The 48,551-nt window shown below is 64.5% G+C and carries 40 protein-coding genes, 4 tRNA genes and 2 pseudogenes; 29 read left to right on the top strand and 17 right to left on the bottom strand.

Annotation, left to right across the window (positions count from 1 at the left end; all coding sequences use genetic code 11):
- Positions 1-223 (top strand): hypothetical protein (locus AC1AYR_RS10190; RefSeq protein WP_476555171.1); only part of this gene is annotated, 223 nt, incomplete at its 5' end.
- Positions 224-391: 168 nt separating this feature from the next.
- Here the strand turns inward: AC1AYR_RS10190 and AC1AYR_RS10195 are convergent.
- The 4 genes from AC1AYR_RS10195 to AC1AYR_RS10210 form a co-directional block, all read right to left on the bottom strand.
- Positions 392-985 (bottom strand): ImmA/IrrE family metallo-endopeptidase, encoded by a 594-nt coding sequence (locus AC1AYR_RS10195; protein ID WP_084686251.1) that lies wholly within the window; start codon positions 983-985, stop codon positions 392-394.
- The gene (locus AC1AYR_RS10200; protein WP_034529989.1) at positions 982-1,308 is read right to left on the bottom strand and encodes a helix-turn-helix domain-containing protein; all 327 of its coding nucleotides are present in this window, start codon (positions 1,306-1,308) and stop codon (positions 982-984) included. The genes AC1AYR_RS10195 and AC1AYR_RS10200 overlap by 4 nt, the downstream gene beginning before the upstream one ends.
- 341 nt (positions 1,309-1,649) lie before the next feature.
- The gene (locus tag AC1AYR_RS10205) at positions 1,650-2,027 is read right to left on the bottom strand and encodes a hypothetical protein (protein ID WP_034529988.1); all 378 of its coding nucleotides are present in this window, start codon (positions 2,025-2,027) and stop codon (positions 1,650-1,652) included.
- Positions 1,951-2,385: an EndoU domain-containing protein gene (locus AC1AYR_RS10210; protein WP_084686249.1), complete on the bottom strand. Its 435-nt coding sequence runs from the start codon at positions 2,383-2,385 to the stop codon at positions 1,951-1,953. Before AC1AYR_RS10210 ends, AC1AYR_RS10205 begins: the two co-directional genes overlap by 77 nt.
- Before the next feature lie 251 nt (positions 2,386-2,636).
- Here AC1AYR_RS10210 and AC1AYR_RS10215 point away from each other — a divergent pair, with 251 nt between their 5' ends.
- From AC1AYR_RS10215 to AC1AYR_RS10265, 11 genes and pseudogenes are all read left to right on the top strand, one after another.
- The gene (locus AC1AYR_RS10215; RefSeq protein ID WP_034529987.1) at positions 2,637-3,926 is read left to right on the top strand and encodes an ATP-binding protein; all 1,290 of its coding nucleotides are present in this window, start codon (positions 2,637-2,639) and stop codon (positions 3,924-3,926) included.
- Positions 3,927-4,020: 94 nt separating this feature from the next.
- Entirely contained in the window at positions 4,021-7,461 is a 3,441-nt protein-coding gene (locus AC1AYR_RS10220) for a DEAD/DEAH box helicase family protein (protein ID WP_034529986.1), read from the top strand.
- A gap of 177 nt (positions 7,462-7,638) precedes the next feature.
- Positions 7,639-8,253 (top strand): ATP-dependent Clp protease proteolytic subunit, encoded by a 615-nt coding sequence (locus AC1AYR_RS10225; RefSeq protein ID WP_101623121.1) that lies wholly within the window; start codon positions 7,639-7,641, stop codon positions 8,251-8,253.
- 5 nt (positions 8,254-8,258) lie between these two features.
- Positions 8,259-8,960, top strand: a complete 702-nt coding sequence (locus AC1AYR_RS10230; protein WP_034529984.1) for an ATP-dependent Clp protease proteolytic subunit — start codon at positions 8,259-8,261, stop codon at positions 8,958-8,960.
- Positions 8,961-9,065: 105 nt separating this feature from the next.
- On the top strand, positions 9,066-10,430 hold the full coding sequence (gene clpX / locus AC1AYR_RS10235) for an ATP-dependent Clp protease ATP-binding subunit ClpX (RefSeq protein WP_034529983.1): 1,365 nt from the start codon (positions 9,066-9,068) through the stop codon (positions 10,428-10,430).
- A gap of 71 nt (positions 10,431-10,501) precedes the next feature.
- Positions 10,502-10,578: transfer RNA gene (locus AC1AYR_RS10240), tRNA-Arg, on the top strand.
- Positions 10,579-10,610: 32 nt separating this feature from the next.
- Positions 10,611-10,684 (top strand) — tRNA-Arg (locus AC1AYR_RS10245).
- A gap of 45 nt (positions 10,685-10,729) precedes the next feature.
- Positions 10,730-10,806 (top strand) — tRNA-Arg (locus AC1AYR_RS10250).
- A 32-nt stretch (positions 10,807-10,838) separates the two neighbouring features.
- Positions 10,839-10,912 (top strand) — tRNA-Arg (locus AC1AYR_RS10255).
- Between the two features lie 75 nt (positions 10,913-10,987).
- Positions 10,988-12,262, top strand: a pseudogene (locus tag AC1AYR_RS10260) (Na+/H+ antiporter NhaA); the annotation flags it as partial.
- A 41-nt stretch (positions 12,263-12,303) separates the two neighbouring features.
- Positions 12,304-13,071: an LOG family protein gene (locus AC1AYR_RS10265; protein ID WP_476512560.1), complete on the top strand. Its 768-nt coding sequence runs from the start codon at positions 12,304-12,306 to the stop codon at positions 13,069-13,071.
- A 1,409-nt stretch (positions 13,072-14,480) separates the two neighbouring features.
- Here the strand turns inward: AC1AYR_RS10265 and AC1AYR_RS10270 are convergent.
- The 3 genes from AC1AYR_RS10270 to AC1AYR_RS10280 form a co-directional block, all read right to left on the bottom strand.
- Positions 14,481-15,152, bottom strand: coding sequence for an O-methyltransferase (locus tag AC1AYR_RS10270; protein ID WP_476512559.1), 672 nt, complete (start codon positions 15,150-15,152; stop codon positions 14,481-14,483).
- A 78-nt stretch (positions 15,153-15,230) separates the two neighbouring features.
- Positions 15,231-16,178, bottom strand: a complete 948-nt coding sequence (locus tag AC1AYR_RS10275) for a succinate dehydrogenase/fumarate reductase iron-sulfur subunit (protein WP_476512558.1) — start codon at positions 16,176-16,178, stop codon at positions 15,231-15,233.
- Positions 16,179-16,286: 108 nt separating this feature from the next.
- Positions 16,287-18,227, bottom strand: a complete 1,941-nt coding sequence (locus AC1AYR_RS10280; protein WP_476512557.1) for an FAD-binding protein — start codon at positions 18,225-18,227, stop codon at positions 16,287-16,289.
- A 179-nt stretch (positions 18,228-18,406) separates the two neighbouring features.
- Between AC1AYR_RS10280 and AC1AYR_RS10285 the strand changes: the two genes are divergently transcribed.
- From AC1AYR_RS10285 to AC1AYR_RS10295, 3 genes are all read left to right on the top strand, one after another.
- Positions 18,407-18,871 carry a YraN family protein gene (locus AC1AYR_RS10285; RefSeq protein ID WP_476512556.1) on the top strand — a complete coding sequence of 155 codons (465 nt, stop codon included), beginning with the start codon at positions 18,407-18,409 and terminating at the stop codon, positions 18,869-18,871.
- A complete protein-coding gene (locus AC1AYR_RS10290; protein ID WP_476512555.1) occupies positions 18,871-20,424 on the top strand; it encodes a YifB family Mg chelatase-like AAA ATPase in 1,554 nt (517 codons plus the stop codon). Before AC1AYR_RS10285 ends, AC1AYR_RS10290 begins: the two co-directional genes overlap by 1 nt.
- Before the next feature lie 75 nt (positions 20,425-20,499).
- Positions 20,500-21,966: a DNA-processing protein DprA gene (locus tag AC1AYR_RS10295; RefSeq protein WP_476512554.1), complete on the top strand. Its 1,467-nt coding sequence runs from the start codon at positions 20,500-20,502 to the stop codon at positions 21,964-21,966.
- A 10-nt stretch (positions 21,967-21,976) separates the two neighbouring features.
- On the opposite strand, the gene AC1AYR_RS10300 is transcribed toward AC1AYR_RS10295, so the two are convergent.
- The gene (locus AC1AYR_RS10300; protein WP_476512553.1) at positions 21,977-22,321 is read right to left on the bottom strand and encodes an MGMT family protein; all 345 of its coding nucleotides are present in this window, start codon (positions 22,319-22,321) and stop codon (positions 21,977-21,979) included.
- A gap of 147 nt (positions 22,322-22,468) precedes the next feature.
- Here AC1AYR_RS10300 and AC1AYR_RS10305 point away from each other — a divergent pair, with 147 nt between their 5' ends.
- The 3 genes from AC1AYR_RS10305 to AC1AYR_RS10315 are packed head-to-tail and all read left to right on the top strand — an operon-like array spanning position 22,469 to position 25,097.
- Positions 22,469-23,173, top strand: coding sequence for a response regulator transcription factor (locus tag AC1AYR_RS10305; RefSeq protein ID WP_476512552.1), 705 nt, complete (start codon positions 22,469-22,471; stop codon positions 23,171-23,173).
- Entirely contained in the window at positions 23,170-24,546 is a 1,377-nt protein-coding gene (locus AC1AYR_RS10310) for a sensor histidine kinase (RefSeq protein WP_476512551.1), read from the top strand. The genes AC1AYR_RS10305 and AC1AYR_RS10310 overlap by 4 nt, the downstream gene beginning before the upstream one ends.
- Positions 24,543-25,097 (top strand): hypothetical protein, encoded by a 555-nt coding sequence (locus tag AC1AYR_RS10315; RefSeq protein ID WP_476512550.1) that lies wholly within the window; start codon positions 24,543-24,545, stop codon positions 25,095-25,097. The genes AC1AYR_RS10310 and AC1AYR_RS10315 overlap by 4 nt, the downstream gene beginning before the upstream one ends.
- Here the strand turns inward: AC1AYR_RS10315 and AC1AYR_RS10320 are convergent.
- Both AC1AYR_RS10320 and AC1AYR_RS10325 read right to left on the bottom strand, forming a co-directional pair.
- A complete protein-coding gene (locus AC1AYR_RS10320) occupies positions 25,094-25,678 on the bottom strand; it encodes a hypothetical protein (RefSeq protein ID WP_476512549.1) in 585 nt (194 codons plus the stop codon). The two genes, AC1AYR_RS10315 and AC1AYR_RS10320, sit on opposite strands and share 4 nt — an antisense overlap.
- A 355-nt stretch (positions 25,679-26,033) precedes the next feature.
- A complete protein-coding gene (locus AC1AYR_RS10325; protein WP_476512548.1) occupies positions 26,034-26,906 on the bottom strand; it encodes a pyridoxamine kinase in 873 nt (290 codons plus the stop codon).
- A gap of 435 nt (positions 26,907-27,341) precedes the next feature.
- Here AC1AYR_RS10325 and AC1AYR_RS10330 point away from each other — a divergent pair, with 435 nt between their 5' ends.
- From AC1AYR_RS10330 to AC1AYR_RS10340, 3 genes are all read left to right on the top strand, one after another.
- The gene (locus AC1AYR_RS10330) at positions 27,342-28,658 is read left to right on the top strand and encodes an O-acetylhomoserine aminocarboxypropyltransferase/cysteine synthase family protein (protein ID WP_476512547.1); all 1,317 of its coding nucleotides are present in this window, start codon (positions 27,342-27,344) and stop codon (positions 28,656-28,658) included.
- A 314-nt stretch (positions 28,659-28,972) separates the two neighbouring features.
- Positions 28,973-29,785: an ABC transporter ATP-binding protein gene (locus AC1AYR_RS10335; RefSeq protein WP_476512546.1), complete on the top strand. Its 813-nt coding sequence runs from the start codon at positions 28,973-28,975 to the stop codon at positions 29,783-29,785.
- Between the two features lie 41 nt (positions 29,786-29,826).
- On the top strand, positions 29,827-32,424 hold the full coding sequence (locus AC1AYR_RS10340) for an ABC transporter permease (protein WP_476512545.1): 2,598 nt from the start codon (positions 29,827-29,829) through the stop codon (positions 32,422-32,424).
- 49 nt (positions 32,425-32,473) lie between these two features.
- On the opposite strand, the gene AC1AYR_RS10345 is transcribed toward AC1AYR_RS10340, so the two are convergent.
- Entirely contained in the window at positions 32,474-33,217 is a 744-nt protein-coding gene (locus AC1AYR_RS10345) for a response regulator (RefSeq protein ID WP_476512544.1), read from the bottom strand.
- A 68-nt stretch (positions 33,218-33,285) separates the two neighbouring features.
- The gene (locus AC1AYR_RS10350; protein ID WP_476512543.1) at positions 33,286-35,763 is read right to left on the bottom strand and encodes a sensor histidine kinase; all 2,478 of its coding nucleotides are present in this window, start codon (positions 35,761-35,763) and stop codon (positions 33,286-33,288) included.
- A 174-nt stretch (positions 35,764-35,937) separates the two neighbouring features.
- Here AC1AYR_RS10350 and AC1AYR_RS10355 point away from each other — a divergent pair, with 174 nt between their 5' ends.
- Both AC1AYR_RS10355 and proC read left to right on the top strand, forming a co-directional pair.
- Positions 35,938-37,461, top strand: coding sequence for an alpha/beta fold hydrolase (locus AC1AYR_RS10355; protein ID WP_476512542.1), 1,524 nt, complete (start codon positions 35,938-35,940; stop codon positions 37,459-37,461).
- Between the two features lie 88 nt (positions 37,462-37,549).
- Positions 37,550-38,371 (top strand): pyrroline-5-carboxylate reductase, encoded by an 822-nt coding sequence (gene proC / locus AC1AYR_RS10360; RefSeq protein WP_476512541.1) that lies wholly within the window; start codon positions 37,550-37,552, stop codon positions 38,369-38,371.
- A 64-nt stretch (positions 38,372-38,435) separates the two neighbouring features.
- Here the strand turns inward: proC and AC1AYR_RS10365 are convergent, their stop codons facing one another.
- Positions 38,436-39,596 carry an MFS transporter gene (locus tag AC1AYR_RS10365; protein WP_476512540.1) on the bottom strand — a complete coding sequence of 387 codons (1,161 nt, stop codon included), beginning with the start codon at positions 39,594-39,596 and terminating at the stop codon, positions 38,436-38,438.
- Positions 39,597-39,825: 229 nt separating this feature from the next.
- Here AC1AYR_RS10365 and AC1AYR_RS10370 point away from each other — a divergent pair, with 229 nt between their 5' ends.
- The 6 genes from AC1AYR_RS10370 to AC1AYR_RS10395 all read left to right on the top strand — a co-directional run bounded on the left by AC1AYR_RS10370 (position 39,826) and on the right by AC1AYR_RS10395 (position 45,873).
- A complete protein-coding gene (locus AC1AYR_RS10370; protein ID WP_476512539.1) occupies positions 39,826-40,302 on the top strand; it encodes a hypothetical protein in 477 nt (158 codons plus the stop codon).
- A 1,286-nt stretch (positions 40,303-41,588) separates the two neighbouring features.
- The gene (locus tag AC1AYR_RS10375) at positions 41,589-42,293 is read left to right on the top strand and encodes a Fic family protein (protein WP_476512538.1); all 705 of its coding nucleotides are present in this window, start codon (positions 41,589-41,591) and stop codon (positions 42,291-42,293) included.
- Between the two features lie 180 nt (positions 42,294-42,473).
- Positions 42,474-42,860 (top strand): ASCH domain-containing protein, encoded by a 387-nt coding sequence (locus tag AC1AYR_RS10380; protein ID WP_476512537.1) that lies wholly within the window; start codon positions 42,474-42,476, stop codon positions 42,858-42,860.
- 47 nt (positions 42,861-42,907) lie between these two features.
- Positions 42,908-43,396 carry an N-acetyltransferase family protein gene (locus AC1AYR_RS10385; protein WP_476512536.1) on the top strand — a complete coding sequence of 163 codons (489 nt, stop codon included), beginning with the start codon at positions 42,908-42,910 and terminating at the stop codon, positions 43,394-43,396.
- 108 nt (positions 43,397-43,504) lie between these two features.
- Positions 43,505-44,428 carry an ABC transporter ATP-binding protein gene (locus AC1AYR_RS10390; protein WP_476512562.1) on the top strand — a complete coding sequence of 308 codons (924 nt, stop codon included), beginning with the start codon at positions 43,505-43,507 and terminating at the stop codon, positions 44,426-44,428.
- Positions 44,425-45,873, top strand: coding sequence for an ABC transporter permease (locus tag AC1AYR_RS10395; RefSeq protein ID WP_476512535.1), 1,449 nt, complete (start codon positions 44,425-44,427; stop codon positions 45,871-45,873). Before AC1AYR_RS10390 ends, AC1AYR_RS10395 begins: the two co-directional genes overlap by 4 nt.
- A gap of 215 nt (positions 45,874-46,088) precedes the next feature.
- Here AC1AYR_RS10395 and AC1AYR_RS10400 read toward each other — a convergent pair.
- The 4 genes and pseudogenes from AC1AYR_RS10400 to AC1AYR_RS10415 all read right to left on the bottom strand — a co-directional run.
- Positions 46,089-46,262 (bottom strand): annotated as a pseudogene (locus AC1AYR_RS10400) (type II toxin-antitoxin system RelE/ParE family toxin); the annotation flags it as partial.
- An 18-nt stretch (positions 46,263-46,280) separates the two neighbouring features.
- Positions 46,281-47,531, bottom strand: coding sequence for an RNA-guided endonuclease InsQ/TnpB family protein (locus AC1AYR_RS10405; RefSeq protein ID WP_476512534.1), 1,251 nt, complete (start codon positions 47,529-47,531; stop codon positions 46,281-46,283).
- The gene (locus AC1AYR_RS10410) at positions 47,531-48,124 is read right to left on the bottom strand and encodes an IS607 family transposase (protein WP_476555172.1); all 594 of its coding nucleotides are present in this window, start codon (positions 48,122-48,124) and stop codon (positions 47,531-47,533) included. The genes AC1AYR_RS10405 and AC1AYR_RS10410 overlap by 1 nt, the downstream gene beginning before the upstream one ends.
- 187 nt (positions 48,125-48,311) lie before the next feature.
- Complete coding sequence (locus AC1AYR_RS10415; protein WP_476512561.1) at positions 48,312-48,533, bottom strand: hypothetical protein; 222 nt, start codon at positions 48,531-48,533, stop codon at positions 48,312-48,314.
- Between the last annotated feature and the right edge of the window lie 18 nt (positions 48,534-48,551).

Genomic DNA, 48,551 nt, shown 5'->3' on the forward strand with positions numbered 1-48,551 from the left:
GGTCGGAAAACAGAATACGCGGGAACGCCCCTTACGCTTACGGAATCAACGGCTCAACGACGAACTGGCTCAACGACGAACCGACACCCACGAAAACAGCAATAGCGCCCTTTTGATTCGGCTTTCAGCCACGGAAATTCCAGAGAGCTGTCATAACGTGCGTCACGAAGCAATGATGCGTGGAATACGTCATGGCATCCTGCTCGTGTGTTATGCGGTATGACCATATGTTCCTCCTTGCAGAGTTACTTCCGCATTCAGCTGATATGCGGTATTGATTTGTTGAACTCCAGAGGATGATGCATAATACAGATTGCAGTAAGTAGGATGCATGCATCCTCTGGAGAGGTGTTTCGTGGTTCGTTCGAGCGCTCCGTGGAGCGCCTCTTCATTATTTGGGAGTTGTTTGCGCTTCCCTCCTTGCTTTGGAGAACATGTCGTACAGCATCTGTTCGTAATCGGTCAGAGGATGATGCTGCTTGACACGTTTCCATGACTGGTACCGGCTGAAGCTATGAATCGCTGCTTGTCTGCTGACGTGGCACATCATCTCCACCTCCAGAGGAGATTGCGGATTGAACGGGAAGAGGGCGGCCGGTGGCGCAGCGAGGAAACCTGCAGCGAAATTTGCCTCTTTCTCGGCGAGCTCACTGTGTTCCTGATGTCCGAGCACAATGTGGGCGATTTCATGCAGGATGGTGAAATTTATGCGTTCATACGGCATCTCGTCGTTGTAATAGATGGTGCTATGCCCTTCGGAGTCAGTGATGTTGAATCCGTCGCTACTGGCGGCCATGTATTGGCGTCGCAGTTCCTCCGTGCCATGTGAGTAGGGGATTACATTGATTCCCCGTCGACGGGCGATCTCGAAGCCGCTTATTGGCAGATGCGTGATTTTCTGACACCACAGCAGAAGGGTCATGGTTTCCTTGATTTCTTCATAGCGCCATGATGGCAGTGTGGCACCGGTGTGTGACTCGTTCATTTTCCGTCCTCCGTATTCGAGGAAAACAGCGCTTCCAAAATGGCATGCTTTTGTTCCGGTGTGAGTCGGGACGCGTTGCGAGCCACGAGTGTGTAAGCTGAATCGAGATCATTCTGCTCCGATTCTCGGCCAAGTAGATAGTCTGACGTCGTATGGAGTGCTGTTGCGATATTTGATAGAACGTCGGCCTTCGGCTCCCGGTCGCCTGAGACATAGCGCGACATTGTGGCCTCCGTGGTGCCGATCAGTTCCGCCACCTTTTTCTGTGTTCGCCCCTGCTGCCTCATCAGCTTCAGCATCCTTTCGCCCAATTCTTTTGTCATGGTTCGCTCCTTCTATGCTTTTACCAAAAGTATAATGCATATTCCCAAAACGGCAAGTCTGCAATGTTCGTCGGCTGAGATTGCGTCCTCTCGGGTTTGGGGTGTCGATAGGCCTCTTGGTCTGCTGTCTGGGCGGCAGGCCACTGCGGGCGTGGGCCAACGAGGGGTTCGACCGTATACACCCTCTACGTCAGCCTCGCCCAACGCTACTTCGCCCTGTAACCGATGTGGCTGGCGAACGAATATCCCGCCATTCGTCCGCCTATCCTTCTGCCAGAGCTTCGTGATTCTTGTGGTCGACAAGCTGAATACGAATGGCATTGGTGCTGCTGTGCATGTGCTCAATCCGTCCTGGTCGGCTTCCAGGCAAGCAATTGTTGTGCCGCCTTCTTGTCCTTGAGGGCGATGGTAATGGACAGATTGAGATTGCTGAATAGCAGATGATCGTTGAGGGTTTCCGGATATTTGCAGTATGCCGTTCTGATCGCTTTGATCAGTTCGATGCTTTGGGTTCGTTCCACGAGCTCATCTGTTACTTCGCTGATTTTATCCAATTCCTCGGGGGTGGCGTTGTTCAGAAGATAGCGGATGGTGCCGTTCGTGTCTTGGACCAACGCTCCGGACAAATCATTCCAGTATTGGTCAAGCAGATATGAATCCTCCGGATGGATGTGATCGTATCGTGCCATAATCGCTTGTACGTTGTTGATGTCGAACATGCCGCATCTCCTCAGTTTTTCGTGCTTTCCTGTTTTTTAACCATAGGTGGCTGGGCTGGATCTCTGCGGGGAATACGGTATTGACAAGTCCGCCACGTTTGATGACGCCGACGCGTACGTTCCGCCATGTTCCCCATATGATGTGTCCGTCCGGGGCATTCTGATTACTTTTCAGTTTCATGACATGCTCGGCGGCCTTGGTGATGTCGTGTTCTCTCCAATGCTGAGGGAACCATGTTTGACGAGTGCCGCTTCGTTTGGGCTTGTAATGATGGTTCGGCACGTATCCGGCTCGGACTCCATTGGGATATGTGACGACGACATGGTATTCAATGCCGTACAAATCCATGATTTCCATTGATGTCTGACCGTGGCCGCCAGATCGGAGTCGCTTGGGCTGTCGATTGAGGGGTTTGCGGAAGCAGAACAGTGAGGATGGGGGCCTTGTCGTCTTGACATCCTCTACGCCAGCCTCGCCCAACGCTACTTCGCACTGTAGGGGCCTTTGCGTGCGGATGGAATCACGGTTTCGGATGGTGTAAAATGTATAGTGCGATTGGTGTAAAATGTATAACGAAAACGGTACAAAATGATAAATGAGGTGATTGTGTGACGCTTCGACCTGACTCGTACAGACCGCGTCTGTTGGACGACCAAGTGTCCAAGCTACTCGACGTGTTCGGCGCGGTGCAGATCGACGGCGCGAAATGGTGCGGGAAGACGTGGTGTGCGTTGTCGCACGCCGAGAGCGTCACCGGCCTTGACGATTACCGTGTTCGCCCCTTGGCCGAAGCCGATCCGACCATGCCGCTCATCGGTGAACAGCCGCATCTGATCGACGAATGGCAGACCGTGCCTGCAGTGCGCGACGCGGTCCGGCATGCCGTCGACCAGCAGTCCAACCGTCCCGGGCAATATTTGCTTACCGGTTCCAGCGCCCCGCCGCTCAGTCAGTACGAACACAGCGGTGCGGGAAGGATCGCGCATCTGCGCATGCGCCCCATGAGCCTCTACGAGCAGGGACTGTCCACCGGAGCGGTATCGCTGCGCAAACTGTTCGACGGTGAATTCACGCCATCCGCCACGCAGGTCTCGCTATCGCAGATCGCGGAATGGATATGCCGGGGAGGGTGGCCGGCGTCCCTCGACCGCGATCTCGAAAGCGCATTGTACGTTCCGCAACAGTATCTGGAAGCCGTCTGCGAGGACAATGCTCCCCGCATGGGCAAGAACCCCGCCCTGACGCGACGCATCATCATGTCGCTCGCCCGCAACAACGCCAAGGCCGCCACGATCAAGACGCTCAGCCGAGACCTCTACGCGGATGACGAGACCGCGGACACCGAACCTTCCCGCATCACCACCACCGGCTATGTGGATATGCTGATCCGCGAATTCCTCATCGAGGAACTACCCAGCTGGGATGCGCCGATCAAGGCGCGCAACCGTATGCGGGTCAAACCGAAACGATATTTCGTGGACCCCTCCCTCGCGGTCTCCGCGTTGGGCATCAACCCCATGCGGCTACTGTCCAACGGGCAGATATTCGGCGATGTGTTCGAAAACCTGGTCATACGGGACCTACTGGTGTACTCATCCGCATGGGTCGGTCTCGAACATCCCAAGGTCTCTTTCTACCGCGACGACAAGGGTCTGGAAGCCGACGCCATCATCGAACTCGAAGACGGCAGATGGGGCGCCGTGGAAATCAAACTCGGCGAAAACAAGACGCAGGAAGGCGTCGACTCGCTGCTGAAAGTGCGCAACACCGTCATGGCGAACCCGTACTCGCAGCAAAGGGAGCCATCGTTTCTCATGGTCATCGTCGGCAACGGCGTATATGCGCGAGCGACCAAAGAAGGCGTATACGTGGTTCCCGTCACCCTGCTGGGAGCCTGACCGTCGCCGCGGACGAACGCAACGATCCTGCGCGTTGTACGATGGATTTGATCGGACGACAATCGCCGCGACGCAGCGCATGAGGGAGACGGATATGGCCAACTTCTCGTTTCTGACAGGCCAGGACGACTACGCGATGTTCGCCGACGCGTGCCTCGAAGCCGAACGCGCGCTTTCGCTGTCGCCGACCATCAGCGCGCTTGCCGCCCGCCGCGCGTTCGAACTCGCCGTCAAATGGGTGTACGCCGCCGACGAGACCATCCGGCCGCCGTACAAGGACAACCTGCAATCCCTCGTCCACGAACCCACCTTCCGCAACGCGCTCTCCGACGACCACCTGTGGGAATCCCTGCAATACGTCATCAAGGCCGGCAACATGGCCGCCCACCGCAACGCGCAGCTCAAACCCGAAGACGCGATGTTCTCCCTGAACATCCTCTTCGCGTTCATCCAATGGATCGACTACAGCTACGGCCGCCGCTACGCCAAACGCACCTTCGACCCCAAACAGGTCCCCGCCGTCAGCCGCGCGCTCGCCGCCAAGGAACGCAAGACTCAGGAAGACGCCGCACGCAGGGAATACGAAGCGCAGATCGGAGAACAGACCGCCCGTATCGCCGCACTCGAACAACACATCCGCGACCTGAGCGACCAGCTCGCCGCACGCAAGGCCGAACAACCCGCAGTCGAACACGTCCCCGCTGACGAATTCGACGAATACCAGACCCGCACACGCTTCATCGACCTCGACCTGCAACTGGTCGGCTGGAACATGGAACGCGACGTCATCACCGAATACCCTGTCACCGGCATGGAAGACCACCCCGGCCAACAAGGACGCATCGACTACCTCCTCAACGGGCGCGACGGCAAGCCGCTCGCCATCATCGAAGCCAAACGCACCGCATACGATCCCGCCAAAGGACTCCAACAGGCACGCCTCTACGTCGACTGCCTCGAACGCAGGTTCGGCTACCGGCCGCTCATCTTCCTCACCAACGGCTACCGCACCTACTTCGTCGACGACGAGCACGGCTCCTACCGTCAGGTCGGCGAGATCTTCGCCCAGGATGACCTGCAGCGCATCATCGACCGCCGCCGCACCGCCATCGACCCATCCACCGTCCCCGTCAACCTCACCGTCGCCGGCGGCAACGGCCGCACCTACCAGCTCGAAGCCATTCAGGCCGTCTGCGACAACCTCAACCAAGGCCAACGCCGCAGCCTGCTCGTCATGGCCACCGGTACCGGCAAGACACGCGTCTCCGCCGCGCTCGCCGACGTGCTCATGCGCGCCGGACTCGTCAAGAACGTGCTGTTCCTCGCCGACCGGGTCGAACTCGTCGCGCAGGCGCACAGCGCATACGGCGAATACTTCCCCGACTGGTCGCTGTGCAACCTGTGCTCCAACAAGCACGATACGGACGCGCGCGTCGTGTTCTCCACCTATCAGACCATGATCAACGCCATCGACGCGGAAACCGGCACGGGCGGCAAGCCCGCGTTCTCCGCAGGCCACTTCGACCTCATCATCGTCGACGAGGCGCACCGGTCGATCTTCAGGAAATACCGGGTCATCTTCGACCACTTCGACGCGCTCATGGTCGGACTGACCGCCACCCCGCGCAACGACGTGGACCGCAACACCTACGACTTCTTCCATGTGCAGCACGGCGTACCCACCTACGTCTACGAGTACGCGCAGGCGCTCAAGGACAAGGTGCTCGTGCCATACGTCAACATCGAAGCCAAAACCAAATTCATGGACGAAGGCATCACCTACGACGACCTGTCCGACGAAGACAAGGAGCGCTACGAGGAGGACTTCGGCGGCGACGACGCAGGAGAGGACGGGGAAAACGGCGATCTGGACGATGCGGCGAACCTGCCCGCGCACATCGACGCCTCGGCGATCAACACCTACGTGATGAATCCAGCCACCGTGGACACCGTCCTGGAGGACCTGCACGACAACGGCATCAAGACCGACGGCGGCGAACGGCTCGGCAAAACCATCATCTTCGCAGCCAACCAGCGGCACGCGCGCTACATCGCCGAACGCTACGCGGCGCGCTATCCCAAGGAGTCGGCGCACGGCTTCATCAAAACCGTGCTGCACGGCGACGACTACGCGCACAGCGTCATCGCCGAATTCAAACGCAAGCCGCTGCCCGTCATCACCGTATCCGTCGACATGATGGACACCGGCGTCGACGTGCCCGACGTCGTCAACCTCGTGTTCTTCAAACCGGTGCGATCGAAAATCAAATTCTGGCAGATGATCGGCCGCGGCACCCGACTCAGCCCCGAACTCGACTGCGTGGACGGCATCGACGGCGAATACATCGGCAAACGCCGCTTCAAGATCTTCGACTACTGCGGCAACTTCGCGTTCTTCCGCGAACAGACGAACCCGGTCGAAGACAAGCTCGCCGCATCCGTCAGCGAACGCGTCTTCGCCCGCAAGGCCGAACTCGTGCGGGCCTTCCAATCCAGCGCGTTCACCGCCGACCCGCACGTCGTGCAATGGCGAAGCGATCTGGTCGCCGACCTCACCGGCCAGATCGGCTCATGGGACGCAACCAAGGCCGCGGTGCGGCTCAAACGCGAATTCGTGGAACGATACCGCGCGGCCGGTGCATTCGATTCCCTGACCGAACTGGACGTGCACGACCTCGTGCACGAACTGGCGCCATTGGCGCATTACGACGAGCCGGACGTGTACGCGCTACGGTTCGACGCGCTCATGTACGCGATGATGGTCTCCTGCGCGGGCGGCCGGCCGGCCGGGGCATGTGCGGCGAAGATACGGTCGATCGCCGTGCGCCTGAACGAGCGCATGACCATCCCGCAGGTGAGCGCGCAACGCGGACCGATCACCCGGATCGTGAACGACGGTGACCGTCTCGCCCATATGTCCGTCACCGAACTGGAACGGGTGCGCATCGCCTTGCGCGGTCTCGTGCGCTTCGTCGCGGACGCCGGCAGACGCCGCACCATCATCACCGACCTGACCGATCCGTTGGTCGAACGGGTCGAAGGCCAGCCGTTCGACATCGCCGAGCACTACGAGGACTACAAGCTCAAGGTCAACCGCTACGTCAACGAGCACAAGGACGACGGGACGATACGCAAGCTGCGGCGCAACGAGCCGCTGACCGCCGACGACTACAGTGAACTCGAACGCGTGCTCGTCGAACTGCTGGGCACGCAGGAGGAGTATCGCGCCGCATATGGCGACACGCCGTTCGGACTGCTGGTCAGGCGCATCGCCAAACTCGACCATGAGGCCGCGATGGAGGCGTTCTCCGGTTTCATCAACGCGCATACGCTCAATCAGGCGCAGATCGGCTTCCTGCACATGGTCATCGACTATATAGAACGCAACGGGTACCTGGATCCGGCGCAGCTCGCCAAACCGCCGTTCGACAGGCCGCGGCCGCTCTTCAGGCTGTTCGACTCCGCGCAGGCGATGGATCTGATTATGTGCATCCGCAAGGTGGAGTCCAACGCGCTGGCGCCCGGAGCCGCGTAGAGGGAGCCGCGTGCGCGCCAAGTGATTGCGCGCCCATACGGGAAGATACGCGACGGTGGGCGAGGTCGCGGCGCGGCTGTACGCGTCGAGCCGAAAGCGGGCGAAATGCGCCGCTCCGTCGCTTGAAGGCGGTAGGCTTGAATACTGTTTATGACAGTATTCGAAATGGAGAATAAGGTGAGCAACACTCTTGCAACCCTCCCGGTCATGGCCGACGACGCACCGGCCGCCGGATTCGCCGACCCGATCTTCAACAGGCTCCTCAAGGACCGCATCATCTGGATGGGTGAAGAGGTCAAGGACGACATGGCCAACCGCATCTGCGCGCAGATGCTCATGCTGGCGGCCGAGGACCCGAAGAAGGACATCTGGCTCTACATCAACTCGCCGGGCGGATCCATCACCGCCGGCATGGCCATCTACGACACCATGCAGCTCATCGAGCCGGACGTGGCGACCGTGGGCCTCGGCATGTGCGCCTCGATGGGCCAGTTCCTGCTGAGCTCCGGCACCAAGGGCAAGCGCTTCCTGACGTCGCACGCCCGCGTGCTCATGCACCAGCCGTCCGGCGGCATCGGCGGCACCACCACCGACGTGCGCATCAACGCCGAACTCATCATGGACATGAAGAAGACCATGAGCGAGCTGACCGCCGAACAGACCGGCCACACGGTCGAGGAGATCTACCGCGATAACGAGTACGACCATTGGTTCACCGCCACCGAGGCGCTGGAGTACGGTTTCGTGGACAAGATCATCACCACGCACGATTCGATGACGAAGGGAGAGTGACCAGCATGGCATCCGAGGAAGCGAAGTTCGCCGCGCGCGCCGACCGTCTGGCCGGTCCCGCGGGAGTCGTCGGCTTCATGCCGTCCGCGCGTCGTGAAGCCGCGTTCGCGCCGCAGAACCGTTATATCCTGCCGCAGTTCGAGGAGAAGACCCCGTACGGCTTCAAGAGGCAGGACCCGTACACGCGTCTGTTCGAGGACCGCATCATCTTCATGGGCGTGCAGGTGGACGACACCTCCGCCGACGACATCATGGCGCAGCTGCTCGTGCTCGAATCGCAGGATCCGAACCGCGACGTGATGATGTACATCAACTCGCCCGGCGGTTCGATGACCGCCATGACCGCCATCTACGACACGATGCAGTACATCAAGCCGGACGTGCAGACCGTGTGCCTCGGCCAGGCCGCCTCCGCCGCCGCGATCCTGCTCGCCGCCGGCACCAAGGGCAAGCGTCTCATGCTGCCGAACGCGCGCGTGCTCATCCACCAGCCGGCCATCGACCAGGGCTTCGGCAAGGCCACGGAGATCGAGATCCAGGCGCGTGAGATGCTGCGCATGCGCGAATGGCTTGAGAAGACGCTCGCCAAGCACACCGGCCAGTCCCAGGAGAAGATCGCCAAGGATATCGAGGTCGACACGTTCCTCACGGCCGCCGAGGCCAAGGACTACGGCATCGTCGACGAGGTGCTCGAACACCGCCAGTAGGCGTGGCGCGCTCCCTTTCCCGCCATACGGGAAAGGGAGCCTTTTGTTTGTTTTCCGGCGAAAAAGGACGGGCGGAACCCGCGCCGACACAGTGAAGGAGATGCGATGGGGCATGTGGTGAGCTACGACGACGACGTGCCGAAGTGCACGTTCTGCGGCAAGACCGAGCATCAGGTGCGCAAACTCGTCACCGGCCAAGGGGCTGCGATCTGCGACGAGTGCATCGAACTGTGCGTCGGCATCATCTCCGAGGAACGGCACAAGGACGCCGAGGTCAACGCGCTGCAACTGCCCAAGCCCGTGCAGATCAACGCGTATCTCGACAAGTACGTGGTCGGCCAGCAGACGGCCAAACGCGCCCTGTCCGTCGCCGTATACAACCATTACAAGCGCGTCAACATGGAGCTTGCGGAACGTGCCGGCGAACTCGACGAGACGCACGAGCGGGCGCGCGGGCGTCGTCGCGACCCGCTCGCCGACGTCGAGGTCGCCAAGTCGAACATCCTCCTATTGGGGCCCACGGGCGTCGGCAAAACGTATCTCGCGCAGACGCTCGCCCGCGTGATGAACGTGCCGTTCGTCATCACCGACGCGACCACGCTCACCGAAGCCGGCTATGTGGGCGATGACGTCGAGACCGTGCTGCAACGGCTCATCCAGGCGGCCGACGGCGACGTGTCCAAGGCGGAGCACGGCATCGTCTACATCGACGAGATCGACAAGATCGCGCGCAAGAGCGGCGAGAACACGTCTATCACGCGCGACGTGTCGGGCGAAGGCGTGCAGCAGGCGTTGCTCAAGATTCTTGAAGGAACTGTCGCAGCCGTCCCTGCCGAGGGAACACGCAAGCACCGCGACATGGAGACCGTGCAGATCGACACGCGAGGCATCCTGTTCATCTGCGGCGGCGCGTTCGTCGGTCTTACGGACATCATCAAGACGCGTCTCGGCGCGCGTGAAAGCGGTTTCGGCGCCGCATGGCACGACCATCAGGTGCCGGACGAGGAGCTGCTCGCGCAGGTGAGCGCCGACGACCTCGCCGAATTCGGCCTGCTTCCCGAGTTCATCGGCCGTCTGCCCGTCGTCAGCGTGCTCGACGAGCTTGGCGAGGACGATCTGGCGGCCATACTCACCAAACCGGGCAACGCGCTCGTCAAACAGTACATGAAGCTGTTCGCGGCGGATGGCGTCGATCTCGCGTTCACGCGCGAGGCCGTCCGCGCCATCGCCGCCACGGCGATACGGCAGGGGACGGGCGCGCGCGGACTGCGGTCCATCATCGAGCGCACGCTGCAGGACACGATGTTCCAGCTGCCGAGCATGCCGGACGTGACGCAGGTGATCGTCGACAAGGCGTCCGTCACCGGCGCGGGTGTGCCGAAGATGGTGCGTTCCAGCGAAAACGTGGACACGCAGGAGCTGCACCCGGTCGCGTCGCGCACGACAGGCAGACGACGTCGCGCCGCATAGTGCGACACGCCGACCTTGCGAATCTGCGGACGATGGGTAATATATGTCGAGTTGCCTGAGCAAGACAACATGCGCGAGTAGCCCAGCGGATTAGAGCAGCTGACTACGGATCAGCAGGTCGCAGGTTCGAATCCTGTCTCGCGCACCACCTCGGACCGCACGAGGTAAACCAGGCGGTATGCGCGAGTAGCCCAGCGGATTAGAGCAGCTGACTACGGATCAGCAGGTCGCAGGTTCGAATCCTGTCTCGCGCACTCGTCACGGGTGATACCGTGACACGATAACCGAAGATTCGGTATGCGCCGGTAGCCCAGCGGATTAGAGCAGCTGACTACGGATCAGCAGGTCGCAGGTTCGAATCCTGTCCGGCGCACCACCTCGGACCGCACGAGGTAAACCAGGCGGTATGCGCGAGTAGCCCAGCGGATTAGAGCAGCTGACTACGGATCAGCAGGTCGCAGGTTCGAATCCTGTCTCGCGCACGATAAAGCCCCTTTCACGTATGTGACAGGGGCTTTTCCAATATCAGCATCAGGCATCGGCACAGGGGAGGACGAATGACGAACGGCAACGATACACGCCGCAGGGGAGTGTGGGGCACGATCCGCCACGTTGCCGCGTCCGACCGCCTCGCCGGACTTATCATGCTCTCCTTCGCGTTCCTCGGCCTCATCCTCGCGAACCTACCGGCCACCGCCCATATGTTCGAAACCATCGCCGAAACGCACATCGCCGTGCCGCGCACCAACCTCGACCTGCCGGTCGGGCATTGGGCGCAGGACGGTCTGCTCACCATCTTCTTCCTCACCGTCGGTCTCGACTTGAAGCAGGAGCTCACCACCGGCTCGCTCGCCAATCCGAAGGCCGCCGCCGTGCCGATGCTATGCGCCGTGGGCGGCATGGTCACGCCTCCCATCCTGTTCACGGCCGTCACCGCGCTGCTCGCGCAATACGGTCCCGGACCGGCCGGTTCCCTCGTACTCACCACCACCGGCAGCGAGATCCCGTTCGCCGAGATGGCGCGCGGCTGGGCCGTACCCACCGCCACCGACATCGCGTTCTCGCTCGCCGTGCTCGCCATCTTCGCGCGTGCGTTGCCCGGCGCGATCCGCGCGTTCCTTATGACGCTCGCCACCGTCGACGACCTGCTCGCCATCATCCTCATCGCCGTGTTCTTCTCCGCGCTCAACGCATGGTACTGGTTCATCGGCATCGCCGCATGCGCCGTCGTCTGGTACGTGCTCGTGCGCATGAGGCGCGTGCCGTGGCCGCTCGTCGCCGTCGTCGGCATCCTCGCCTGGGTGATGATGTTCGAGGCGGGCGTGCACCCGACGCTCGCCGGCGTGCTCGTCGGCCTGCTCACCCCCGCGCGTGAGGTGCACGGCGAATCGACGCCCCGCGCCGACCGGTACGCGGGCAAACTCCAGCCGTTCTCCGCGCTGCTTGCCCTGCCCGTGTTCGCCCTGTTCGCCACCGGCGTGCACTTCGAATCGCTCACGCCCGCGCTCATGCTCTCGCCGATCGTCATCGCGCTGATCGTCGCGCTCGTCGTCGGCAAGCCGCTCGGCATCATGGCCACCGCATGGCTGTCCACGCACCTGTTCGGCCTGAAGATGGCGAAGGGGCTGCGCGTGCGCGACATGTTCCCCGCCGCATGCGCGTGCGGCATCGGCTTCACCGTCGCGTTCCTCATCGCCTCCCTCGCCTACGACAATCCGGAACTGTCCGCCGAGGCGCGCTTCGGCGTGCTCGTCGGCTCGCTCATCGCCGCCGCGATCTCCGGCGTGCTGCTGAGCCGCCAGTCGAAACGCTACGAACGCGAGGCTGCGTCGCGCGTCTGACATGCGGCCGTCGCGCGTTAGAATCATGCGGTATGAGCAATGACAACGACGCGGACGCGCCTCTCGGACAGACCTATCATCGCGGGCCGATCATCATGCGCGGGGACATGATTCCCGCCGACAACACCACCGCCAACCTGCTGCGCCCTGACGACGGCACCGGCTGGCTGCACATGGACCCGTGGCGCGTGCTGCGCATCCAATCCGAATTCGTCGACGGTTTCGGCGCGCTGGCCGAGCTGGGGCCCGCGGTCGCCGTGTTCGGCTCCGCGCGCACGCGTTCCGACGACCCCGCCTACGAGGCGGCGCGGCGCATGGGGGAGCGGCTCGCGAAGGCGGGCGTCGCCGTGATCACCGGGGGAGGACCCGGCATCATGGAGGCGGCGAACAAGGGAGCCGCGCTGGCCGGCGGCAAATCCGTGGGACTCGGCATCGAACTGCCCCACGAGCAGGGCATCAACGACTACGTGAACCTCGGCATGAGCTTCCGCTACTTCTTCGTGAGGAAACTCATGTTCGTGAAATACTCGTCCGGCATCATCGTCTGCCCGGGCGGGTTCGGCACGCTTGACGAGATGTTCGAGGTGTTGACCCTGGTGCAGACGCACAAGGTGGACGGCATGCCGGTCGTCCTGTACGGCAGGGACTATTGGCGGGGCCTGTTCGACTGGCTGGAGGGTCCCGTCAAGGAGCATGGCATGATCTCCGGCGTCGACCCCGCCTTGGTGACGATCACCGACGACGCGGACGAGGCGGTGCGCGTGGCGACGAGCGCGATTCCCGGCGTCACGCTCAGCTGAGACAGCATCCGGTACGGGAACGATTCCGGGATGATTGGATGCGGCCTCTTGTGTCTCCTTCCGGCGGGAGGTGGCGCAGGAAGTATGAGGGGGCGTTCTCTTTCTTGCCTCCCGCCGGCGGGAGGCGGCGCGTAGCGCCGGAGGGTGGTTGCGGGTCCGAGGTGACGTGGCGATGGGGGCCGAACCCGCATTCGCCCTTGTCGTTCCGTGTCGCCCGTCGTTGAAAGGGTGTCTGGTAGGGAAGGACGTGTCCGAGGATTCGCATGGCGTTGTGCGACGGGGGTCCAGACCGGCGACCGTGGGAACTCGATGTGGTGTTCCGGATTCCGGTTCCGGGCTCGCCGGTCGGGCGCAGTGGGCCGGAGCCGGCGGTTCCGCTTCGACGGGGAGCCGTCGTATCCGTCCCGGTAGGACGGCATGCGCCGATACCCGATATATGCCCCGATGCCGCCGAATCCCGGAGATCAATGGCTTCGTCCGGGATTGCTGAACGCCGGCTTCCTGCCGTTAGGCCTCGGGGGCGTGGCGGATTCGGGAGATGGGCGGCTCCGTCCGGGAGTTCTGACGCTGGGATGGGCGGCGGTGCGCCACGACGGCGTGCGGGGATCGTGTTGTGGCGCGGCGGTGCGCCACAACACGGTTGCGGGAGGCTGTTCGCGGGAGTTGTGGCGCGTTATGAGGGCCCGTCTGCTCCACGACTCGCGGTGGGAACGATACCGGCTTCTGTTGTGGAGCAGGCCCGCTCCACAACGGGAGCGGAACCCGGGATTGCGGGGAGTTGTGGCGCACTTTACGGGCCGGGAGCGCCGAAAACAGGGGTTTGCACGGGGGTTGTGGCGGTATGCCGCTCCACAACAGGCTCTCCGGCACGTGTTGTGGAGCAGTCCTGCCGGAGACATGGGGATGGGAAGCCGCGCGCCGCACGCGTCCGTCGCGCGCACCCTGAAAACGGCCGGCCCCACACCCGAAACGGCCGGCCCCACACCCGAAACGACCAGCTCACGCCCGAAACGACCAGCCCTACAGCGACGGACGCGTCGAATTCCAGCCCGCGACCACACTCCGTCACCACGGCGCCTCCAGCCGTGACTACCCTCCGACGCTACGCGTCCCCCCTCCCGTCAGCGGGAGAGGGGCGACAACCACAGGCGCACAATCTATACACACCATAATGCGCAGAGCCCGTAAACCGTATATACATGAGCAGCAGAATCGTCGCTCACTTGACGAGACCGGCCAATAGGGAAAGCGGCACGAGCGTGGGGTCGACTGGTTTGCCGTGCCTTCCTCTGATATCCTTCGGCAGGTCAGCCCATTTCCAGATGCGGAGTCGGTTGGACCAACGATCGCATTCGTCCGTCATTCGGGTCAGCCCCTCATGCCGACGTGTCGTATCCGACGATGCCAGGTCACAGTTTCGACGCGATGAGCAGGCCTGTGCCGGTGGGGGTGAGGACGCTGCGGAAACGGTCGTCCGATTCGACCGTGTCGAGCATGGCGCGCATCGCCGTGGCCTTCTCGCTGCGGTCGGCCGGGTCGAGCACGCCGCCCGAATTCATGCCGTCGTAGAAGGCGAGCATATCGGTGAACACGATGACGCCGTGGGCGCGCAGCAACCGCGGCGCCTGTTCGAACGACGCGGCGTAGTTGACCGCGTCGCCGGCCACGACGATCATGTCGTAGTCGCCCGCGTTGAGACGGGGAAGGAACACGCCGGCCTGCGCGTTCACCGCGCGCAGCTTCGTCGCCGTGGAATCCTGCACCACGTCGAACGCCTTGCGGATCACGCTGATGCCCTTCGCCGAGGAATCCACGGCGGTGAGCTGGCCCGTGCCGTCAAGGCCGCGCACCAGCTCCAACGTCTCCATCACCGAACCGGTGCCCACCACGATCACGGATTTCGCGCCGGTCAGATGAGCCAGCATGGACAGGACCTCCGCCTGCGCGGCCGAACCCTGAACCATGCCCGCCTTCTCGGTGGCGGCACGGATCTGGGCCATCGCCGGCGTCTGCCGGGAAAGCGCGTGGTCCTCCACGAACCCCCATGCCTGTGCGAGATTCGTGTACTGCATCCTATCCATGAGCCTGTCCTTTATCATCCTCTGAAAGTCATCATGCGAATCGGTCGTCGCGACCGCTTCGCAATCATGTGCCGACGGTCAGCGTTCGCGCACTTTGGCGACGATCTGCCACATCTCCTCGCCGACGTCGATGCCGCGCGGGCATTGGCGCGTGCAGGCGCGCACCGACTGGCACGCGGCCACGCCGTCCGCCGTGTCGATCGCGTCGAGACGATCCATCGTGATCGTGTCGCGCGAATCGTTGACGAAACGGCTCGCCCAGATGAGTGCCGCCGGGCCGATGAACGCGTCGCCGCCGGCGAACACGGGGCAGGAGCCTTCGCACACGCCGCAGGCGATGCAGTTGCTCAGTTGCTCGTATTTCGCGAGTTCGTCCGGATGCTGCAGGTACTCGAACACGTCCACCTTGCCTTCACGCGTGGTGGCGAGTACGCCGTCCGCCTCCAGATACGGCTTGAGCTTCCTGATCTGGTCGAGCATCGGGTCGATGTCGGCGATGAGGTCACGTTCGACGGGGAAACCCGGCAGCGGTCCGAGTTCGATGACGCCGAGGCTTCCGGTAGCGGGAAGAACGGTCTCGTCCGTCCCGGACTCATCCGCCGAGTCGTCCCCGGTGCGGCGGAACCCGTCGTCGGCCGCGGGCACGCCGCTTTCCGTCTTCACCCAGTCCTTGAGCGTGGCCGTGCATAGCAGGTTCGGCGTACCGTTGATCGCCACCGCGTCCGAGCCGCACATGCCGTGGCCGCACGAGTAGCGGAAGGCGAGCGTCGGGTCGACGGTGCGTTTGATCGTCAGCAGGCAGTCGAGCACCGTGTCCTCGGGGCGTGCGGGAATCGTGTACTCCTGCACCCATTGGCGGCCGCGCGGGCGACGTCGTGCAGGCGCCTCCGACTTGCCGCCGAACGGCGAGCTTTTGCGCGTGCGGGCGAACGGGCTGCCGCCGCGGCCGCGATCCCGTTCGCGTTCGGGACGCGGCGTGAAACGGTTCACCTTCAGCGTCACCGTCGTCACGGTCGAATTCGTCATGCGCGCGCCTCCTGAATCGGTCTCAAAACAACTCTCCATTGTGACATAAGGCGTGCCCGGACGGGCCGTCATGGTGTGACGGCCCGTCCGGGCCACACGGGCCGGGACTCAGTACTCGCGCTTCTTCGGCGGGATGTCGACGATGTGCACCGGCTGCCATGCGACGCGGCCCGTCGCGTCGGTCATCGAATGGGCGAGGAACCGTTCGTCGTCGCGCTCCGGGAAATCGTTGCGTTTGAGCGATCCGCGCGATTCGTGGCGCGCGTCCGAAGCGGCGAGCACGACGCGCGCCAGCGTGACGAGATGACGCACCTCCCAGATCGCGGTGACCTCCTGGTTGAACGCGGGGGTCTTGTCGTGCGTGGCCAGCGCCTCGGCACGGGGGATGAGTTCCTCATTGATGGTGCGCAGCGCGGTTTCCAGGCTCGCCGCGTCGCAGCGGACGGCGGCGGCACGCTCCATCACCCGGCCGAGGTCGGCCATGAGCCGGTACGGGTTGTCGTCGGAGACCGCGTCGGGGCGATCGTCGGAATCGTCGTCGGCTGTGGCGTCCTCGACGGCCGCGCGCGGCGTCAGCAGACCCTTCAGCTCGTCTTCGCGCGTCGCTGCCGCCTTTTCGGCGGACTCGGCGATTGCGGCGTCCTCCTCCTGCACGTCCGGGTCGTCCATGGCCATTGGATCGTCGACCGGATGCGCGGCGACGCGCGCCGCCAACGCGCGGCCCGCACGCGTGCCGAACAGGCACGCGTCGAGCAGCGAGTTGCCGCCGAGACGGTTCGCGCCGTGCACGGACACGCACGAGCACTCGCCGGCCGCGAACAGGCCGTCGACCACGTCGCGCGTTCCGACCGTGGCCGTGGCGCCGCCGTCCACGTCGCGCCAACGGTAGACCTCGCCGTCCGTCGTGATCGGGATGCCGCCCATCGTGTAGTGGGCGGTCGGCTTGACCGGCACATAGTCCTTCGACGGGTCGATGTCCGCGTACTTCTCGATGGTCTCGACCACCTGCGGCAGCACGGCGCGCATATGATTCGGGTCGATGCCCGTCATGTCCAGCCACACGCAGTCCTTGGGGCCGTCCGGATCCTTCGGGTCGGCGATGCCGCGTCCCGCGTCCACTTCCGCCATGATGGAACGGGAGACCACGTCGCGCGCCGCCAGATCGGCGTGCCCGGGCGCGTAGCGTTCCATGAACGCCTCGCCGTCCGCGTTGCGCAGCACGCCGCCCTCCGCGCGCGCCGCCTCGGACAGGAGGATACCCGTATGCGCGAGACCGGTCGGATGGAACTGCACGAACTCCGCGTCCTCCAGCTGCAATCCCGCGCCGAGCGTCAACGCCATGCCGTCGCCGGTCAGATCCCACGAGTTCGACGTGGTGTGGAACAGGCGTCCCGCGCCGCCCGTGGCGAACAGCACGTTGCGCGCCTTGACCGCATGGACCTTGCCCGCATGCGTGTCGAAGGCGACGACGCCGGCGGCCTTCGAACCGTCGTCCGTCAGCACGAGATCGGTCACATACCATTCCTCGGCGAACGAGACGCCGGCGGCCACGCACTGCTGCCACAGGGCGTGCAGGATCTGGTGGCCGATGCGGTCGGCAGCGTAGGCGGCGCGCTTGACCGGGGCTCCGCCGAATTCACGCGTGTGCCCGCCGAAACGACGCTGCGCGATATGACCGTCGTCGGTGCGGGAGAAGGCGACGCCGCCGCGTTCGAGGTTGATGACCGTCTCGGGAGCGTATTCGGCGAGCAATTGCGCCGCATCCTGATCGACCAGCCAGTCGCCGCCCTTGACGGTGTCGTAGTAGTGCCAGTGCCAGTCATCGGCTTCGATGTTGCCGAGCGAGGCGGCGATGCCGCCCTCCGCCGATCCGGTGTGTGAGCGCAACGGCTGCAGCTTCGAGATCACCAGGATCTTCGGATCGATCCCATCGTCCTTCATCCGGGCGATCTCAGGGGAGCGGAGCAACCCCAGCGCGGCGGACAGACCGGCGGCGCCCGCGCCGACGATCACCGCATCATACATTTCTTCCAACTGCTTCGGACTCATATCATCCCATTGTTCCATAAGGGCTGACTTAGATTCGCCGTAATGTCAAGGACCTTGACGAATGGTGGATAACCGGTTCTTCATCCACACGTAATCCACAACACGCCCGGAGACGGGGGCTCCGACCACATTCCCCGCACGGGTGGCCGCGTCGGAGAGCCGACGGGCACAGTGGATGCATGGATACCACAGCATTGCAGATGGCGCCGCCGGAGGCCCTGACGTCCGGTCTTCCCGTCCTCGACCCGATCGACGAGATCGTCGAGAGGTTCAAGGACGGCACGCTCGCGACCCGCGCCCTGGGCGCGCTCGGCGAGGACTATGCCGCCGCATGGCTTGCGGAATGCGGGTGGACGGTCATCGACCGCAACTGGCGCTCCCGTTACGGCGAGCTCGACGTCGTCGCACTGTCGCCGGAGCGTCGGATCGTGTTCGTGGAGGTGAAGACACGGCGGAACATGAAGCACGGACTGCCCCAGGAGGCCGTCACCTACACGAAGCAGGCGAACCTGCGACGGGCGGGCGTGCAATGGCTGCTCGAACCGGAGCATAGGATCGGGCATACGGGCGTGCGCTTCGACGTGGTCACCGTGGTCGTGCGCGACGGCCGACCGCTCATCCACCATATTCCGGGGGCGTTCTGATGGCCGTCGGCAACGCCCTGTCCGTCGGACTGATCGGATTGAAGGCGTTCACCATCACCATGCAGGCGTTCATCAGCCCGGGCCTGCCGTACTTCTCGATCATCGGACTGCCGGACGCGTCCCTGTCCGAAGCGCGCGAACGCGTCAAATCCGCCTGCCAGGCGACCGGATTCCATTGGCCGGAGACACGCGTGACCGTGAACCTGAGCCCGGCGAGCATGCCGAAACGCGGTTCGTCGCATGACCTTGCCATCGCGGCCGCCGTGCTCGGCGCGTCCGGTGCGATTCCGCACGAGTGCCTCATCGACTCCATCGTCATGGGGGAGGTGAACCTCGACGGCACGGTGCTGCCCATCAACGGCGTGCTGCCCATCCTCCTGCACGCGCGTGAACGCGGTATCGGACAGGTGATCCTGCCGTCCGGCAATCTCGAGGAGGCGCATCTCATCGACGGGGTGGACGTGATCGGCGTGCGGCACGTGGGCGAGCTCATCGAACTCATGGGAGGCACGGCGAAATACCGGTTGCCGGACGAGATCGTGGCCGTCGGCGGGAACGAATCGTCGAGGGCGGGCCGGGACGGCGAACCGTTCGCACTGCCGCGGGCCGGTGACATGAGCGAGGTGGTCGGGCAGGAGCAGGCGAAATGGGCGTTGGAGGTGGCGGCCGCCGGAGGGCACCACATGATCATGATCGGGCCTCCCGGCTCCGGCAAGACGATGCTCGCCTCGCGCATGCCCGGCATCATGTGCCCGCTGACTGACTCCGAACAGTTGGAGGTCGCGTCCATACGCTCCCTGTGCGGCACGTTGTCCGCATACGGCATCAGCGACGTCCCGCCGTTCGAGGCGCCGCACCACACGTCCTCCACGGCGTCGCTGGTGGGCGGCGGCAGAGGGCTCGCCGAACCCGGCGCGATTACGCGCGCCCACCGTGGCGTCCTGTTCATGGACGAGGCGCCGGAGTTCTCGGCCCGCGCATTGCAGACGCTGAGGGAGCCTCTGGAATCCGGATACGTGGCGTTGTCGCGTTCCAAAGGCACCGCCTACTATCCGGCCGCGTTCCAGCTCGTCATGGCGGCGAACGGCTGCCCGTGCGGCATGAGCTACGGCACGGGGGAACGGTGCGTGTGCACGCACAAGGAACGGCAACGCTATTTCGGGCGCCTGTCCGGTCCGATTCTCGACCGCATCGACATCCAGGTGGAGGTGCCGCCGGTGCCGCGCATCATCGGCGGGGAACGGGCGGCATGCGGGCCGACCAGCGCCGAAATGCGCGGCCGCGTCATCCGGGCGCGCCGCGCCGCCGCCGAACGCTACCGGGCGTACGGATGGACATGCAACGCGCAGGCCTCCGGAACGTGGATGCGCGAACACATCTCCACGTACGCGCTCGAACCGGTCAACCGCGCATTGGAGACGCAGCGGCTGAGCCTCAGAGGCGCGGACCGAGCACTGCGTCTCGCATGGACGCTCGCCGACCTCGCCGGCGAGACATCGCCCGGACGCGAGGAGACGCTGCAGGGCATCGCCCTGCGCACACGACTGATATGACGCGGCTTCGAACCGCGGGAACGGAGGACGGTATGGACGCCGCCGGAACGACGACACTCACGGAAGGACACGACCATGGATGCGCCACAATCATCCACGACACGACTCACGACGCGACGATACCCGCCTCCCGACCGGGAGACGCTGGCACGTGCCACGCTCACCTACTGCCTCGACGGGGCGGATGCGATCATGGTCGCGGCGCTCAAAGGAGCGGGCAGCGGGACGGAGACGCTCAGGCTCATCATCGAATCGCGACCCGGCAACGGCGGCGCGACGGCGGGAACGGCGAGGAGGGAACTCGACCACAAGTTCGCCGCCGGCCTGGCCAAATGGGGTGGTAGGGTCACGCCCCAAGCCATGAAGGCGTTCCACAAGACGCTCGCCGGATGGCATGCCCGTCTCGCCACCCTCCCCACGCTCGACTGGGAGAGTCTCGTCGACTGGTTCACGATGGACGGCGAGCAGTGGATCATCAGCCCGACCAGCCCGTGCTGGCCGCACCAGCTGCAGGATCTCTCCACGCGGCGCAACTGGGCGTCCCCCTTATGCCTGTGGGGCATCGGCGACATGCGCGCGCTCACCAGCTGCGCGAAACCCGTCGCCGTCGTCGGATCACGCGGAGCCACCGACTACGGGCGTCGCGTGGCGCGCGAGGTGGCGATGCGCGCCGCCGCCTCCGGGCATCTCGTCGTCTCCGGGGGAGCGTTGGGATCGGATGCCGCAGCCCATTGGGGTGCGCTCGCCGCCATGGACGAACGGGCGTGGCGCGACGGTGCCGGCGCCGATACCGGGGAATCGGAAGGCGACGCATGCGGGGTCGAAGGCGTGGGACGTACCGTGGCCGTGTTCGCCGGAGGGCTCAACCACATCGGCCCCTCCACGAATCTGCTCCTGTTCGAGCGGATGGTCGAACAGGGCGGGTCGCTCATCAGCGAACTATGCCCGGGCACCATTCCCGAGGCGCGACGGTTCCTGCTGCGTAACCGGATCATCGCCGCGCTCGCCTCCACCACCGTCGTCGTGCAGGCACGTCTCAGATCGGGGGCGTTGAGCACCGCCAACTGGGCGAACGATCTCAACCGGGAGGTGATCGCCGTTCCCGGCCCCATCACCATGCCGCACAACGCCGGATGCAACCGGCTCATCGCCGACCATCAGGCCATGCTGCTCGTCTCCGTCGAGGAGATTGACGAGCTGCTCCATCCCGCGCACAGGCCGGAGCTGGATTCCGGAGCCGAAACCGGAACGGAAACCAGGTTTGGCGGGGCGGTGGGCGATGACGGACCCGAGTCCGACGATGCGCTGACCGATTTCCAACAGGCAGTGCTGACCGCCATCCGTTCATGCCGGCGACGGCACATGCCCGCCACATGGGATGCGCTGCTGGCACGACTGCGCGAAGACGACCCGGATGTCGACATGCCCCGGCTGCTCGCCGAACTGGGTGAACTGGAGACGCGCGGAATCGTCCGCTACGAGCAGGGGGAGGCGAGCATCATCAGCGGGACGGAACGACAATCGGAACGGGACGACGAATGACGCCGGTCGTCTATTCGTGCCACTGGCAGCGATCGAGATCGACACGCCAACCCGGATCTCCAGCCGGCCTCGCCGTCGGCGGGACGAACACGACACCCTCCCGCTCGAGCAGGTCACGCTGTTCGTCCGGACCGCCGAACGCGAAGCCGGGCGCAAGCGAGCCGTCACGGAACACGACGCGATGGCAGGGAATCACACCCGGCTCCGGATTGGCATGCAACGCGTAGCCGACCATGCGCGCGTTGCGCGGCGCGCCCGCCAACGCCGCCACCTGACCATACGTGGCGACCATGCCGCAGGGAATCCGGCGCACCACCGCGTACACGCGCTCATTGAACGAAGGAGAGGAACCCATGCTCCCAGTCTACGCGCGCGCATCCGGCGGTCGTCATCCGACGGACGACGACCGCGTCGCCGCCGGCACGCTTCCGGTGCTACCGTGGAAGGCAGGATTCCCGCCATAGGCCGCACCGATGCGTTCGGGAACCAGAAGGGAAGCATCATGAACGTCGACGACAAGGACGCCACCGCAGCGCATGCCACACGTCCCATCATCACCATCGGGCTGCTCGACAACGACCCGTTCGCGCTCGCCTTCCTTGAACGCACCATCGACGAGCTCATGGACGAGGCGCGCGTCATCTGGAAGACCACGTCCGGGCGCGACGCGCTCGCCCGCTGCCTCGCCCCGGACACCGCGCCGAACGTGCTGCTGACGGACATGAGCATGGACGAACTATCCGGGCCGGCCGTATGCCGCGCCATCCGAGTGAAGACGGCCCGCGTCGCCATCCTCGCCGTCACCTCGTTCTCGCTTGCCGTCTACGCGTCCAAAGCGGCCGAGGCAGGCGCGCAGGGCATCGTGCCCCAAGCCGTCGAAACGCCGATCGTCGATGCGATCCGTGCCGTAGCGAACGGCGGCACATGGCCATCCGGCGCGATGGACGCCACGTTCGAGACGACGGCCGCCGCGCATGCGCGTCTCGCCGGCGGACGCACACCGAGACGGTTCCTCCTGTCCGACCGGGAGGCCGAGGCCATGAACCTGTGTTCGCGCGGTCTCGACACCGTCCGGATCGCAGCTGACATGCATGTCGGCGTCTCCACCGCCAAAACGTATCTGACACGCGCCATCCACAAGCTCGGCGTCTCCACGCGCGGCCAAGCCGTCGCCCTATGGACCGGTTCGGCGGAAGGCGAACGGTGAACGCCGCTCCGCCCGACGTGGCCCGCAATGGTCCGGGTCGCGCACTCCGCCGCGTACTCCGCCGCACGCTGCGCTGGACGCGCACCCACTGGTTCCGTCTCGCCATCGCCGCGTTCACGCTCGCCGCCACGCTGATCGAATGGGCGGCGATCCCGCCGGTCTACCCGTTGAACTTCCTGTTCTCCGCCGTGTCGGTCGTCGCCATCGTACTGTCGCCATTCATCCCACAGATCTCCGCGTGGCTCATCATCGCGACCGTGATCGCACGGCTGCCCGTACTCGACCTGTCCGGACCGAACCCGCTGTGGGCCGCATACCTGGCGCTCGCGATCATCGGCTACGACAGCGCCATCCCCGTGGCCGTGGCGGCGCTGCTGGCGGTGACGGTCGCCGAATGCGTGCCGGTGGCACTGAACACGTTCAACGCGCTTTCCGCCACATGGATCGGCATGGTCAACTATATCGGCATGTTCACGCTCGCCACGATGGGCGGCATGTCCTTCCGCTGGCGCAGACAGCGCGACGAGAGCCGTGAACGGACCATGGCCCTGGAACGCAGGCAGTGGGAGCTTGACATGCTGCAGCGCAACACGCGGCTCGCCTCCCGCATCCACGATTCCGCCAGCGGAGGACTGTCCTATATCGCGTTGACCGCGCAACGCGAACTGCGACGCATCGGCGACGACGCGCGGCGGGAGAACGAACGCCGGGACTGGCGGTTCGTCAACGACCAGGCGCTCGCGGTGCTCGATGAGATCCACCACGTCATCGACCTGCTCGAACAGCCGGAGAAGAATGCCGGCCCATTGGCCGCGGCCGATATCCCGTCGGCCACAGGCACCGCAGACCGGTCGGGGGACGCCGACCGGTCAAGGGACGCCGACCGTTCCCGACCCGGCCGGGCATCCGGCGAACCCTCCGGACGGGAGCTCGATCGACACGCCATCCGACAGGTACTGGACGAAGCCCAAGCCAGGCTCGCCCGGCTGGGATTCCCCGGTTCCATGGAATTGCGCGGCGCGCTCGCCCCAGATTGTTCCGCCCGGGCGGTCGGGGCCGCCATCAACCTGCTCGGCGAGATCGCCTCCAACATCACCCGCCATATGAGCGTGGGAGCCGGCGAATACCATTGCATGGTCACGTTGCGGGCGGACGCCATCGAAATCATGGAGACCAATCCGGCGTCAACCGGCGGCGAACATGACGGTGACGGCGGACTGAAACCCCATGGCAGCGGGCTTGCCATGCACCGACGCATGATTCACGACCTTGGTGGCGAGCTGAACACCACAGCCGAAGATGGCGACTGGATATTGTATGCCCGCATCCCCGTGCATCCAGGCTCATCGGAACTTCAGGAGCATGCGTCATGACCGGACATCGCGGCGGCGATCAACTTCATGAACGACGCCAACGCCATTCATGGAGAGGCATTGTTTTCAGCCTCATTCACTGGAATCGTCGCAACCTTGCGGTGGTGGTCATCCTCGTCGCAAGCCTGGCAATCGCCATACCGCTGGTCGCGTCGCTGCCGCGGCCATGGAGCGATGTGACACCCAACGCCCAAAGCGGTTCGGCCCGATCGTTGGCCACCGGCAGTGAACATCCCGAATTCACCGGACCACGCAAATACGAGGCGTTGAACGCATGGAACAATCTCCATACCGAACTCGGGCGTAGCGTACTCGAAGACGGCACGGTGACGGCGGACGAACTCGCCGCAGTGCGCAAGGCCTATAACGCATGTCTGTCCATCTACGGAATGCAGGTCAAAACGATCACGGACGGCAACGGGAATCCCATAGGCGAGAGCGTCGTGCCGATTCGAGGCTCGATGGACAGCGGACAGCGAACCTCGATCGCCGACCAATGCGGCATCGAATCCGATTACCGATGGCTGGAGCCATTGGCCGGCGCCCACTAGCTATATGGATCGTCATTGCATTGGGTCAATATGTCGTTGCTGTGCTCGCTGTAGTATCTGCCGCCCGGCTCGATGAACTGATTGATGAACCGCATGTGCTCATCTTCGCTGGAATTGACGGGAGGAATGTCGTCGGCGGTGAACTCATCGCCGACGACGCCTTTGCGGACGAGACACGCCGCCAGATCCCGACGCGCCTGTTCATTGCTTCTGTTGCGCAGCCGGCCATCCGGGTCCTTGGCGATGGCGCCATAGAGCGGCAGAATCCATGTGGTGCCGGATTCCTCGGCACAGGTGATGTCGCTTTCCTGATACCGTGCCTGTTCGGCGTCGCTGAGCCCGCCCGACATCTGTGAGCCGTCCAAGGTGATGTAGTCGAACACGAATCCGGCGTCCGCCATGCAGGACTCATAACGATGCAACGACTCCGTGGCCTCCGTCTCGGTGATTCGCCCATCGCGCAGCACATCCTGCGCGAACGTGTTGCCGGTGCCGCGCGCGCCATCATACACCAGTCGGAAATCCTCGGCCCATGGGCCGGAGAACGTCGGGTCGCTCTCGGACCGGTCGGTGGCGTTCATGGATGGTCCACAGCATGCCGCAATCATGCAAATCACGGTGGCGGTCAGCGTCGTGACGGATATTCGTCGTGCGGATATATGCTTCACATGCTTCATGGGAGGTCTCCTTCGCAGGTCCACCGTCCGGTCTTTCGACGTCATCGAAAGTCGACGGTTCATCGATCGGGACATCCTTGTCCATCGATGATTCCACGGTACGACTACCGGCCGTTGCCCGCACGCAGGTCCGTAATCCCCGAGGCTACACCGCTTCGATGGCCGCCGACTGACCAAGCGTAGGAAGCGGGTAGGCGCCTGAAACGAGAACGGCATCGGTCCCCACGATGGAGAGCCGATGCCGTCATGCGGAAGTCGGTCACTTCACCAGGCCGGTGAGCTCGCCGAGGTTGAGCTCGAAGCTCACGCCGCGCTCCTCGAAGTTCGGCTGGTGACGCGTGCTCTCCATCGCATGGCGCACGAACTCGCCGGCGATGCGCGCGGACTCGGCGAGGCCGCGGCCGGCCAGCACCGCGCCGCACAGCGCGGAGGCGAACGCGTCACCCGTGCCGTGGATCATGTACGGCAGCTTGTCGTGCGCGAGCTCGATCTTGCCTTCGGCGCCGGTGGACGCGCTGGCCACGTAGTTGACGATCTTGCCGTCGCCGTGGTCGATGCCCTTCAGCACCACGTTCTTCGCGCCGAGCTTCAGCAGCGCGTCCAGCAGGTCGGTGACCGCCGCGTCGTCGAGGTCCTGCCCCGGGTAGTCGCGCTTCGTGAGGATCGACGCCTCCGTCAGATTCGGCATGAGCACGTCCGCGCCGTCCGCGAGCGCGCCCATCGCCTCGCACAGTTCCGGCGTGTACGTCGGGTACATCTGACCGGCGTCGCCCATCACCGGGTCGACCAGACGCAGCGCCTTCGGGTACTCGCGGTACAGGCGCTGGATCAGCGCCACCTGTTCGGCGGAGCCGAGGAAGCCGGAGTACACGCCGTCAAGGTCGACGTTCTCCTTGCGCCACGCGTCGAGGTAGGCGGGGAGGATCTCCGTGGTGTCGTGGAAGGTGAACACCTCGTAGCGCGTATGCGCGGAGAACAGGGCGGTCGGCACCGGGCACACGTCGCAGCCGGCGGCGGACAGGATCGGGATGGCGGCGGTCAGCGAGCATTTGCCGTAGCCGCACATGTCGTGCACGGCGGCCACGCGCGGAATGTACAGGGGGTCACGGTCATACAGCGTGACATCGGTCATAATCGCTCCAATCAACGAATCGGACGGTCTCTTCCGGCCGTCCTCGACTTGCAACACCGCCGAGCGTAGTCCTTCCGTGAAACGGAGCGTACGCTGACGTCGTCCATGGTTCACATGGCGAGACGAACACGTCGGACGGGGTGCGGTTCGCACATGTCCTTGTCGATGGCGACGTCCGGCGCGATGACTCGTCGGGGAACGGGCGCATACGGCGTGTCGCAAGTTTCACGGCGTGGGATTCGGCATCGTCGACGAGCCGCGACGCCAATGATGCCAACGGATGATAAGACCCTATAGGCAACCCCGATAACGTCGGGCTTGCGGCGTGCGGGGCCGGGGTCGTACCTTCATAACCAACACCTCGCCAACCGCCGAACACGGCAGGCGGGTGGCGAAGAACAAGACCTCGCGACCAACCGACAAGGAGCACACATCATGGCCGAGAAGAACAAGAACTACCGTTTCGAAACCCTGCAGCTGCACGTGGGCCAGGAGCAGGCCGACCCGGCCACCGACTCCCGCGCCGTGCCGATCTACCAGACCACCTCCTACGTCTTCCACAACTTCGACCATGCCGAGGCGCGCTTCGGTCTCGCCGACCCGGGCAACATCTACGGTCGTCTGACCAACTCCACGCAGGGCGTGTTCGAGGACCGCATCGCCGCCCTCGAAGGCGGCACCGCGGGCCTCGCGGTCGCTTCCGGCGCCGCGGCCGTCGAATACGCGGTGCGCAACATCACCCAGTCCGGCGACCACATCGTCGCCGCGAAGAACATCTACGGCGGCACCTTCAACCTGCTGCGCCACACTCTGCCGCGCGACGGCATCACCACCACCTTCGTCTCCGCCGAGAACCCGCAGGAGTTCGAGGACGCCATCCAGGAGAACACGAAGCTCGTCTACTTCGAGACCTTCGGCAACCCGAACGCCGACCTGCCGGACTTCGAGGCCATCTCCGAGATCGCGCACAAGCACAACCTGCCGGTGATCGTCGACAACACGTTCGCCACCCCGTACCTGTTCCGTCCGCTCGAGCACGGCGCCGACGTCGTGGTCGAGTCCGCGACCAAGTTCATCGGCGGTCATGGCACCACGCTGGGCGGCGTGATCGTCGAAGGCGGCAACTTCGACTGGAACGCCGTGCCGGGCAAGTTCCCGACCCTCACCGAGCCGGATCCGTCCTACCACGGCCTCAACTTCTACGAGGCCCTGGGCGGTGCCGCGTTCGTGACCCGCATCCGCGCCATCCTGCTGCGTGACACCGGCGCCACCCTGAGCCCGTTCGCTGCGTTCCTGCTGCTGCAGGGCACCGAGACCCTGTCGCTGCGCGTCGAACGCCACGTCGAGAACGCGCTCAAGGTCGTCGAATACCTGCAGACCGTGCCTGAGGTCGAGTCCATCTCCCACCCGTCGATCGAGGGCCGTCCGGACCACGAGCTGTACAAGAAGTACTTCCCGAAGGGCGCCGGCTCCATCTTCACGTTCGACATCAAGGGCGGCAAGGACGCGGCGCGTGTCTTCATCGACAACCTGCACCTGTTCTCCCTGCTCGCCAACGTGGCCGATGCCAAGAGCCTCGTCATTCACCCGGCTTCCACCACGCACTCCCAGGAGACGCTGGAGGAGCTCGAGGATCAGGGCATCCACCAGGGCACCATCCGCCTGTCCATCGGCACCGAGAACATCGAGGACATCCTCGACGACCTCAAGGGCGGCTTTGAAGCGCTGCGCGCCTCCGGCCTCGCCAAGTGAGCCGATAGCCTCGGACGTCCATCCGTCGAAGGGGCGCCGCCGCGGGTCATGACGCGGATGGCGTGACGGGCGGACGTCCGAAAGCGGGGAAGGCTTCACCTGGACCTGTGAGCGGCGTGGGTGGTGATGATGCGATCGCATCATCACCACCCACGCCGCTCATCCATATCCGTCCGTCATCCTTGAGGATGACGGACGTCCGTCTCCGTGCCGTCGAAACCATCCCCGCGCACGATGGGGCGCGCGGGCCGACATCCATATCGTATGAACCATACGCCGGGAACGGTTCCCGGCCGCACGATATGGAGAGACGAATGTTCGACATGAACGCCCCGGCGTACATTCCGGGCGATGACGAGACCACGCCCGCCATCCAGGCGATCGACCTGACCAAGGACTACGGCGAGGGGGACAACGCCGTGCACGCGCTGCGCGGCGTGAACGTGAGCTTCGGCAGGGGACGGTTCACGGCGATCATGGGCCCGTCCGGTTCGGGCAAATCCACGCTCATGCACACGCTCGCCGGACTCGACACGGCCACGTCCGGGCGCGTGCTCTTCCAACGTCGCGACCTGACGCGACTGGACGACAAGCGACTCACCCTGCTGCGACGCACGCAGATCGGGTTCATCTTCCAAAGCTTCAACCTGCTGCCCATGTTCACCGCCGAACAGAACATCCTCATGCCGTTGACGCTCGCGGGCGCGAAACCCGACCGCGCATGGTTCCGCCTGCTCGTCTCCACGCTCGGCATCGAACGCCGCCTCGACCATCGCCCCACGGAACTGTCCGGCGGCCAGCAGCAGCGCGTCGCCATCGCCCGCGCGCTCATCGCCAAGCCGAAGCTCGTGTTCGCCGACGAGCCCACCGGCAATCTCGACTCCGTGTCCAGTGCGGAAGTGCTGTCGTTCCTGCGCCGTTCGGTCGACGAGCTCGGACAGACCATCATCATGGTCACGCACGACGCCGTGGCCGCCTCATACGCGGACCGGGCCATCGTGTTCGCCGACGGGCGCATCGTCGCCGACGAGACGCATCCCACCGCCGAGCGCATGAGCGAACTGCTCATGGAGGAACGCCGCGACGCGGGAGCACGCCACGCCGCCACGTCCCGCCACACCCGTTGAACCGGCCGTCTTCACGACGACGGGAAAGGATCAGACCAATCATGTTCCGCATCACCCTGCAGCTCATGCGCAAGACCGCGCGCACGCTCATTCCGGCGGGAATCGCCATTCTCATCGGCACCGCGTTCATCGCCGCCACGTTCCTGTTCGGCAACGCGATGAACGATGCGCTCATCCGCCAGCAGACCGCTATCTACGCGCAGGCGGACGCCCTCGTCCTGCCCGACCTGCCCGAACACCCCAGCGAACAGCAGACGGAGGAGGCGAACTCGCGCACCGTCGACGACTATCATCTCGACCGCATGCGCGCCGTGCCGGGCGTCACCGACGTGCGCGCCGTCGCAGCCTCGGAAATCGGCCTGTCCGCCTCCGGACGCCACGCCGACGGCTATGCGATCACCACCGCATCAGACCGCGACCTGCTGCCCGTGCACGTCACGCAAGGCGGCCAGCCCGCCGGCGACGGCGAGATCTCGCTGACCGAGCAGACCGCCGAACAGCTCGGCGTCCACGTGGGCGACACCGTGACCGTCACCGCCGAACGCGGGACGACGGCCGGCACGATGGGCGCGGAAGGCATCCGCGCGCGCGTCACCGGACTGACGCGCGACACGGGCGGCGCCTTCCCGTACTACGGCGGCGCCGCCATCCTCTCCGACGACCTCATGGCCCGGTGCAACGGCGTCGACGGATTCGGGAAGGTCAACGCCACCTCGGTCTACCTCGCCCTCGACCGGGACGCGGACACCGCCGCCATCTCCAGGCTCCTGCCCGCATACAGTCATCTCGTCGACCGTGCCGAGGCGAACCGGCTCGCCATGGCATCCCTCAGCGCCAACGGCACCGACGTGGCCACCACGTTCCTCATGAGCTTCGGCATCCTCGCGCTGCTCGTCGCCGCACTCGTCATCGCCAACACATTCCAGGTGCTCGTCGCCCAACGCCGGCGCACCCTCGCGCTGCTGCGCACCATCGGCGCCAGCCGCGGCCAGATCCGCGCGTCCGTCCTGTGCGAGGCCACGATCCTCGGTCTCGCCGCCTCCGCGATAGGCGTGGCGGTCGGCATCGCGATCATGGCCATGCTGTGCGCCACGGGAATCCTGAAACCGGCGTCCGGCGCCTCCCTGCGGCTCGTCGTCACCTGGCCGGTGTTCGTCATCCCCATCGTCTTCGGCGTCGCCATGACTGTGATCGCGTCCCTCGGCTCCGCGCGCTCCGCCACCACCGTCACGCCGCTTGAGGCCATGCGCCCCATCGAACTCGCCGCCACGCGCCGTGGCGGACGCGTCCGCGGCATCCTGTCCGCGCTCATGATGGCCGCCGGGCTTGCCCTGTGCGCGTTCGGCGCATGGCAGATGCGCCTGTCCGCGGCGGGGCGTGCGTCATACGCCGACGATTATTACAGCATCGTCCTGCTCACCGCGATGGGTGGCTGCGCCCTCGTGTTCGTCGCGCTCGTCGTCTCCGCCATCCACTGGATGCCCGTCCTCATGCGCGGCGCCGGCGTGTTCGCCTCCACAGCCGGCCCCAGCGCCGTCATCGCCGACGCGAACGTGCGGAAGAACCCGCGCAGGGCCGCCGCCACCGGCACCGCGCTCCTCATCGGCGTGACCCTCGTCGCCGCCATCGCAACCGGAGCCACGAGCGCCAAAACCACCATGAACGAGGCGCTCGCCGCCCGCTACAGCGTGGACATGGTCGCCACCGCCACCAGCCTGACCGACGCGCAGGTCGCCAAGGTACGACGGGTCCCGGGCGTCAAGAACGTGCTGTCCGCGCCCACCGCGGTCCGCGACGTCACGGACCGCAAGGGAAAGCAACTGACCGTGCTGCTCGTCGGCGTGCCCGACGCCCATGCGTTGTCGCGTGTCCTGCACGCCGACCTGCATGGCGTGCGCCTGACCGAATCCGGTGTGCTCATGCCCGAATACACGTCGTTCGGAGGTGCCATCGATTCCGGTTCCATGGCGTCCGACCTGCGGCTCGACGTCATCCAAGCCGACTACCGACGCGTCAGCGCCGACTATGATGCCGTCGCATTCGTCACCGACACGCATTTCACCGACGGCGACCTCGCCGCGCAAGGGCGCATGCTCCTCGCGAGCGTCGATGCCGAGACAGCCGGAACGAGCGTCGGCGTCGTCCTCGACGACGTCCGCTCCGCACTCTCCGCCAGCGCGGACGCCAAGGTGACCGGACCCATCGCCGAACGAGCCATGTGGGACACGAGCATCGACATGCTGATGGCCTTGCTCGTGGGACTCACCGCCGTGGCCGTGCTCGTCGCGCTCGTCGGCGTCGCCAACACGCTGTCCCTGTCCGTCATCGAACGCACCCGAGAGTCCGCCACACTACGCGCCATCGGCATGACCCGCAGCCAGCTGCGCCGCTCCCTGGCCGTCGAAGCGCTCCTGCTCACCCTCGTCTCCGGAGTCTCCGGAGTCATCGTCGGCACCGTGTTCGGATGGTTCGGCTCCTACATGGTGTTCAGCCTCTACGGCACGGTGGCGATGCCCGTCGCGTGGGGTGCCGATGGCGCCGTGCTCGCGGTCGCCGGCCTCGCCGCCCTCCTGGCCAGCATCCTGCCCGCGCGTCGCGCCGTCCGCGTGCCGCCGGTGGAGGCGCTCGCCGAAGCCTGACGGCGCAATGGTGCGGGCCACGGGAGTCCGGGCCCGCACTCCCGTGTGCTCACACCAGGTGGTTCTCGTAGGCGAAGACGACCGCCTGCACACGGTCGCGCGCGTTGATCTTCGCGAGGATGTGTGCCACATGCGTCTTCACGGTGGGCAGCGAGACGAACAGCTTGTCGGCGATCTCCCGGTTGTTCAATCCGCGCGCGATCTCGACGAGCACCTCGCGTTCGCGGTCCGTGAGCAGTTCCAGCTCCGGATCCGTATAGCCGGCACCTCCGCCCGCCGCATAGCCGTCGCACGTCATCTTCTCGATGAGCCGCTTCGTCGCGGAGGGGGCGATGACCGCGTCACCGCGGAACACGGTGCGAATCGCCCCCAACAACGCCTCCGGCTCCGTGTCCTTGAGCAGGAAGCCCGAGGCGCCCGCCTCGATCGCCGCCATCACGTATTCGTCCAGATCGAACGTGGTGAGGATGATGACGCGCGTCGGACGCGTGCAATCGTCGGAACCATCGGAACCGTCGGAGCCGTCCGATCCGTCGCCGGTCCCGTCTGCGCAATTGCCCGCGGTGATGCGCCGCGTCGCCTCGATGCCGTCCATGCCGGGCATGCGCACGTCCATCAACACCACGTCCGGATGCCTCGTCGCGGCCACAGCGACCGCCTCATCGCCGTCGCCCGCCTGCCCGACGACCTCCATGTCCGGCTGCGAGCCGATCACCATCGCGAAGCCGGCGCGCACCAGCTCCTGATCATCCGCCACGACGACGCGTATGCTCCGATTCGTTTTCTCGTTCATACATCCCACAGTAACGGTTCCGACGCGTGCACATCGGCAGATCACACCCTGGCCCGAATCATCGGGGATCATCCTGAGTCATTCGGAATCACTCCAATCATATTCGATCGCGACGCCGATGGCCGTTCACCGTCCCGCGCGCCTCCCAACTGTTCGTCCAACGAGGCCGCCGGAGCCAGACGCATCGGCGCATCACCGCCACGGGCGGATAGGCTCGCGTCTCCCGCCTCGTCGGAGAATCCGGTCTCGCGCAGCATCGTCAGCAACCCGCGCATGTGCGCGAGCGCATCCCGCCCCTGCCGGCCGATCGCCGCGAACGATGCGGCGATGCGTTCGGGGGAGGGCGGCTCGGTCCCGTCCAGTATGACCAGTCCCTCGGCTGCGCTGGCGGCGACCGTCTCCAGCGTGTCTGCGATGCGGGCGCGCATGGCAGCGCCGATGCGCTCGCGCTCCAGATTCGCCGCGAGCACCTTGCGACGCTCCTGTTCGGCGCGCAGCGCCTCCTCGCGCTGCCGCAGTACGAGCACGTTCGCCCCGCGCGAACGCCGCCAGCGCGCCAGCGCGACGCACGCGAAGCCCACGATCATGACCACGCCGCCCATCATCATCAGACCGAACAGGAACGCCGGCCACGGCATCGTCGTGGGAATGGATGCGGAAGCAGCGGCGGCGGAAGAGGACGTGTACCGTGCGAACAACGCGGGCAGCGAAGGGACTCCATTCCAGGCGGCCGTAATCTTCACGCCGCACAGCAGCGCGTCGGCCGCCATCACCGGCACGACCCACCGCCACGCCGTCTCGCGACCATACAGCACCGCCGCGTACACGAGCACGAACGCGAACAGGTCGACGGTCAGGAACGTGTCGATGACCAGCATCTGCAGACAGGCGAGCGTCGCCATCGCCGCCGCGCTCGCCTCGGGGAAGCGGCGGCGGAACGCCAACGGCAGCGTCATGACGAGCGTCAGCAGGAACGCCGTCGCGTATCCGGCCACGCCTTGCAGCGCCGGCCACGACAGTGCCAGTTCGTTGACCGTCGCGTTCGTCAGCAATACCGTCAATGCCAGTGCGGTCAGCGAGTCCACGAGCAGGTAATGCCGTTGCATCCACCATGCGATTCGCCCGATCATGTCAGGCGCGCTGGCTGTGCCGGTCGTATAGGTGCCGTTGACGTCGCCGTCTGCGGCGAACCGGAACGAACGCAGCCGCGCCGACAGCCACCGCAGCCACCGCTGCCACGACGCGAACGGCACGACGCTGAAACGTGAGGGACGTGTGGGCATGGAACCCTCGCTTGTCGGCATGAGCGGCAGCGTCGCCGCGACCGTGAAGCCGACGGCGGAACAGGCATCCCGACCGCTGGCGGAACCGTCGCCGGGTCCGGCCGCGAACGTGCCGCCGGCCGCCTCGACGCGTTCCCGCATGCCGATCAGACCATAGCCGGGTGCATGGCCGTCCACTGCCGATGCCGATCCCCGCCCGTCATCATGGACGCGGATCGACATCGAGTCGGCCGACCACGTCTCGTCGACCGTCACCTGCGTGCCGTCGCCGGCATGGCGGCGCACGTTCGACAACGCCTCCTGCACGAGACGGAACACGGCCGTATCCGCATCGGGGGAGAGCCGTTCCGGCCGCGCCTCTCCCTCCACATGGCGCGTGACCGGCGGATGACCGTCGAACAACGCGTCGATGTCCACGTACCCGGTGCCGGAACGCTCCCGGAACGCATCGAACAACCGGTCCATATCATGCCGTGCATGCGTCGCCTCGTCGCGGATCGTCGTCATCGTCCGCCGTGCGAGCTCGACGTCACGAGCGCCCGCATAGCGTCCGCCATCCGATTGGACGATGATCGTGGACAGCGTGTGCGCGACGACGTCATGCATGTCCCGGGCGATGCGCGCCCGTTCCGCCAATGCCGCGATGCGCGTCTCCTCCGCCTCGCGCGCCTCAATCGACGCGTTGCGCTCGCGCATCGCCTCCAACGTCTCACGCGTCGCGCGTCGCCACAACGCCGTCACGACGACGCCGCTGATACAGGCGAGAATCACGCCGCCCAATGCAACCGCATCGCGCAGGACCCTATCCCCGGCGCCGGAGCCGCCGGCCGTACCGGACACCGGATTCAGATCGAACGCCACCGCCCAGACGCAGGCCGTCATCACACCCATGACGAACGCCGCCACGACGAAACGCACGGTGTGACGGCGCTCGCCGTGCAACAGCACGGAATACAGCATGAGCGGCGCGACGAAATCGCCATAGACGGCAGCCGGCCCGAACAACAGATGCGCGGAGACGACCGCGACGAACGCCCACGCCGCGGGTTCGGGGCGGAACCGGCGCAATGCCAACGGAATCATCTCGACAAGCGACCACACAGCCAAGGCGGTCTTCCCGCCGGGGAACAACAGGCCCGGCTGCGCGCCTTCCGTCGAACCCACGAGCGGCATCAGCAAGACGGACAACGCCAACGCGAGCAACGTGTCCGGCACCAGCACATGGGCGCGGCACCACGCCGCCAACCGTCTCATTCCATCCATGCGCCCAACACTAGCCGCCACGGCCATACGGCCGCCATCCTCCCCGAGGATGAACGACCGGAAGGCGGCGGAACGTGGGCGTATGCCCGCGTCGGGCCGCGCCGTGGCGGCGTATCCTTGATTCGGACAAGCATCACGGAACCATCACGACCACCACGGGGAGGCCGACCACACATGACACTGCTCAGCGAATACCATGTGCCGGGACTGCACATCGAGGATCGTTCCATCGACGTGCCGCTCGACTGGACCGGCCACGAACCCGGTCGGGGATTCGACGGGAAAACCATCAAACTGTTCTACCGTGTCGTCACCGCACCTGAACACGTGCACGACGACCTGCCGCTGCTCGTCTTCCTGCAAGGCGGTCCCGGCGGCGCCGGCCCGCGCCTGTTGAATCCGACGAGCGATGGATGGATCGAGGAGGCCATCAGACACTTCCGCGTCATCCTGCCCGACCAGCGCGGCACCGGACGCTCCAGCCGCATCGACACGCACACGATGCGCCGCATCGCCGCCGCATACGACGACGCGGCCGGTACCGTCGCCGCCGGCGGCGCGGGACCGGCTACGGCCGCGGCGCGCGCGCAGGCCGACTATCTCAAGCACTTCCTCGCCGACTCCATCGTGCGCGACTTCGAACACCTGCGACGCACCGAATTCGACGGACGCAAGTGGACGACGCTGGGACAGAGCTACGGCGGATTCCTCACCCTCACCTACCTGTCCCTGTACCCGCAGGGCATCGCCGCGAGCTTCACCACCGGCGGCATCCCGCACGTGCCCGCCGACGCCACCGAAGTATACGAACACACGTTCCCGCGCATGGCGATGAAGACCGCGCGGTTCTACGAACGCTACCCGCAGGACAGGGAGCGCGTCGCCGCGCTCGCCGACATGCTGCCGACCGTCGTCGAGGTACGGGACTTCACCGGGCGCCTCACCGACACCGTGCTCGGACCGATGGCGTCCGACGGCATCGGACGCAGACTCGGCGTGGTCGCCGGCATGGCCGCGCACGGATTCCCGCTGCTGCCCAACGGCGACCCTCTGACCGTCGAACGACTCCAATGCCTCGGCTCCGATTTCGGCATGAAGCCGAGTTTCGAACGCGTCCATTGGATCCTCGACGACGCGTTCGCCGAGGCCGACGGCTCCGTGCCGGGGCCCGGCCGCGATGGCGCGACGCTCACCGACGAATTCCTCGCCAAGGTGATGAACGCCACCTCGTCGCGGCCCCTCTACTGGCCGCTGCAGGAGTTCATCTACGCGAACGGCGAACTCGACGAGCCGATCCGCTGGGCGGCGCAGCGCGTACGCGACACGCACCCCGAATTCGATGCGGGGGAGCGGCCGCTCACGTTCACCGGCGAAGCCATGTTCCCATGGATGTTCGAACAGGAGGCAGCGCTGCGCCCGTTCAAGCCGGCGATGGACGTGCTCATGGAAGACACGCGCTTCGGCGTGATCTACGACGAGGACCAGCTCGCCCGCAACGAGGTGCCGCTGCAGGCCGCCGTCTACTTCGACGACATGTACGTGGACTCGGGTCTCCAGCTCGACACGCTGAGCCGCGTGGGCAACAGCCACTACTGGGTGACGAACGAGTTCGAGCACGACGGCCTGCACGGGTCGGTCGTGTTCCGCCACCTGTGGGACGAGGCGCTGGGCAGGGGAGACCTCGCGGAGCTGCTCTGATCTCCCCGAAACATCTCTCCCCGAAACATCGACGGCGCTATGATGGCGTGCGGATAGCACGGCACCTAGGGAAAGGCTACGGACGGATATGACCGATCTGAACGACATCACCATAGGATTCATCGGCTACGGCAACATGGCCCAGGCCATCGCGCGCGGACTCGTCGACGCGGGCGTCGTGCGCGGTGGGCAGATCGTCGCCTGCGCCGCCCACTGGGACAAGCTGGAGGCCAGCACGGCCAGACTCGGCGCACGTCCGCTGCACAACGCGCTCGAGGTCGTCGTCGCGGCCGATGTGGTCGTCGTCGCGATCAAGCCGTACCAGATCGAGAGCGTGGTCGGCCCGCTCGCCGCGGAACTCGCCAAGCCCGGCAAGATCGTCGTGTCCATCGCCGCCGGATGGGATTTGGAGCGGTACCGGAACCTGTTCGCGGGAGGTGCCGATGGCGCCGCGGACGGCATGCACGTCCAGTGCACGATTCCGAACACGCCGATGGCCGTCGGCAAGGGCGTGCTCGTCACCGAGACCGCGAACACGCTGACCGAGGAGGAGACGGCGACGTTCGAGGCGCTGTTCTCGCCGATCAGCCTCATCGAACGCGTCGACACCGCGCACATGACCATCGCGATGGTCGTCGCCGGCTGCGCTCCCGCGTTCACCGACATGTACATCGAGGCGCTCGGCGACGCCGGCGTCAAATACGGTCTGCAACGCGCCGCCGCCTACCGCCTCGCCGCGAAGATGGTCGAAGGCGTGGGCGCGCTCTATATGGCGACCGGCGACCATCCCGGCGCGATGAAGGACGCGGTCTGCTCGCCCGGCGGCACCACGATCCGCGGCGTCGCGAAGCTGGAGAAGGACGGGTTCCGCGGCGCTGTCATCGACGGCGTCGACGCGATCATGGAATAGCCTCCGCGCGGAGGATCAGGCATGTCTCCGGTGTGTCATGGGCAGGTCGACCATGACACACCGATCAGTGCCGGCCGACCCGTTCGAACCGCAGGGCGAACGTGGCCAGCAACGCCACCGCGGCCATCGTGAACGGCAGACCGGCGAGACCGATGATGTGGTAATCCATGCCGGAGGCGTTCAATGCCATGCCGCCGACCAATGACCCGACGGCGTTGCCGCCATTGAAAGCAATCTGCACGGCCGCTCCGCCGATGAGTTCGCCGCCGCCCTTGCCGGCCTCGGCCATCAGCAGCATCTGAGGGCCGTTGATGAAGAACAGGCCGAACGCGATCCAGAAGGTCAGCAGGGCGCAGGTGGCCATGTTGCCGGGCGTCAGGAACACCAGAAGCAGACCGATCGCGGAGATCGTCTGGCCCAGTGCGGCGGTCGCGGAGTGCAGCCAACGATCGGCCATATGCCCGCCCGACAGGCCGCCAACCACCATGCCGAATCCGGCGAGCATCATCAGCAGCGGCACGAGACGCGAATCATAGCCGCCGGTCTTCTGCAGCCACGGGGAGACGTAGCTCCACCAGCAGAACACGCCCGAATTGCCGACGAACACGGCGCCGAGCACCAGCCACGGGCCGGGCTTGGCGAGGAAACGGAACTGTCCGGCGAGGCCGGCGTCGGGCACGGCCGGAATGAGCGGCATCCACGCCAGGGTGAGGACGATCGTGAGTCCGGCGCCAGCGGCAAGGATGATGAAGGCCAGACGCCAGTCGAGGTATTCGGCAAGCAGCGTTCCCGCCGGGACGCCGAACATGTTGGCGAGCGTCTGACCGGTGACCATCACGGAGACGGCCTTGCCTTCGCGTCCCTTGTCCGCCAGCGCCTTCGCGATCACCGTGCCGGTGCCGAAGAACGCGCCGTGCGGCAGTCCCGCGATGAACCGGGCGGCGATGAGCACCGTGGCGTTCGGCGCCGCCGCGCTCATCGCATTGCCGGCGAGCGCAAGCGCCATGAACAGGATGACCAGATGCTTCGGACTGGTCTTGCGTCCGAACACCAGCATCGTCACGCCGACGCACACGCCGATGGCGTACGCGGAGATGAAATGGCCCGCCGTCGGGATGGAAACGTTCGTGGCGGCCGCCGCCTGGGGCAGGATGCCCATCATCACGAATTCGGCGGCGCCGAGCACGAAGGCCCCCGCGGCGATGGACAGCAGACTTCTCTTCACGTGTGCTTCCTCTTCTCTGCAGTGCGATCGATCTCGGATAGAGTATATTCATCACCGCCGAAGGCGTCGCATGCGCCGTGTGCTTCCGGATGCTGTCAGGTCATGCCGCTCGTATTTCGGCGGGATTGTTCCGCTCCGTGGCGGGACACGATGTGTGCCGTCAGCTGTCCCCGTGTTCCGTTATTCGTGGTGGATTGAAACCATGATTCCTATCAAAGGAGAGAGAACCATGAAGAAGATCATCGCGGCCATCGGGGCGATCGCGTTGCTGACCGGACTCGCCGCATGCGGTGGTGGCGCGGGTACGGATACGGCGGCCGGCTCGAGCGTGAAATCGGAGTCGTCGAAGACGCAGAAAGCACCGGAGCCGCAACCGAAGCCCGCCGATCTGACCGGCACGTGGAAGCAGGTCAACTCGAACAGCGAAGACACGTATATGCAGGCCACGGTCACGGCCGACGCGATCAAGGTTGAATACGTCATGCCCGACACCACCGCACTGTTCTGGGCCGGCAGCTATGCGGCGCCCTCCGAAGCGGGTGATTGGACGTGGGACTCCGCCAACGACCACACGCAGACGCAGGATGCGCTGCTCGCGTCGAACGATGACACGAAGACGTTCACCTACACGGATTCGTCCAAGGAACTGAGCTTCCCGATGACGATGCAGGGCGTCACCGCCACCATCAGGCTGCAGAAGCAGTGACTGATGCCGGTGCGTGCTCCGGTGCCCGGTCCGTAATCGGGCGCCGGAGCACACGTCAATCATCTGTCTGGGTTGGACGGGCCGACGGGTCGTTCGGGTTTGGATTGTTCTCCCTTGACCGGGATTTTTGGCTTTTCGCGGTTGAGTGCGAGAAACGGGGTGCGAGAAACGGGGTCTCCCTCAACGTGTCGGGAGCGGGTTTTCGGATTGGGGGAGAGACCGTTTCGCCCGGCCGATGGGGGTCGAACCCGCATTCGCCCTTGTTGTTCCGTGTTGCCCGTCGTCGGAAGGGTGTCTGGGGTTGGAAAGGACGTGTCTGAGGATTCGCATGGCGTTGTGCGACGGGGGTCCAGGCCGGTGACCGTGGGGACTCGATGTGGTGTTCCGGATTCCGGTTCCGGGCTCGCCGGTCGGGCGCAGTGGGCCGGAGCCGGCGCTTCCGCTTCGACGGGGAGCCGTCGTATCCGTCCCGGTAGGACGGCATGCGCCGATACCCGATATATGCCCCGATGCCGCCGAATCCCGGAGATCAATGGCTTCGTCCGGGATTGCTGAACGCCGGCTTCCTGCCGTTAGGCCTCGGGGGCGTGGCGGATTCGGGAGATGGGCGGCTCCGTCCGGGAGTTCTGACGCTGGGATGGGCGGCGGTGCGCCACAACGGCGTACGGGGATCGTGTTGTGGCACAGCGGTGCGCCACAACACGGTTGCGGGAGGCTGTTCGCGGGAGTTGTGGCGCGTTATGAGGGCCCGTCTGCTCCACGACTCGCGGTGGGAACGATACCGGCTTCTGTTGTGGAGCAGGCCCGCTCCACAACAGGGGCGGAACCCGGGATTGCGGGGAGTTGTGGCGCACTTTACGGGCCGGGAACACTGGAAACAGGGGTTTGCACGGGGGTTGCTGCGGGAGGCTGCTCCACAACAGGCTCTCCGGCACGTGTTGTGGAGCAGACCCGGCCGGGATGCGGGGATGGGAAGCCGCGCCAGCGCGCATCCGCCGCACACACCCCGAAAACGGCTGGCCTACGATTGAACCGAACGGCCCACGCCTGAACCGGCCAGCCCAGCAGCGACGAACGCCGGATTGCGACTCGCAGCCACCCTCCGGCGCTACACGCCACCTCCCGCCAGCTGGAGAGGGGCGACAACCACAGGCGCACGATCCATACACACCATAATGCGAAGAGCCCTATAATCCGTTCTCGTTCGTTTCGGATTCATTGAGAGCGAACTCCAGTTGTCTATATATCGATTTTTGGCGTTTTCGATACATAGAAGAGTAATATTCGTGTTCCAAACTGTATGGGACGATGGCAACGGGCGCAAACTCCATGACGGCGCATACCCCGAATCGGAGATCCAGGTGCAACTCACCAAATGGATAGCCCTGCTCACCAACCCGAACATGCCGCCGATACTCCGGGCCGTGATGTGCCACTACGCATTCGAATACATCCACCCGTTCTACGACGGCAACGGGCGCACGGGACGTTTTCTCCTGGCATTGCAGCTGAGCAAGCATCTGAGCGTGCCCACCGTGATATCGCTCAGCCCGGTCATAGCCGACGCTAAAGGCCAGTACTACAAGGCGTTCGACGACGCCCAATTCCCATTGAACTGCTCCGATGTGTCCCTGTTCTGCTACCGGATGGTGAAATTCATCATCACTGCGCAGAAGAACATCATCTCCGACTTGGGAAACAAATGGGGCATGCTGACAGCCGCCCACGACAAACTCAGCAGGTACGCCGAACAGGAGAGCCTGTCCGTCGACCAGAAGGAAGTCCTATTCTATCTGCTGCAGGTGGAACTGTTCGACAACAATCCGCATCCGGCATCCCGCAAGGAACTGTGCTCGTGGCTCGAGGCCGGGAGCACCAGGCTTATGAGCTCCATCAACGCTCTCCTCGCCCTAAGCCTCCTGCAGGAGCACGGCAAACGGCCGATACGGTATTCATTGTCGGAAACGGCCCGCGGTCAATTCCTGCAGTAATAAAAAACCCCAGTGCGTCACGGCTCAATCAAAGACCGTCCGGAGAGACCCATTGGGGAATTTCATTGAGTATGCTCATGGAGTATGAGCCGACAGCCAAACATCCCATCCACTGATTCACGTTCTATGTGGTTGGACTCGGAATCTCCGGAACCGGAGGATCTGCCAAGGGCGGAGTTCATGACGCCCGGGCCGGAGCGTGACCGGCTGGTCGCGTTCATTCTCGATGGCGTGAAGATCGCCACGTCGTCGCTGCTGATTGACTACACGGAAAGCGGCGAACCATTGCCGTGCGTCGGTGACAGGTCCGTATTGGTGGATTCCGACGGGCGCGGCGTGGCGGTATTGGCTACCACCGATGTCGCCGTGACCCGGTTGGGTGATGTCACCGACCGTCAGGCGTTGGATGAGGGCGAGGGTGACATGACTGCGGCGCAATGGCGGCATACGCACGAGACGTTCTGGAACTCCGATGAGTACCGTGCCGGGTTCGCCGACCCGTGTTTCGTGCTCGACGACGATACGCTCGTGGTGTTGGAGCATTTCACCGTCGCCGAACGGCTGTAACCGAACGAATCGACAATAAGAGGGGAGTCCCGTCTACCTTGAGCCATGTGACTATCGATGTCAGGCCGATCGAGCCGCGTTGGTATGAGGAGAAGGCCGCGGTGCAGTCGCGTACGTGGCGCGAACTGAATCAGGGAAAGATCAGCCAGGAGATCGTCGATGCAATCACACCGGAATTCGCGCTCCGGCTCACGCAACGCCACGCAAGCGATCCCGATCAGGTCACGCTGGTGGCGTTGGACGACGGTCATGTGATCGGATTCGCGGAACTGCTGCGCACGCCACGTCCGCCGATCGACCGACCCGAAGCGGCCGAACTGGCCTCGCTGTACGTACTGGCCGACCGGCATCGGCACGGCATCGGACGCGCGCTCGTGGACGCCGGACGGCAGGCGATCGGTAACGACCGGCTCGCCTTGTGGATCGTGGGATTCAACACGAATGCGCAAGGCTTCTACCGGCACATCGGCTTTCACGAAACCGGCCTCACCCAGACCGAGGACATGGGCCCCGAACTGGAGATGATCAACTACTGACCGTTTCTCATCCCCACGGATGAGAAACGGTCAGGACGGCTGGCAAAGGTTCATACCATAGCCTGATAGTCGGGCGCGCGTCCGCTCCGTACTCTCGGAAGCATGAACATGAACACCGCAACAGCGCAATCCCAGCAGCCCCAGCCCCTGATGGCGCCGGCACAACAGCACCAGCAGACCATGCAACGGCAATGGCCCCCGGTCATCGAAGCCCGCGATCTGGTCATGGACTACACCGCCGATATGGCCCGCGCGCAGGCCGATCATCATGTCGCCGGCATAATGCCAGCCAACACGGGCGCCGCCAACAGTCAACCCGGATTCGCCTCGCCCTCGTCCTCACCCGCTATGCATACGCTCGCCCTGAACCATGTGAACTTCACGCTGGGCGAAGGTGAAATGGTCGCCGTCATGGGCCCGTCCGGCTCCGGCAAATCCACGCTGCTGCACGCGCTCGCCGGCATCATCAAACCGACCGCCGGCACGGTGACCTTCCGCGGCTCGAACCTGAACGCCATGAGCGACGCCGACCGCACCAAACTGCGCCGCAACGCATTCGGCTTCGTATTCCAATCCGGCCAACTGCTGCCCGAACTGCCGGCCGTGGAAAACATCGCCCTGCCGATGATGCTCGACGGCACGCCATACCGCACCGCCACGGACACCGCCATCCTATGGCTGGAACGCATGGGCCTGCGCGCGCTCGCCAACCACAGGCCGGGGGAGATGAGCGGCGGACAGATGCAGCGCATCGCCATCGCCCGCGCGCTCGCCGTGAAACCGGCCGTGGTGTTCGCCGACGAGCCGACCGGCGCGCTCGACCAAAACACCGGACGCGAAGTGATGAGCATCCTGATGGCCGCCGCACACGACAACGGCGCCGCCGTGGTGGTCGTCACCCACGACCCCAACGTGGCCGGCTTCTGCTCACGCACCGTCATGATGCGGGACGGACGTCTGCTTCAGACAGACGGCACCCCCAACTCCGTCCCGACCGGCGGAACCATCATGCCGGCAGGAGGTGCGCGATGAGCACATTCGCCCTCTGGCGCCTGTTCCACCGCCCCGGCTCACGTGGCGGCACCGGCCACACCTCGGCACTGGCGATCATCGCCTTCGCAGCCGCCACCGCCATATTCCTCACCGTGCTCGGCGGCGTGCACGGCTTCATCTGGCGCGCTTCGGCAGACCATACCACCGCCTGCATGTTCGACCTCGACGCCTGCCGGCCCGACACGGTAGACGCATGGAAACAGCAGGTCAGCGATCCGTCGAATCCGGCCCAGTTCTACGGCGCGTATGTGGCATTGGCGGCATTCGCCTGCATGCTGCTCGTCGTGCCGTTCGTGGCGCTCGCCGGTTCCGCCGCACGACTGGCGGCCTCCCGTCGCGACGTCCGTCTCGCTGCGCTGCGTCTGGCCGGCGCGACCACGGGTCAGGTGGTTCGCCTTACCGCGCTCGACGCCGCAGGTCAGACGCTGGTCGGCGCGCTCATCGGCATTGTGGGCTACTTCGCCCTGATACCGGTGATCATGCTGATTCCGTTCCAAGCGCAGCATTTCACGTTCGAACAGCTGTGGGTCGGCTCGTTGGCACTGGTCGCCACGCTGGCGGGCGTGGCCGTGCTGGCGTTGGTCTCGTCTCTGGTCACCTTGCGCCGTGTGGCGATCACCCCGCTTGGCGTCACCGCGCGCACCGCCACGGCATTGCCTTCGGGCGGCCGCATGGTGCTGTTCGCGGTGGTCATGATGGTGGCCGTGATCGCTTTCAAGAGCCCGTCTTTGTTGGCTCAGGCCGGTCGGGCGGTGGCGTATGCCGTGGTCATCGGTTTCATCCTGCTGTGCTTCGCGCTGGTGAACCTCGTGGGCTCCTGGGTGGTCGCCGCCCGTGCCAAGGCCAAGATTAAGCGGCCCAAGGATGCGGCCACGATGATCGCCATGCGTCGTATTCTCGACAATTCGAAACGTGCGTGGCGTGACGTGTCCGGCATCGCACTGGCCGTATTCATCGCCGGCATCACCTCGATCTGCGGGTTCCTCGGATCGGCCGCCACGGCTGGCGACGCCAACGACCCGTCCATCGTGTTCGTTCGCGACATCGGTACCGGCGGTGTTCTGACGCTGGTGTTCGCCGCAGTGCTCGCTGCGGTCAGCTCCGGCGTGATGCAGGCCGGCAGCGTCTACGATCAGGCCGACGAATACCGCATGCTGATGCTGGAAGGCACGGATGCCAAGACTCTGAACCGTGCGCGATTCATCGAGGTGCTCACTCCGCTCAACATCGTGGTGATCGTATCGGGCGGCTGTTCCATGCTGCTCATGGCTCCGCTGTTCGCCGTCTCGATGAGCGAACCGGCCACGCTGGCCAGCTTCTTCGGTGGGCTTGCACTGTGCTATGCGCTGGTCTCCGTTGGCGCGTTCGCATCCAACCGTGTGGCGGCCACGCTCAATCTGACCGATTACCGGGTCGACGACTGAGGCGAGTGGTGCTGAAAGCGTGGCGATGAAGGCAGACGACAATCACAGGACGATACTCATCGTGAGCGTCGCGGTACTCGTATTCGTCGTCACGCGGATTCTGCTCATTATCTGTGCCGGTCTCTGGACCACTATGTTCGTCGTTGCTTCGAGGTTCGACTTCAAACCGTTGTGGTATATGGCATGCGATCCGGCACTATGGCGATTGCCGGTGTCTATCTGCCCAGCAACTCGTCGTGACTGCCGGTTCGCATGAACACGGCGGTTCCGTCGTTGCGTATCCATAGGAGCAGCCAGTCACCGGCATTGCCGATGTGACATTCCAGCACGCCGGACAGATCGCCGGTGAGCGTATGGGCCCGGTGCCTGCGTCGCAGCGTCTCTTTGGACTGCCTTTCGATTCTTGTTCAAACCTGTTCTTCACGGGTTTGATGGTCGATTCCTGTTTCACGGGGCGTCTTCGATGCGACGACATGGTCGTCGCATGTCGGATTGGTGTCGCCCTCCGCAGGCATGAGTTCGGGATAGTTCGCCATCCCTACATGAAGTATGTTCAATGCGGCGTTCATGTCCCTGTCGAGGTTGAGTCCGCATTTGCCGCACCGGTATGTGCGTTCGTTGAGCGGCATGGGTTTCCGATTGCCGCAGTCGGAGCATGTTTGGCTGCTGGGATACCAGCGGTCGATGTCGATGACACGGGTCTTGTAGGCGAGCTGCCGGTGGAATTCGCCCATGCTTGCGTCGATGACGCTTTTCGCCAATCCGCTTTTCGCCTTGCGCCCGTTTCGCAGATGCCGGCCGGGATGCTGTGGGTCGGGTCGCTTGGCGGGTTTGCGCGTCATGCCTTGGATATTGAGGTTCTCCATGAAGCAGAGAACGTTCCGTACCGCCAGCTCGTGGGTAGCCTTATGGAGCCAGTCCGCACGTTTGCAGGCGGTTCGGTACTGATAGCGGGCCAACAGGTCGCTCGCTTTGCGACGGTTGTTGGATCCCGGCTGTTTTCTGCTTAATGCCCGTTGGAGATGCTTCAGTCGTCTCTCCCGTCGGCGCAATGTTCCCGGATTGTCGATGACGGTGCCGTCCGAACATGATGCGATGGTTTTCACTCCCATGTCGATGCCGATGATGTTTCCGCCTTGGTTTTCGCGCGGGGTTTCCTCGATGTCGCAGGAGATGGAAGCGAACCAGTATCCGGCTTTGCGGCTGACGGTCGCATTGTTGATCTTGATTACCCGGTCTTCATACCTGAACCTTTCCTTGAGTCGTAGTTCCAATCCTTTCGGCAGTCGTAGCGTCCTGTCGTGGACTTTGACCACCGACCCGTCGATTCGGAAGGAGTCACGGATGCCTTTCTTGTGGAACCGTGGGTGGGCGGCACGTTTCGCATACATGTTCCTGAACGCCGTATCCAGGTCCTTGATGGCTGCTTCCGGCACCCATTTGCTGCATTCCGTGATGAACGGGAACATGTCGCGTTTGACCGCGTTGAACCATTTCTTGATCGAGTAGTAATTGTGTTTCGCCGTCCCGTTCTCATAGTCGGCGTTCCATTGCGCGAGGCACGTGTTGTATGCGAGCCGGCTGATGCCGCACCAGCGTGCTAGCGTGTTCGCCTCGCGATTATTGACCTTCAACCGGGTTTTGAACGTGCGCTGCATCAGTCGTCGCCTTCCTTGTCTCCGAGGAGGTCGCGGCTTGTTTTATACCTCCGAAGTCCGTAGAGGCGGCATGAATAGGTGTGGATGATGCTCATCAGATCCTCGACCATCTCCTGCTGGGGACTCATGTCGGGACGGTTGGCGACGATGATTTTCGCACCGTATTCGTTGGCGAGGTTTTGGATGAGATCGAACCCGAATCGTGCGAGCCTGTCCTTGTGGGCGACTATCAGGGTGCCGATTTCGCCGTCGATGATGCCGTTGATGATTCGCATGAATTTCGGCCGGTTCATGTTCATGCCCCCGCCGACTTCCTCCACGACCTCGTAGATGTAGCCGCGGGCGGTGGCGAAGTCCATCATGGCTTTCTTTTGTTCGGAGAGGTCGTTTTTCTGGTTTGCGCTGCTGACGCGACAGTAGACGACGCATTTCTTTTCCGCATTCTGATGCTGTAATCCAAGCAGTGCCGCGACGTCCTCCTGGCTATAGCGGCGGTGTCCTCCCCTGGTTCTTGCCGGTTTGATTTGGCCGCGCTTCTCCGCCCGGTAGGCGGTGGAGGCGCTTACCCCGGTGCGTTCGAGGAATTCAGCCAAACTAAAGTATGTCATAGTGAATAGTCTAGCATAGGTTTGAGTAGATATTAATCAGCTAGGAAATGCTCTGCTGTATCCTCAAGCACCAGTCGAACAACCTCTTTCAATGCGTGTAGGTCGGCGTGCCTGCGTTTGAGTCTTTTGATGTCTCTCTGGAACGCGGCGGTGTAATCCGGTTTGAGCATCGTCAGATTCCCAGCGAGTCGAACATTTCGTCGGCGTTGTTGAACCTCGGCTTGCCGGAGGCAAGCTTGTTCTTCGCTTCATCGAGAGACTGCATGGTCTCGTCCGGCACTGTCGCATAGGAAAGATTGGGCGCTATTGCTGTTTTCGTGGGTGTCGGTTCGTCGTTGAGCCAGTTCGTCGTTGAGCCGTTGATTCCGTAAGCGTAAGGGGCGTTCCCGCGTATTCTGTTTTCCGACCAAAG

The organism is Bifidobacterium sp. LH_417, assembly GCF_056357035.1.

What these genes read in the sequence shown, in the direction of transcription:
- AC1AYR_RS10220 (WP_034529986.1), top strand. Translation starts at nt 4,021, where the DNA reads ATGGCCAACTTCTCGTTTCTGACAGGCCAGGACGACTACGCGATGTTC.
- AC1AYR_RS10290 (WP_476512555.1), top strand. Translation starts at nt 18,871, where the DNA reads ATGGCCGTCGGCAACGCCCTGTCCGTCGGACTGATCGGATTGAAGGCG.
- proC (WP_476512541.1), top strand. Translation starts at nt 37,550, where the DNA reads ATGACCGATCTGAACGACATCACCATAGGATTCATCGGCTACGGCAAC.
- AC1AYR_RS10345 (WP_476512544.1), bottom strand. Translation starts at nt 33,217, where the DNA reads ATGAACGAGAAAACGAATCGGAGCATACGCGTCGTCGTGGCGGATGAT.
- AC1AYR_RS10315 (WP_476512550.1), top strand. Translation starts at nt 24,543, where the DNA reads ATGACCGGACATCGCGGCGGCGATCAACTTCATGAACGACGCCAACGC.
- AC1AYR_RS10195 (WP_084686251.1), bottom strand. Translation starts at nt 985, where the DNA reads ATGAACGAGTCACACACCGGTGCCACACTGCCATCATGGCGCTATGAA.
- AC1AYR_RS10355 (WP_476512542.1), top strand. Translation starts at nt 35,938, where the DNA reads ATGACACTGCTCAGCGAATACCATGTGCCGGGACTGCACATCGAGGAT.
- AC1AYR_RS10295 (WP_476512554.1), top strand. Translation starts at nt 20,500, where the DNA reads ATGGATGCGCCACAATCATCCACGACACGACTCACGACGCGACGATAC.
- AC1AYR_RS10285 (WP_476512556.1), top strand. Translation starts at nt 18,407, where the DNA reads ATGGATACCACAGCATTGCAGATGGCGCCGCCGGAGGCCCTGACGTCC.
- AC1AYR_RS10210 (WP_084686249.1), bottom strand. Translation starts at nt 2,385, where the DNA reads ATGGAAATCATGGATTTGTACGGCATTGAATACCATGTCGTCGTCACA.
- AC1AYR_RS10280 (WP_476512557.1), bottom strand. Translation starts at nt 18,227, where the DNA reads ATGAGTCCGAAGCAGTTGGAAGAAATGTATGATGCGGTGATCGTCGGC.
- AC1AYR_RS10405 (WP_476512534.1), bottom strand. Translation starts at nt 47,531, where the DNA reads ATGCAGCGCACGTTCAAAACCCGGTTGAAGGTCAATAATCGCGAGGCG.
- AC1AYR_RS10275 (WP_476512558.1), bottom strand. Translation starts at nt 16,178, where the DNA reads ATGACGAATTCGACCGTGACGACGGTGACGCTGAAGGTGAACCGTTTC.
- AC1AYR_RS10350 (WP_476512543.1), bottom strand. Translation starts at nt 35,763, where the DNA reads ATGGATGGAATGAGACGGTTGGCGGCGTGGTGCCGCGCCCATGTGCTG.
- AC1AYR_RS10300 (WP_476512553.1), bottom strand. Translation starts at nt 22,321, where the DNA reads ATGGGTTCCTCTCCTTCGTTCAATGAGCGCGTGTACGCGGTGGTGCGC.
- AC1AYR_RS10200 (WP_034529989.1), bottom strand. Translation starts at nt 1,308, where the DNA reads ATGACAAAAGAATTGGGCGAAAGGATGCTGAAGCTGATGAGGCAGCAG.
- AC1AYR_RS10270 (WP_476512559.1), bottom strand. Translation starts at nt 15,152, where the DNA reads ATGGATAGGATGCAGTACACGAATCTCGCACAGGCATGGGGGTTCGTG.
- AC1AYR_RS10320 (WP_476512549.1), bottom strand. Translation starts at nt 25,678, where the DNA reads ATGAACGCCACCGACCGGTCCGAGAGCGACCCGACGTTCTCCGGCCCA.
- AC1AYR_RS10230 (WP_034529984.1), top strand. Translation starts at nt 8,259, where the DNA reads ATGGCATCCGAGGAAGCGAAGTTCGCCGCGCGCGCCGACCGTCTGGCC.
- AC1AYR_RS10305 (WP_476512552.1), top strand. Translation starts at nt 22,469, where the DNA reads ATGAACGTCGACGACAAGGACGCCACCGCAGCGCATGCCACACGTCCC.
- AC1AYR_RS10205 (WP_034529988.1), bottom strand. Translation starts at nt 2,027, where the DNA reads ATGTTCGACATCAACAACGTACAAGCGATTATGGCACGATACGATCAC.
- AC1AYR_RS10265 (WP_476512560.1), top strand. Translation starts at nt 12,304, where the DNA reads ATGAGCAATGACAACGACGCGGACGCGCCTCTCGGACAGACCTATCAT.
- AC1AYR_RS10390 (WP_476512562.1), top strand. Translation starts at nt 43,505, where the DNA reads ATGAACACCGCAACAGCGCAATCCCAGCAGCCCCAGCCCCTGATGGCG.
- AC1AYR_RS10335 (WP_476512546.1), top strand. Translation starts at nt 28,973, where the DNA reads ATGTTCGACATGAACGCCCCGGCGTACATTCCGGGCGATGACGAGACC.
- AC1AYR_RS10380 (WP_476512537.1), top strand. Translation starts at nt 42,474, where the DNA reads ATGACGCCCGGGCCGGAGCGTGACCGGCTGGTCGCGTTCATTCTCGAT.
- clpX (WP_034529983.1), top strand. Translation starts at nt 9,066, where the DNA reads ATGGGGCATGTGGTGAGCTACGACGACGACGTGCCGAAGTGCACGTTC.
- AC1AYR_RS10395 (WP_476512535.1), top strand. Translation starts at nt 44,425, where the DNA reads ATGAGCACATTCGCCCTCTGGCGCCTGTTCCACCGCCCCGGCTCACGT.
- AC1AYR_RS10330 (WP_476512547.1), top strand. Translation starts at nt 27,342, where the DNA reads ATGGCCGAGAAGAACAAGAACTACCGTTTCGAAACCCTGCAGCTGCAC.
- AC1AYR_RS10325 (WP_476512548.1), bottom strand. Translation starts at nt 26,906, where the DNA reads ATGACCGATGTCACGCTGTATGACCGTGACCCCCTGTACATTCCGCGC.
- AC1AYR_RS10340 (WP_476512545.1), top strand. Translation starts at nt 29,827, where the DNA reads ATGTTCCGCATCACCCTGCAGCTCATGCGCAAGACCGCGCGCACGCTC.
- AC1AYR_RS10370 (WP_476512539.1), top strand. Translation starts at nt 39,826, where the DNA reads ATGAAGAAGATCATCGCGGCCATCGGGGCGATCGCGTTGCTGACCGGA.